Origin of the sequence: Campylobacter sp. BCW_6468 (assembly GCF_001762865.1) — a bacterium.
Taxonomy (GTDB): Bacteria; Campylobacterota; Campylobacteria; order Campylobacterales; family Campylobacteraceae; genus Campylobacter_D; species Campylobacter_D jejuni.
In genome coordinates this window covers 114,517-172,187 of sequence record NZ_MJXQ01000019.1, presented here as the reverse complement: position 1 = coordinate 172,187, position 57,671 = coordinate 114,517, and the positions used below count along the sequence as shown (strand labels likewise).

59 protein-coding genes, 4 tRNA genes and 1 pseudogene (2 of these 64 only partly in view) are annotated in these 57,671 nt (G+C 32.3%); 44 read left to right on the top strand and 20 right to left on the bottom strand.

The features are described from left to right. Both AJ889_RS02000 and purB read right to left on the bottom strand, forming a co-directional pair. Window positions 1–823: the 5' portion of a ribonucleoside-diphosphate reductase subunit alpha gene (locus AJ889_RS02000; RefSeq protein ID WP_002859734.1), read on the bottom strand. It extends 1,547 nt beyond the left edge of the window; the window shows 823 of its 2,370 coding nt (coding positions 1–823); its start codon is at window positions 821–823; its stop codon lies beyond the left edge, outside the window. Window positions 824–838: 15 nt separating this feature from the next. Next, complete coding sequence (gene purB / locus AJ889_RS01995; protein WP_002857713.1) at window positions 839–2,167, bottom strand: adenylosuccinate lyase; 1,329 nt, start codon at window positions 2,165–2,167, stop codon at window positions 839–841. A 77-nt stretch (window positions 2,168–2,244) separates the two neighbouring features. Between purB and AJ889_RS01990 the strand changes: the two genes are divergently transcribed. The 6 genes from AJ889_RS01990 (at window position 2,245) to dsbI (ending at window position 8,694) form a co-directional block, all read left to right on the top strand. Continuing rightward, on the top strand, window positions 2,245–3,147 hold the full coding sequence (locus AJ889_RS01990; RefSeq protein WP_002860156.1) for an RluA family pseudouridine synthase: 903 nt from the start codon (window positions 2,245–2,247) through the stop codon (window positions 3,145–3,147). Between the two features lie 111 nt (window positions 3,148–3,258). Continuing rightward, on the top strand, window positions 3,259–4,137 hold the full coding sequence (locus tag AJ889_RS01985; protein WP_002857697.1) for a fumarylacetoacetate hydrolase family protein: 879 nt from the start codon (window positions 3,259–3,261) through the stop codon (window positions 4,135–4,137). 63 nt (window positions 4,138–4,200) lie between these two features. After that, on the top strand, window positions 4,201–5,115 hold the full coding sequence (locus AJ889_RS01980) for a cytochrome-c peroxidase (RefSeq protein WP_002860155.1): 915 nt from the start codon (window positions 4,201–4,203) through the stop codon (window positions 5,113–5,115). Beyond that, window positions 5,105–6,883, top strand: coding sequence for a methyl-accepting chemotaxis protein (locus AJ889_RS01975; RefSeq protein ID WP_002853148.1), 1,779 nt, complete (start codon window positions 5,105–5,107; stop codon window positions 6,881–6,883). The genes AJ889_RS01980 and AJ889_RS01975 overlap by 11 nt, the downstream gene beginning before the upstream one ends. 105 nt (window positions 6,884–6,988) lie before the next feature. Further along, window positions 6,989–7,156: a disulfide bond formation protein Dba gene (dba, locus tag AJ889_RS01970; RefSeq protein WP_002779270.1), complete on the top strand. Its 168-nt coding sequence runs from the start codon at window positions 6,989–6,991 to the stop codon at window positions 7,154–7,156. Window positions 7,157–7,167: 11 nt separating this feature from the next. Next, window positions 7,168–8,694, top strand: coding sequence for a disulfide bond formation protein DsbI (dsbI, locus tag AJ889_RS01965; RefSeq protein ID WP_002859731.1), 1,527 nt, complete (start codon window positions 7,168–7,170; stop codon window positions 8,692–8,694). Between the two features lie 20 nt (window positions 8,695–8,714). Here the strand turns inward: dsbI and queC are convergent, their stop codons facing one another. Further along, the gene (gene queC / locus AJ889_RS01960) at window positions 8,715–9,389 is read right to left on the bottom strand and encodes a 7-cyano-7-deazaguanine synthase QueC (RefSeq protein ID WP_002779268.1); all 675 of its coding nucleotides are present in this window, start codon (window positions 9,387–9,389) and stop codon (window positions 8,715–8,717) included. A gap of 76 nt (window positions 9,390–9,465) precedes the next feature. On the opposite strand from queC, the gene AJ889_RS01955 reads away from it, so the two are divergent. Then, window positions 9,466–10,692 carry an HD domain-containing protein gene (locus AJ889_RS01955; protein WP_002855588.1) on the top strand — a complete coding sequence of 409 codons (1,227 nt, stop codon included), beginning with the start codon at window positions 9,466–9,468 and terminating at the stop codon, window positions 10,690–10,692. A 91-nt stretch (window positions 10,693–10,783) separates the two neighbouring features. After that, window positions 10,784–11,180, top strand: a pseudogene (locus AJ889_RS01950) (DUF1440 domain-containing protein). A gap of 11 nt (window positions 11,181–11,191) precedes the next feature. Here AJ889_RS01950 and ilvD read toward each other — a convergent pair. After that, a complete protein-coding gene (gene ilvD, locus AJ889_RS01945; RefSeq protein ID WP_070293218.1) occupies window positions 11,192–12,868 on the bottom strand; it encodes a dihydroxy-acid dehydratase in 1,677 nt (558 codons plus the stop codon). Between the two features lie 159 nt (window positions 12,869–13,027). Between ilvD and AJ889_RS01940 the strand changes: the two genes are divergently transcribed. The 3 genes from AJ889_RS01940 (at window position 13,028) to AJ889_RS01930 (ending at window position 14,587) form a co-directional block, all read left to right on the top strand. Then, window positions 13,028–13,675, top strand: a complete 648-nt coding sequence (locus AJ889_RS01940) for a ferritin family protein (protein ID WP_002853081.1) — start codon at window positions 13,028–13,030, stop codon at window positions 13,673–13,675. 64 nt (window positions 13,676–13,739) lie between these two features. Next, the gene (locus AJ889_RS01935) at window positions 13,740–13,979 is read left to right on the top strand and encodes a ComEA family DNA-binding protein (protein ID WP_002855574.1); all 240 of its coding nucleotides are present in this window, start codon (window positions 13,740–13,742) and stop codon (window positions 13,977–13,979) included. A 32-nt stretch (window positions 13,980–14,011) separates the two neighbouring features. Next, on the top strand, window positions 14,012–14,587 hold the full coding sequence (locus AJ889_RS01930; protein WP_002853153.1) for a ribonuclease HII: 576 nt from the start codon (window positions 14,012–14,014) through the stop codon (window positions 14,585–14,587). Here AJ889_RS01930 and AJ889_RS01925 read toward each other — a convergent pair whose 3' ends face one another. The 4 genes from AJ889_RS01925 to AJ889_RS01910 all read right to left on the bottom strand — a co-directional run bounded on the left by AJ889_RS01925 (window position 14,588) and on the right by AJ889_RS01910 (window position 23,712). Further along, window positions 14,588–16,033, bottom strand: a complete 1,446-nt coding sequence (locus AJ889_RS01925; protein WP_052775792.1) for a glutamate synthase subunit beta — start codon at window positions 16,031–16,033, stop codon at window positions 14,588–14,590. A gap of 9 nt (window positions 16,034–16,042) precedes the next feature. Further along, window positions 16,043–17,764, bottom strand: a complete 1,722-nt coding sequence (locus AJ889_RS01920) for a DUF262 domain-containing protein (protein WP_002868987.1) — start codon at window positions 17,762–17,764, stop codon at window positions 16,043–16,045. 19 nt (window positions 17,765–17,783) lie between these two features. Beyond that, window positions 17,784–22,271 carry a glutamate synthase large subunit gene (gltB, locus tag AJ889_RS01915; RefSeq protein ID WP_052775793.1) on the bottom strand — a complete coding sequence of 1,496 codons (4,488 nt, stop codon included), beginning with the start codon at window positions 22,269–22,271 and terminating at the stop codon, window positions 17,784–17,786. Window positions 22,272–22,404: 133 nt separating this feature from the next. After that, on the bottom strand, window positions 22,405–23,712 hold the full coding sequence (locus tag AJ889_RS01910; RefSeq protein ID WP_072227286.1) for a Na+/H+ antiporter family protein: 1,308 nt from the start codon (window positions 23,710–23,712) through the stop codon (window positions 22,405–22,407). Window positions 23,713–23,915: 203 nt separating this feature from the next. On the opposite strand from AJ889_RS01910, the gene AJ889_RS01905 reads away from it, so the two are divergent. Both AJ889_RS01905 and AJ889_RS01900 read left to right on the top strand, forming a co-directional pair. After that, window positions 23,916–25,154: a sulfite oxidase gene (locus AJ889_RS01905; RefSeq protein ID WP_002901756.1), complete on the top strand. Its 1,239-nt coding sequence runs from the start codon at window positions 23,916–23,918 to the stop codon at window positions 25,152–25,154. A gap of 2 nt (window positions 25,155–25,156) precedes the next feature. Further along, entirely contained in the window at window positions 25,157–25,498 is a 342-nt protein-coding gene (locus AJ889_RS01900; RefSeq protein WP_002853099.1) for a monoheme cytochrome C, read from the top strand. A gap of 25 nt (window positions 25,499–25,523) precedes the next feature. On the opposite strand, the gene gyrB is transcribed toward AJ889_RS01900, so the two are convergent. From gyrB to dnaA, 3 genes are all read right to left on the bottom strand, one after another. Further along, on the bottom strand, window positions 25,524–27,833 hold the full coding sequence (gyrB, locus tag AJ889_RS01895) for a DNA topoisomerase (ATP-hydrolyzing) subunit B (protein ID WP_002859723.1): 2,310 nt from the start codon (window positions 27,831–27,833) through the stop codon (window positions 25,524–25,526). Window positions 27,834–27,861: 28 nt separating this feature from the next. Beyond that, window positions 27,862–28,929, bottom strand: a complete 1,068-nt coding sequence (gene dnaN, locus AJ889_RS01890; RefSeq protein WP_002934809.1) for a DNA polymerase III subunit beta — start codon at window positions 28,927–28,929, stop codon at window positions 27,862–27,864. A gap of 159 nt (window positions 28,930–29,088) precedes the next feature. After that, the gene (gene dnaA, locus AJ889_RS01885) at window positions 29,089–30,411 is read right to left on the bottom strand and encodes a chromosomal replication initiator protein DnaA (RefSeq protein ID WP_002934808.1); all 1,323 of its coding nucleotides are present in this window, start codon (window positions 30,409–30,411) and stop codon (window positions 29,089–29,091) included. Window positions 30,412–30,506: 95 nt separating this feature from the next. On the opposite strand from dnaA, the gene ruvC reads away from it, so the two are divergent. The 4 genes from ruvC to metA all read left to right on the top strand — a co-directional run bounded on the left by ruvC (window position 30,507) and on the right by metA (window position 36,413). Further along, window positions 30,507–30,989 (top strand): crossover junction endodeoxyribonuclease RuvC, encoded by a 483-nt coding sequence (ruvC, locus tag AJ889_RS01880; protein WP_074484725.1) that lies wholly within the window; start codon window positions 30,507–30,509, stop codon window positions 30,987–30,989. A gap of 203 nt (window positions 30,990–31,192) precedes the next feature. After that, the gene (gene flgE, locus AJ889_RS01875) at window positions 31,193–33,751 is read left to right on the top strand and encodes a flagellar hook protein FlgE (RefSeq protein ID WP_070293216.1); all 2,559 of its coding nucleotides are present in this window, start codon (window positions 31,193–31,195) and stop codon (window positions 33,749–33,751) included. Between the two features lie 425 nt (window positions 33,752–34,176). Continuing rightward, the gene (locus tag AJ889_RS01865; RefSeq protein ID WP_002859718.1) at window positions 34,177–35,448 is read left to right on the top strand and encodes an O-acetylhomoserine aminocarboxypropyltransferase/cysteine synthase; all 1,272 of its coding nucleotides are present in this window, start codon (window positions 34,177–34,179) and stop codon (window positions 35,446–35,448) included. An 83-nt stretch (window positions 35,449–35,531) separates the two neighbouring features. Beyond that, on the top strand, window positions 35,532–36,413 hold the full coding sequence (gene metA, locus AJ889_RS01860; RefSeq protein WP_002783526.1) for a homoserine O-succinyltransferase: 882 nt from the start codon (window positions 35,532–35,534) through the stop codon (window positions 36,411–36,413). A gap of 4 nt (window positions 36,414–36,417) precedes the next feature. On the opposite strand, the gene AJ889_RS01855 is transcribed toward metA, so the two are convergent. Then, the gene (locus tag AJ889_RS01855) at window positions 36,418–37,017 is read right to left on the bottom strand and encodes an NAD(P)/FAD-dependent oxidoreductase (protein WP_070293215.1); all 600 of its coding nucleotides are present in this window, start codon (window positions 37,015–37,017) and stop codon (window positions 36,418–36,420) included. A 159-nt stretch (window positions 37,018–37,176) separates the two neighbouring features. On the opposite strand from AJ889_RS01855, the gene queF reads away from it, so the two are divergent. Both queF and AJ889_RS01845 read left to right on the top strand, forming a co-directional pair. Next, a complete protein-coding gene (queF, locus tag AJ889_RS01850) occupies window positions 37,177–37,560 on the top strand; it encodes a preQ(1) synthase (RefSeq protein WP_002783530.1) in 384 nt (127 codons plus the stop codon). 137 nt (window positions 37,561–37,697) lie between these two features. Continuing rightward, on the top strand, window positions 37,698–38,342 hold the full coding sequence (locus tag AJ889_RS01845; protein WP_002866807.1) for an outer membrane beta-barrel protein: 645 nt from the start codon (window positions 37,698–37,700) through the stop codon (window positions 38,340–38,342). Window positions 38,343–38,377: 35 nt separating this feature from the next. Here the strand turns inward: AJ889_RS01845 and AJ889_RS01840 are convergent, their stop codons facing one another. Beyond that, window positions 38,378–39,007 (bottom strand): hypothetical protein, encoded by a 630-nt coding sequence (locus tag AJ889_RS01840; RefSeq protein WP_002853105.1) that lies wholly within the window; start codon window positions 39,005–39,007, stop codon window positions 38,378–38,380. 319 nt (window positions 39,008–39,326) lie between these two features. On the opposite strand from AJ889_RS01840, the gene leuA reads away from it, so the two are divergent. Genes leuA through leuD form a run of 4 tightly spaced genes read left to right on the top strand, consistent with a single transcriptional unit; the run spans window position 39,327 to window position 43,938 of the window. After that, window positions 39,327–40,862, top strand: coding sequence for a 2-isopropylmalate synthase (gene leuA / locus AJ889_RS01835; protein WP_002873263.1), 1,536 nt, complete (start codon window positions 39,327–39,329; stop codon window positions 40,860–40,862). Beyond that, window positions 40,859–41,935, top strand: coding sequence for a 3-isopropylmalate dehydrogenase (gene leuB, locus AJ889_RS01830; protein WP_002860139.1), 1,077 nt, complete (start codon window positions 40,859–40,861; stop codon window positions 41,933–41,935). The genes leuA and leuB overlap by 4 nt, the downstream gene beginning before the upstream one ends. After that, window positions 41,922–43,334 (top strand): 3-isopropylmalate dehydratase large subunit, encoded by a 1,413-nt coding sequence (gene leuC, locus AJ889_RS01825; protein ID WP_072233177.1) that lies wholly within the window; start codon window positions 41,922–41,924, stop codon window positions 43,332–43,334. The genes leuB and leuC overlap by 14 nt, the downstream gene beginning before the upstream one ends. 1 nt (window position 43,335) lies before the next feature. Beyond that, the gene (gene leuD / locus AJ889_RS01820) at window positions 43,336–43,938 is read left to right on the top strand and encodes a 3-isopropylmalate dehydratase small subunit (RefSeq protein WP_002853150.1); all 603 of its coding nucleotides are present in this window, start codon (window positions 43,336–43,338) and stop codon (window positions 43,936–43,938) included. Here leuD and AJ889_RS01815 read toward each other — a convergent pair. The 4 genes from AJ889_RS01815 to AJ889_RS01800 all read right to left on the bottom strand — a co-directional run bounded on the left by AJ889_RS01815 (window position 43,918) and on the right by AJ889_RS01800 (window position 44,764). Then, entirely contained in the window at window positions 43,918–44,448 is a 531-nt protein-coding gene (locus AJ889_RS01815) for a GNAT family N-acetyltransferase (RefSeq protein ID WP_002860137.1), read from the bottom strand. The genes leuD and AJ889_RS01815 overlap by 21 nt on opposite strands. Before the next feature lie 27 nt (window positions 44,449–44,475). Continuing rightward, a tRNA-Val gene (locus tag AJ889_RS01810) sits at window positions 44,476–44,551 on the bottom strand. Between the two features lie 3 nt (window positions 44,552–44,554). Then, a tRNA-Ala gene (locus AJ889_RS01805) sits at window positions 44,555–44,630 on the bottom strand. Between the two features lie 46 nt (window positions 44,631–44,676). Further along, window positions 44,677–44,764 (bottom strand) — tRNA-Ser (locus tag AJ889_RS01800). Window positions 44,765–44,898: 134 nt separating this feature from the next. Here AJ889_RS01800 and AJ889_RS01795 point away from each other — a divergent pair. Further along, window positions 44,899–44,975: transfer RNA gene (locus tag AJ889_RS01795), tRNA-Met, on the top strand. 13 nt (window positions 44,976–44,988) lie between these two features. On the opposite strand, the gene AJ889_RS01790 is transcribed toward AJ889_RS01795, so the two are convergent. The 3 genes from AJ889_RS01790 to AJ889_RS01780 are packed head-to-tail and all read right to left on the bottom strand — an operon-like array spanning window position 44,989 to window position 46,714. Then, window positions 44,989–45,087 (bottom strand): hypothetical protein, encoded by a 99-nt coding sequence (locus tag AJ889_RS01790; protein ID WP_002860136.1) that lies wholly within the window; start codon window positions 45,085–45,087, stop codon window positions 44,989–44,991. Continuing rightward, window positions 45,084–46,154 carry a 23S rRNA (adenine(2503)-C(2))-methyltransferase RlmN gene (rlmN, locus tag AJ889_RS01785; RefSeq protein WP_002934801.1) on the bottom strand — a complete coding sequence of 357 codons (1,071 nt, stop codon included), beginning with the start codon at window positions 46,152–46,154 and terminating at the stop codon, window positions 45,084–45,086. Before rlmN ends, AJ889_RS01790 begins: the two co-directional genes overlap by 4 nt. A 23-nt stretch (window positions 46,155–46,177) precedes the next feature. After that, window positions 46,178–46,714: a hypothetical protein gene (locus AJ889_RS01780; RefSeq protein ID WP_002860134.1), complete on the bottom strand. Its 537-nt coding sequence runs from the start codon at window positions 46,712–46,714 to the stop codon at window positions 46,178–46,180. Window positions 46,715–46,793: 79 nt separating this feature from the next. On the opposite strand from AJ889_RS01780, the gene rsmA reads away from it, so the two are divergent. The 20 genes from rsmA to rplF all read left to right on the top strand — a co-directional run. Beyond that, entirely contained in the window at window positions 46,794–47,594 is an 801-nt protein-coding gene (rsmA, locus tag AJ889_RS01775) for a 16S rRNA (adenine(1518)-N(6)/adenine(1519)-N(6))-dimethyltransferase RsmA (protein WP_002860133.1), read from the top strand. Further along, on the top strand, window positions 47,563–49,557 hold the full coding sequence (locus AJ889_RS01770; RefSeq protein ID WP_002860132.1) for a ribonuclease J: 1,995 nt from the start codon (window positions 47,563–47,565) through the stop codon (window positions 49,555–49,557). The genes rsmA and AJ889_RS01770 overlap by 32 nt, the downstream gene beginning before the upstream one ends. Window positions 49,558–49,592: 35 nt before the next feature. Beyond that, complete coding sequence (locus AJ889_RS01765; RefSeq protein ID WP_002853086.1) at window positions 49,593–50,354, top strand: pseudouridine synthase; 762 nt, start codon at window positions 49,593–49,595, stop codon at window positions 50,352–50,354. 198 nt (window positions 50,355–50,552) lie between these two features. Beyond that, window positions 50,553–50,864: a 30S ribosomal protein S10 gene (rpsJ, locus tag AJ889_RS01760; protein ID WP_002779353.1), complete on the top strand. Its 312-nt coding sequence runs from the start codon at window positions 50,553–50,555 to the stop codon at window positions 50,862–50,864. 9 nt (window positions 50,865–50,873) lie between these two features. Beyond that, complete coding sequence (gene rplC, locus AJ889_RS01755; protein WP_002779987.1) at window positions 50,874–51,449, top strand: 50S ribosomal protein L3; 576 nt, start codon at window positions 50,874–50,876, stop codon at window positions 51,447–51,449. Continuing rightward, a complete protein-coding gene (rplD, locus tag AJ889_RS01750; protein ID WP_002783544.1) occupies window positions 51,446–52,060 on the top strand; it encodes a 50S ribosomal protein L4 in 615 nt (204 codons plus the stop codon). The genes rplC and rplD overlap by 4 nt, the downstream gene beginning before the upstream one ends. Before the next feature lie 2 nt (window positions 52,061–52,062). After that, the gene (locus AJ889_RS01745; RefSeq protein ID WP_002851441.1) at window positions 52,063–52,344 is read left to right on the top strand and encodes a 50S ribosomal protein L23; all 282 of its coding nucleotides are present in this window, start codon (window positions 52,063–52,065) and stop codon (window positions 52,342–52,344) included. Between the two features lies 1 nt (window position 52,345). Beyond that, window positions 52,346–53,176, top strand: coding sequence for a 50S ribosomal protein L2 (gene rplB / locus AJ889_RS01740; RefSeq protein WP_002860131.1), 831 nt, complete (start codon window positions 52,346–52,348; stop codon window positions 53,174–53,176). 1 nt (window position 53,177) lies between these two features. Beyond that, the gene (rpsS, locus tag AJ889_RS01735) at window positions 53,178–53,459 is read left to right on the top strand and encodes a 30S ribosomal protein S19 (protein WP_002851509.1); all 282 of its coding nucleotides are present in this window, start codon (window positions 53,178–53,180) and stop codon (window positions 53,457–53,459) included. Between the two features lie 10 nt (window positions 53,460–53,469). Next, window positions 53,470–53,895, top strand: a complete 426-nt coding sequence (gene rplV / locus AJ889_RS01730) for a 50S ribosomal protein L22 (protein ID WP_002884207.1) — start codon at window positions 53,470–53,472, stop codon at window positions 53,893–53,895. After that, the gene (gene rpsC / locus AJ889_RS01725; RefSeq protein ID WP_002851138.1) at window positions 53,895–54,596 is read left to right on the top strand and encodes a 30S ribosomal protein S3; all 702 of its coding nucleotides are present in this window, start codon (window positions 53,895–53,897) and stop codon (window positions 54,594–54,596) included. The genes rplV and rpsC overlap by 1 nt, the downstream gene beginning before the upstream one ends. Before the next feature lie 2 nt (window positions 54,597–54,598). Next, window positions 54,599–55,024 (top strand): 50S ribosomal protein L16, encoded by a 426-nt coding sequence (gene rplP, locus AJ889_RS01720; protein WP_002779441.1) that lies wholly within the window; start codon window positions 54,599–54,601, stop codon window positions 55,022–55,024. Beyond that, a complete protein-coding gene (gene rpmC, locus AJ889_RS01715; protein WP_002851566.1) occupies window positions 55,011–55,196 on the top strand; it encodes a 50S ribosomal protein L29 in 186 nt (61 codons plus the stop codon). The genes rplP and rpmC overlap by 14 nt, the downstream gene beginning before the upstream one ends. A 9-nt stretch (window positions 55,197–55,205) precedes the next feature. Next, window positions 55,206–55,457: a 30S ribosomal protein S17 gene (rpsQ, locus tag AJ889_RS01710; protein WP_002851549.1), complete on the top strand. Its 252-nt coding sequence runs from the start codon at window positions 55,206–55,208 to the stop codon at window positions 55,455–55,457. Beyond that, window positions 55,457–55,825 (top strand): 50S ribosomal protein L14, encoded by a 369-nt coding sequence (gene rplN, locus AJ889_RS01705; RefSeq protein ID WP_002779438.1) that lies wholly within the window; start codon window positions 55,457–55,459, stop codon window positions 55,823–55,825. Before rpsQ ends, rplN begins: the two co-directional genes overlap by 1 nt. Then, window positions 55,825–56,058, top strand: a complete 234-nt coding sequence (gene rplX / locus AJ889_RS01700; protein WP_002779437.1) for a 50S ribosomal protein L24 — start codon at window positions 55,825–55,827, stop codon at window positions 56,056–56,058. Before rplN ends, rplX begins: the two co-directional genes overlap by 1 nt. 3 nt (window positions 56,059–56,061) lie before the next feature. After that, the gene (gene rplE / locus AJ889_RS01695) at window positions 56,062–56,607 is read left to right on the top strand and encodes a 50S ribosomal protein L5 (RefSeq protein WP_002851453.1); all 546 of its coding nucleotides are present in this window, start codon (window positions 56,062–56,064) and stop codon (window positions 56,605–56,607) included. Window position 56,608: 1 nt separating this feature from the next. Continuing rightward, entirely contained in the window at window positions 56,609–56,794 is a 186-nt protein-coding gene (locus AJ889_RS01690; protein WP_002851478.1) for a type Z 30S ribosomal protein S14, read from the top strand. A 9-nt stretch (window positions 56,795–56,803) separates the two neighbouring features. Next, window positions 56,804–57,199 (top strand): 30S ribosomal protein S8, encoded by a 396-nt coding sequence (gene rpsH, locus AJ889_RS01685; protein ID WP_002851353.1) that lies wholly within the window; start codon window positions 56,804–56,806, stop codon window positions 57,197–57,199. A gap of 78 nt (window positions 57,200–57,277) precedes the next feature. Continuing rightward, window positions 57,278–57,671, top strand: the 5' portion of a protein-coding gene (gene rplF / locus AJ889_RS01680) for a 50S ribosomal protein L6 (RefSeq protein WP_002851302.1). The gene runs 143 nt beyond the window's last position; 394 of the gene's 537 nt are visible here — the first part of the coding sequence; it begins with the start codon at window positions 57,278–57,280; its stop codon lies off the right edge, out of view.

Here is a 57,671-nt window from a genome sequence, read left to right as displayed (position 1 = left end):
TAATTTTCAAGAAAGGTATAATCCCTCCTGCGGCATTTTTATGCCCATCTATGCTTCCACCCATAGCACGCACTTTAGACCAATCCCAACCTATACCGCCACCAAATTTAGAAAGCAAAGCCATTTCTTGGTAAGAATCAAAAATACCTTCAATATTATCAGGGGTTGATCCTATATAACAAGAACTAAGCTGATGGCGCGTTGTTCTTGCATTAGATAAAGTCGGAGTTGCAAGCATGAGTTCAAATTTAGAAATTAAATCATAAAATTTCTTCGCCCATTCTTGAGGATTAAATTCATTCTGCGCTAAAAACATCGCAATGGCCATAAACATTTGTTGAGGAAGTTCTATAGGCATACCTTTACTATCTTTAATCAAGTATCTATCATATAAAGTTTTAATACCAAGATAAGTAAATTGCATATCGCGTTCAGGTTTAATATAAGCATTTAAATCATCTAAATCGTATTTTTCTTTAAGACCAAGTAAGATTCTTCCTTCTTTTTCGCCCTTTTCAAAATACTCACGCAAATGATTATAGCGATTCATACCATTAACTTTTTTATATAAATCAAATAAAAAAAGTCTAGCTGCAACAAAGGTCCAATTTGGACAATCAATATCTATCTTATCTACTGCAGTTTTAATTAAAGTTTTTTGAATTTCTTCAGTTGAAATTCCATCACGAAATTGAATCTTTGCATCGAGTTCAAGTTCGCTTAAATTCACACCTTCTAAATCTTTTACAGCATCAGAGGTGCATTTTTTGATCTTAGAAACATCCAATTCTTCTGTACGACCATTTCTTTTAATAACTTTCATTGCCTTCCTTGCTTTTTATTTAAATGTTCTTTTAAAAATTACATCAACATTTTTTGTATAGTAGTTATAATCGAAACATTTTCTTACATCCTCTTCGCTCAAACTTTTTCTTAAATCTTCATCGCTTAAAAGCGCTAACAAAAACAAACTTTCATTTTTTTCATTGATAGCAGCCTTACCATTTTGCAAATCTGCCCAAACTTTCATAGCGTTTCTTTGAACTATTTTATAAGCTTCTTCACGACTAATGCCTTTAAATGGAAGCTCTAAAAGCACCCTCCCTGAAAATACAAGCCCGCCTGTAAGATTTAAATTTTTCATCATATTTTCAGGATAAACTAAAAGCTTATCAATCAAATTTGTAAGACGCATAAGCATAAAATCAGCCGTGATAAAAGCATCAGGCAAAATAAATCTTTCAACACTAGAATGAGATATATCTCTTTCATGCCAAAGTGCAACATTTTCTAAAGCTGGAGTTACAAAAGATCTAAGCACACGACAAAGCCCTGTGATATTTTCACTTAAAACAGGATTTCTTTTATGTGGCATAGCTGAACTTCCTTTTTGTCCTACACTAAAATACTCTTCAGCCTCATAAACTTCAGTTCTTTGAAAATGTCTTATCGCTACAGCGATTTGCTCACAACTTGAAGCTAAAATTGCAATAGCAGAAATAACTTGAGCATAACGATCTCTTTGGATCACTTGATTTGAAACAGGGGCAGCTTTAAGACCTAAATTTTTACAAACTTCTTCTTCAAATTCTAAAGGAGCATGAGCAAAATTTCCCATTGCACCACTGATTTTTCCATAGCTTATCACTTCTTTTGCATGTTCTAAAAGCTCTTTTGCATGCAAAATTTCATCATACCAAATAGCTAACACTAAACCAAAAGTGATAGGCTCTCCATGAATTCCATGACTTCTTCCTACCATTAAGGTATTTTTATGCTCCAAAGCACGCTTTTTGATCACTTCTAAAAGCAAAGAAACATCTTCTAAAATAAGCTCCAAACTCTCTTTTATCTGTAAAGCAACAGCCGTATCTATACAATCAGAACTTGTCATTGCATAATGCACAAAACGACTCTCTTCTCCCAAACTTTCACTTACACTTGTAAGAAAAGCGATAACATCGTGTTTTGTGGTTTTTTCTATTTCGTCTATTCTTGCAATATCAAATTTTGCATTTTTAAGAATTTTTTCGCAGTCTGTGTCATTAATGAGACCGAGTTTATTCCAAGCTTTTACAGCGGCTAATTCTACTTTTAACCACGCATCGTATTTTGCTTGCATGTCCCATTTTTTAGCCATGATTTCTCTGCTATATCTTTCAACCATCTTTGAAACCTTTTTAGCTATAATTTTATATTTTAAAAAACAGAAATTATATCAAATTATCCTAAGAAAGTTATTAAATGGCTTACATAAAAATAAAACTCTCAAATAATGGAAAAAAGGCATTTCAAGTCCTTATGGAAAATTTAAAAATTAGCATAAATGAAGCACAAAAACTCATAGACAAAAAAAGACTTTTTTGCGATGGAATTTTAGTAGAAGAAAAGAATGAAATTTTAAATGGTTTAGTAGAGCTTATAGTCTATGAAAACAATCCCAAAGGAGTAGAAATTGTCTTTGAAAATGAAGACTTGGCCATACTTGAAAAAGAAAGTGGGATCTTAAGTCATCCAAATGGTAGACATTGTAAATACAGTCTTAGTGATGAAATTTGGCATCTTTGGGGAAAAGAAGCTTGCGTAGCACACAGACTTGATAAAGAAACGAGCGGACTTATACTTGTAGCCAAAAATAAAAAAGCTCAAATTGATCTTAAAGCTTTGTTTGAAAAAAAACTGGTTCAAAAAGAATACCTTGCTCTAGCTAACGGAAAAATAGAAGAAAATTTTATAATTGATAAAGCCATAAATTTAGCCAAAAACTACGATGATGTAAAAACAAGGATGCAAATTTGTAAGGAAGGAAAACAAGCTATCACTGAGTTTGAAATTTTAGAGTACTTTCCTAAAATCAACGCTACTCTTTTACTCTGCAAACCCTTAACAGGCAGACAACACCAAATAAGAGTGCATTTACACTATAAAAATCATACCATTTTAGGCGATCCACTTTATGGGCTTAGCAAAGAACAAATCGAAAGTATTTTAGATGAAAAATTAACCCCCAAAGAACGCTTAAAACTTACAGGTGCCTTGCGTTTGTGTTTGCATTCTTATCGTTTGAAATTTCAATATAAAAATCAAAATTTTAATATCAACTCAAAAATAAACATAAAAGAAATTTTCAACAATTCTATAAAATAAAATGATGTTTCACTACGCTACAATCAATCACTTTTTTACCAAATTTTAAAACAAAAAATAATTCTTGCTAAAACTTTAAGTATAATTAAATAAAAAAGCGAGATTTTCCAAATGAAATTTGTTAATTTTATACAGGGTCAAAAACCCAATCTAGGAGTACTAAATTCTAGTGGAAAAATTGTAAGTTTTGATGATCTTGGCATTGAAACTAACGATATGAATGAATTTATTATCCATTTTGATAAATTTAAACACAAACTTACAGACTTGGATTCTAAAATAGCCTATGAAATTCCACAAGAAAATTATCTAGCCCCTATTATAGAACCTCGTCAAGATATTATATGTCTTGGGATTAATTTTTTAGATCATGCCAAAGAATCTGCCAAATTTAAGGGTGAAAAATTTGAAGAAAGAGAATATCCTGTATATTTTGGAAAACGTTGCAATCAAGCTACGCCACCTTTTGGCGATATACCTTTACATGCAGATGTAACTTCTCAGCTTGATTATGAATGTGAGCTTGCATTTATTTTAAGTAAAGATGCTTATAAAATCAAAGCTAAAGATGCAAAAGATTATATCTTTGGCTATACTATTATCAATGAAATTTCAGCTCGCGAACTTCAAAAACGCCACAAACAATTCTACCGAGCAAAAAGTCTTGAAGGTAGCACTATAATGGGACCTTATATCACAAGCGTAGATGAAATTTCTTATCCTCCTAAACTCCAACTTCAAAGCTATGTCAATGATGAACTACGCCAAAACTCTAACACTCAATTGTTTATTTTTGATATTGCTTATGTCTTAGAAGAACTTAGTGCAGGCATGCTTTTAAAAGCTGGAAGTATTATATCTATGGGAACTCCTAGTGGAGTAGGTATGGGGTTAAATCCACCTACTTTTTTAAAATCAGGAGATAAAGTACGTTGCGTTATAGAAAATTTAGGAGAACTTTGTAATAAAATAAAAAATATCAATTATTAAATAATTTACTAAAATTATACTATAATGGCATTTTAAAAACTTAAATTAAGGCAGAAATTTATCATGAAAAAAATAATAATGATTTTATGTTTATCTTATGCAAATATAGTCTTTGCAGTAGATATGATAACCCCTATTCCAAATTCCATCTCTTATGATAAAGAAAAAGCTGAACTTGGAAAAAGTCTTTATATGGATAAAAGTTTATCTAAAGATGGAAAAGTTTCATGCAATACTTGCCATAGGCTTGATCAACACGGTGTTGATGGGCTTGAATTTTCAATAGGAGTTGATAATCAACTCGATAAACCCTTTAACACTCCTACAACCTTTAATTCTGTGTTTAATTTTGTGCAATTTTGGAATGGCAGAGCTAAAGATTTAACAGAACAAGCTATGGGACCTTTTTTCAATCCAAAAGAAATGGGGCTAAGTCCTGAACTTCTTTTACAAAAAGTTAATTCAAATGAAAATTATGTAAAAACTTTTAAAAAACTTTATGGAGAAGTTACGGTAGAAAACATAGCTCTTGCAATCGCCGAATTTGAAAAAACCTTGATCACCCCAAATTCTCCTTTTGATCGCTATCTTAGCGGGGATCAAAATGCTATTTCAACTCAAGCTAAAAAAGGTTACGAAGATTTTAAAGCTAATGGCTGCATCTCTTGTCATCAAGGTCAAAATATAGGCGGGAATATGTTTCAAAAAATCGGTATTTTTGAAGAATACCCAAACCAAGAAGATTTAGGGCGTTATGAAATCACAAAAAGAGAAGCTGATAAAATGGTATTTAAGGTTCCTAGTCTTAGAAATATAGCCAAAACCGCGCCTTATTTTCATGATGGTTCTATACCTACTTTAGATGCTTGTGTTCAGTTTATGGCTTACTATCAACTAGGAAAATTTTTAGATCAAGAAACAGTTGACAATATAGTTGCATTCTTAGAAAGCTTAACAGGAGAATATCATGACAAATAAAAAAAGTTCATTTTTGATAAAATTTATTATCTTATCTATACTAGTTTTGACTTTCATTCTTGTTTTATTGGCTATTATTTTTAATAACTATTCTTCATCTAAAAATAACAAAGACTTGATAAACATAGTTCAGCAACTAGAAATTTCAGATGAAAAAATCAATTCTATTTTTCAAAATAGTTTTAATTTTATCAACTACGATCCAAGTGTGCAAGCAATAAAAAAAATGCAAGAAAACTTTACAAAACTTAAAACTTTTGGGATTGACATAAACAAAGCAGAAGAAATTTTTAATGCCAAACTAATCCAGCTTAATTATTTTAAATCCGCAAATTCCATAGCAGTAAATTCAAAACTTTATTTATTTGAACTAGCTAAAAATTATTTTGAAGAATTGGAACAAAACCATGAAACAAATAAAAACAACTATAAAACAATGAGTTCTATGTTAAGCGTTCTTTCAACTGAAAATATTTTACAAAAAACAACACTAAATCAACTCAACAATCTTATGAAAGAAATCAAAAATGATACAAAAAGTGAAAATTTACAACTTTTTTTAAAACACTATAAAATGATTGTAAAGCAAATTTCTATTATGCAAGATAATTCTTCTATTTATGAGAATAATTCTCTCATGAAAGAGTTAAAACAACTTAACACTTTTACCCAAAATACTATAGAACAATCTAATTTATTTAAATTTTATATCGCTTTAGCAGTATTTGGAATCACTCTTGTATTATTTGTATTTTTTATTTTATTAACACTAAAAAAAGTCATCATGCCAATTCATACTTTAGAAAAACTAAGCGCTAATTTAGCTAGCAAAGAAGCCAATCTACACTCTCGTTTAAATATAGATCCAAAAAGTGAGCTTGGACAAAGTGCTCAATATATTAATTCATTTATTTCCACCGTTCAAAACTCAATCATAGAAGCCATAGAAAATGCTAAATCAAGTCATCAAAATTCACAAAAACTCAAAAACAACTCTATGATGCTTGAAAACAGCTCTAATTCGCAACATGAACAAATTCAAGGAGTTAAAGAAATCACTCATGTTTTAGATGATCATATCAATCTTGCGGGAAATTTAGCACAAGAAAGTATAGAAAATATGCAAGATATGCACATACTAATGGATAAAGTAGAACTTACTCTATCTGAACTTGTAAATTTAATAAATGAAAACAATGAAAAAGAACAAAATATAGTAGCCAATATGGACAATCTAACCCAAAGTGCGGATAATATTATAGAAATCACAAACTCCATTAAAGACATAGCTGATCAAACTAATTTACTTGCCCTAAATGCAGCTATCGAAGCTGCAAGAGCAGGCGAACATGGGCGTGGATTTGCTGTTGTAGCCGATGAAGTTGGACAGCTTGCTGATAAAACAAGTAAATCTCTTTTAAACATCAATGCTACTGTTAATACTATAGTCCAACAAATCAATGACAACAAAGCCTTAATGGATCTTATCCATGATTCTATGAAAGAAACCTCTTCAAAAACCAATGATTTACAACAAGAACTTGTAAATTCTATGCATAAATTGGAAAGCTCTATAGAATCAACCCAAACCATGAAAGATAAAAGCATGGAAGTAAAAGATAAAATGCTTATCTTAGGAACAAATATAGATAAAGTTAACGAACTTGCAAATTCTGTTAAAGATTTATCATGTGAAATCAATAATATCTCTCAAAATGTTCTAAATGGTGCCTCTAAACTCTCCGAAAAATTAAGTAGCTTTCAGTAACTTTTTTCACGTTAATTTAACTTAACGTGAAATTTCAATAAAAATTTTATTTTTAATTTATGTTTTTCAAGTAAAATTAGCAGTTTTTATTTCAAAGGAGATACTATGGAGTTTCTTGAACTTTTATTAGTTTTAATCGCCTTGATACTGATTATCAAAAAACCAGAAAAAGAAAATTTGGCTTTTGGTTTGGTAATGGTAGCTTGGCTTTTAATGGTTTTTTTCTATGTTGGCCACAAAACAGGCGCACTATTAACAATAATGAATCTGTAAGGAAGGGCTAAATGAACGAAATCAATAAAACAAAAAATTTCTACACACTAATGTGTTTAGCAGGCTTTTTGATTATACTCTTGCCTGTAGGTATTGCAAATTTGATATTTGGTTATATGTTGGGCGATAGTCCTTGCACGCTTTGCTGGGGACAAAGAGAAGCAATGATCTTTATCGGTGTAATGGCGCTTTTCATTGTTCGTTATGGTATGAAAGGTAAATACCTTGCTGCTCTTTTAATCATGACAGCAGTAGGGCTTTATCAATCTTTTGCTCACTATGGTAATCACGCTCATAGAGATTTAGATCAAGGTTTTGGTTTAGCAGTTTTTGGTATCCATACTTATTTTTGGGCTGAAGTAGTATTTTGGGCTGTTGTATTGCTCTTAGGTGTGATTTTTGCTTTTGCTCCTAAATTTAATGCTTTTGAAGCTGAACTAAATGGAGAAAAGTTTAGAAAATATACTAAATTTAGCTTTGCAGCAGTTTTAATCAGTGCTATCATCGTAGCATCAAATGTTTTCCAAGCCTTTGTTAGCACAGGTATTCCTCCTTATGTAGGACAAGGCGATCCTGTAAGATTTAGTTTAAATCCAAAATACATCATTTGGAGTAAAGAAGGTTGGAATGGTTTATGGCAAAATATTTCTTTCTTAGGAAAACGCGATGTTAAAGCTCCTGATTATGCTTTTGCACCTGCAAGTGAAAAACTTGGCATAAAATTTGATAATGATATCAACAATGCTCCATTTGCAAAAATCAATGATGAGCTTAAAATCACAAATGAACAAACCATAAATTTTGACAAAGCCATCAATACTCTTGATTATATCAATAACGAATTTGTAGCAAGTTCTAAATGGGATGTAGCTTTCTTAGATAATAATTTTAGCGTTAAAGAAGGTTTTGAACTTGATCCTTATTTTTCAGCTACTATTGATCCAATCATCGGTATCATACCTTATATGAACGATAAATTCATTCTTATGGGCTCAAACAAATCTTTCTTAAGATTTGCAAAAAATCCTAATGCAAGTGAAGAAGATATCGCTAAACAATACGCTGACTTTGTAAAAGGCAATGATAAATTTAAAGGTCAAGGCGAAAGTTTAGGTCGCGGAAGACTTGATACCGTAAGAGCAAAATTTAACCATGTGGCAAGTATGACTACAGATGGAAATTATCTTTATCTTGCAACTGTTCCAAACAACAAAGACGCTAAAACTTTTGTAATCTCTAAAGTTTCTTTAAAAGATCGTGTTCTTTCAGGAGAATTTACTCCAAAAGCAAATCTTAAAGAAGGTAAAACTTTAGGCGATCTTTATGTAACTTCTATGACTTTTAAAGATGGGGAAATTTATGCACTTAGCAAAAATCACAATGTGATTGCCGTAATTGATCCAGTCAAAGAAGAAGTAGTGAAAACTATCGCTTTCCCAAGCTCTATCACTAATGCTAGAAGCATTTTCTTTAAAGATGGAAAAATCAATATTCTTTCTTATCAAGATGGAGCAAACAAGCTTTATACTTTAAACTAAGCTTTAAGTCCTAGTGAAAACTAGGACTTATATTTAATCTTATCTTTAAATCCTGCTTTTTCAAAACCTCTTAAACGAAGCAAACAACTATCGCACTCCCCACAAGCTTCATCTTCACTCTCATAACAAGACCAAGTAAGTTCTAAAGGTACATTTTCTTTTAAGGCTAGTTCTACAATTTTAGCTTTGTTTAGTCTAACAAGCGGAGTTTTTATACAAACTTTGAAATTCTTACTCGTACCTTCATTGATAAATTCTTGTGCCTTTTGTATAAACTCATCAGTACAGTCAGGATAACCACTGCCATCTTCTTCTACCACCCCTATAAAAATACTCTCACAATTTTCCTTTTCAGCCAAAGATCCTGCTATACTTAAGAAAATTCCATTGCGAAAAGGCACATAAGTGATAGGTGGAGTATCGCTTGTACAAAGCTCATTTTTAGGGATGTCTATACTTTTATCGGTTAAGGCATTGCCCCCTATATCTTTGATAAAACTCACATCTAAAATATAAGATTTTTCTACTTTTAAAGCCTTGCAAATTTGCTTAAAACATTCTTTTTCTTTTTCTTGAGTGCGTTGTTCATAGTCAAAATGCAAAGCGATGATTTCATAACCTTCTTTTTTGGCCAGATAAGCACACAAAGTACTATCCATACCGCCACTTATGATACAAAGTGCTTTTTTACTCATTTTTATCCTTAAATTTGCTATAATTTCACAATTTTAACGAAAATTTTTAAATTTAAATTGCAAAAAAGGCAAAAGCATGATAAACATAAAACTCATAGAACACATTTTTAAAGCCGCTTCTATCAGTCGTTGGAATGATTATCCAAGAATGGCAAATTTGGTTGAACTTGACAAACAAGCTCATAAATTCATCATCGCATATTTTATCGCTAAAATGGAAAAAGATGTGGATATGAGAGTGATTATAGAAGGGGGAATTTTTGAGTTTTTAAGTCGTGTTGTGGTAACTGATATACGCCCTGATGTGTATCATGAAATCGTGCGTCAAAAAAAAGCTGAAGTTAATGCTTGGGTTTTAAGCAAAATCGAACCTATGATAGAAGATATAGAAGATGGGGAATTTCTAAAGCGTTTTGAAGCGTATTTAAACGGTAATGCTTATGCTAAAGAAAGACTTATCTTAAAAGCAGCTTCATATTTTGCTACAAGATGGGAATTTAACATAGTTTATCAAACCTCAGCTTTTTTAAATGATATTGATGAGATTAAAAACAAAGTTGAAGAAGAATTAGAAGATTACTATGAGCTTATAGGAGCTAGAAAAATTGCTTTAAATCAAAAAATAGCCAAAATTATTGATCTTAGCGGAAGACTTCGCTTTCAAAAACGTTGGGCTCAAACTCCACGCATACCAGAAACCGCGGTTTTAGGACATATGCTTGTGGTGGCGATTTTAGGATATTTTTACTCACTAAAAATCAAGGCTTGCGATAAAAGACTTGAGAATAATTTTTATTGTGCTTTGTTTCATGATTTGCCAGAGTCTTTAACACGTGATATTATCAGCCCTGTAAAATACGGCATTGATGGACTTCATGATATCATAAATGATTATGAAATGAAACTTATTAATGAAAGAATTTTACCCTTTGTACCTGAGGGTTTAAGGGCTGAGTTTTCTTATATTTTAGGCATTAGAGAAGGTAGAAACGGTGAGTCAAATTTTGTAAAAAATGAGTTTGAAAATCGCACTTATAAAAATGCTAAAATCGAGCTTTGCAGCGGAAGTTTAAGCTCTTTTAATGAAAATGAATTTGGTGCTATAGATGGTAAGGCGCTTAAATACTGCGATAAAATTGCTGCTTATATAGAAGCAGGACTTAGTATAAGTTATGGTGTAAAGTCTAAAGAACTTGAAAGTGGTTTTTTAGGAATGTATGAGTTTTTTAAAGAAAATCCTACCATAGATGGGGTGAATTTTTTTGAAATTTGTGAAAGTTTAAGAGAGTATTTTAAAATTTAAATAAGATTTTTATACTACTATTTTCAATATGTTTTAAATAAAAATATTATAATTTCAAATTTTATTTTGTATAAAATATAAAGGAGTTATTATGAAAAAATACTTTCAAAAGCGCTATACTTTAGCCTTTTTTATAGGTATATTAGCGGGTATTTTCGGAGCTATTGTTAAATGGGGTTGGGAAGTACCTTTTCCTCCAAGAAATCCCAATGTTTTTTGACCAGCAGATGCTTTAGAACGTGTTACTCCACCTAAAATTTTTCTAGAACAACTAGGCTTACCTACTGAAAGGTGCAGTTTTTGGATTTTTTGTTTATCTTTTTGCCCATGTTATTGTAATGCCTTTAATTGCAGAAGTTCCACCACTTTCTGAAATTCCTTTTGATGAACACCTGTCTGAAATTTTTGGCCATATTGTTTGGCTGTGGGGCATGGAAATAGTTCGTAGAGATATAAGAAATCGTATAACCAAAGAAATAGAAGAATGAAAGGAAACCTTTCATTCCATATCTAAAACCGCACCTTTACTAGCATTGCTAACAAGTTTTTGATACATTCTAAGCCATCTTGAAGACACCTCTTTTTGAGGCAATGCAAATTCTTTTTTACGTTTAGCAATTTCTTCTTCACTTACATTTGCATGGATAGTATAAGCATCTACATCAATTTCTATTTCATCTCCATCTTTTAAAAGTCCTATAAGACCACCTTCAGCTGCTTCAGGGGAAATATGACCAACGCTTAAACCCCTTGTAGCCCCGCTAAAACGACCATCGGTGATTAAAGCTACATCAGCACCTAAACCCATACCCATTAAAAGTGAAGTAGGACTTAACATTTCTTGCATACCAGGACCCCCTTTTGGACCTTCATAGCGTATTACACAAACATTTCCTTTTTGCACCTTGCCTTTGATAATGCCTTTTATAGCTTCATCTTGAGAGTTAAAACAAACAGCTTTGCCTTTAAATTTTCTTTCTCCGATTATTCCTGCGGTTTTTATAACGCAACCTTGCTCGGCTAAATTTCCAAACAAAATGGCAAGCCCACCTACTTTTGAGTAAGCATTATCTACTTTACGAATGATATTTTCATCTTTGATTTTGGCATTTTTTAAGCGTTCTTTGAGACTTTCTCCTGTAATGGTCAGTGCATCAAGTTCTAAAATATGTCCTTGTCTGCTTGAAATTTCAGCCATAACTGCACTCACACCGCCTGCTTTGTGGATATCATCCATATAAACACTATTTAGCGACGGGGCTATTTTTGCTATGTGTGCAACTTTGCTTGAGATGAAATTTAAATCTTTAATATCTAGTGCCACCCCTGCTTCACGCGAAATGGCAAGCATGTGTAAAACAGTATTGCTACTTCCACCCATTGCCATATCTACTACCATAGCATTACGCACGGCTTTTTGAGTGATGATATTGCGAATTTTAAAACGCTCATCTAAGGCGATTTCACAAATACGACGCACTGCTTTTCTTAAAAGCTCTTCTCTTTCTTTGCTTAAAGCTAAGATGGTTCCATTACCTTCTAGTGCTATACCCATAGCTTCGCATAAGGTATTCATAGAATTTGCTGTAAACATTCCCGAGCAAGATCCACCACTTGGACAGGCTGAACATTCTATATCTTTAAATTCTTCTTCGCTAATTTTTTTGGCTTCATAAGCCCCTACAGCTTCAAAAACAGAGCTAAGACTAATCTTTTCTCCTTTTTTAGTTACCCCTGAAGCCATAGGCCCACCACTTACAAAAATGGTTGGAACATTTACTCTTAAAGCTCCCATTAACATACCAGGAGTGATTTTATCGCAGTTTGGGATGCAGATTAAAGCATCAAGTTGATGAGCATTCATCACTGTTTCAATGGAATTTGCGATGATTTCACGACTTGGTAAAGAATAAAGCATACCTTCATGTCCCATAGCTATACCATCATCTACACCTATGGTATTAAACTCAAAAGGCACACAACCATTTTTGCGTATCTCATCTTTAATGATTTTAGCATAATCATTTAAAAAATAATGCCCTGGGATTATATCTATATAGCTATTTGCTACACCTATAAAAGGTTTGTCAAAATCTTCATCTTTCAAACCACAAGCACGAAGTAAAGAACGATTAGGTGCTTTTAAATGTCCTTTTTTTATCGCATCGCTTCTCATTGTAACTCCTGATAATAATTTTTTAAAATTATATTTAGCAAAGCTTAATTTTTGTGAAATTTATTTTGATATACATTTTCATAAATGATAAAAATTATTAATTGACAAAAATATTTTTTTATAATACAATGCTTTTTGATAATCAAAAAAGGAGTCAAAATGAGACAATATGAAACCTATAAATGCCAAAAATGTGGTAATGAAGTAGAAGTTCAAAATGTAGGTGGAGGTAAGCTTAGTTGTTGTGGTGAAGAAATGAAATGTATCACTACAGATTTAACTGCAGTAAATTTGATGAAAGCTTTTGCGGGCGAATCTATGGCGAGAAACAAATACGATTTATTTGCTGATGTAGCTGAAGAAGAAGGTTGGCATGCGGTTGCTAGACATTTTAGAGAAGCAGCTGAAAATGAAAAATGGCATGCAAGAGCAGAATTTAAAGCTTATCATGAAATCGTTGATGGAAAACCTTTAGAAGTAACTACAAAAAACCTAGTAACTGCTGCAGAAGGTGAAAACTATGAGCACACAACTATGTATCCAAATTTTGCAAAAATTGCTGAAGATGAAGGTAAAAAGGCTATAGCAAGATTATTTACAGCTATTGGTAAAGTAGAAATCGAACACGAAAGAGAATATCTAGCGCTTAAAAAAATGCTTGAAGAAGAAGAATTTTTTAATAGCGAAGTAGAAGAATTATGGGTTTGTGAAGTATGCGGACATATACATCGTGGCAAAAAAGCTCCAGCAGCCTGTCCTTTATGTAAAGCACCAAAAGAGTATTTTAAACGCGAATTTTTGGGTTAAGTTAAGAAATTCTTATCCTTTTTAAGATAATATTATAATTATTTTTTAATAAAAGGATAAGAAAATGAAAAAATTACTATTTTTATTTTTTGCTTTAACGGCTTTTCTCTTTGGTGCTGTAAATATCAACACTGCAACGCTAAAAGAATTAAAAAGTTTAAATGGTATTGGCGAAGCTAAGGCTAAAGCGATTTTAGAATACCGTAAAGAAGCAAATTTTACAAGTATTGATGATCTTAAAAAAGTTAAAGGCATAGGTGATAAGCTTTTTGAAAAAATCAAAAATGATATCACAGTAGAATAAAAGGGCATTTTTGCCCTTCTTTTTAGAAAAATTTGAAAACTTTATTTGACACAAAAGAACTTTTAAACGAATTTGATATAAATTTAATCGGTATTGATGAAGCAGGACGCGGTGCTTTAGCAGGTCCTATGATGATGGCAGCTTGCAAACTGAACAAACAACTTGATGGGTTGTGTGATTCTAAAAAACTAAGCGAAAAAAAACGCGAAGAACTTTATGAAATCATCATCAAAAATTCAAACTATCTCATACTTGCTTTTTCTTCAGAACAAATCGACGCACTAGGCTTAAGCACTTGTTTAAAAAAAGGCTTAAAACTTATAAAAAAGCATTTTAAAACAGAAAATAACTTCTTATATGATGGAAACACCAACCTAGGTATAAACGGGATAAAAACACAAATCAAAGCCGACACTAGCATTTTGCAAGTAAGTGCAGCTAGCATACTCGCAAAAGTTAGTAAAGATAGGGTGATGAATTTCTTAGCTAAAGACTTTCCTTGTTATGAATTTGAAAAAAACAAAGCCTATGGCACAAAAGCTCATAAAGAATTTATAGCTAAATTTGGAATTTGCAAACTCCACCGAAAAAGTTTTAAACTTTTATGATTATTTTGCTAAATTTTGATGCAAACTCAAAGCACATTCTATACCATCTTTTATAGCCCAAACAACTAAAGATTGTCCTTTTCTAGCATCTCCACAAGCAAAGATTTTTTTATGAGTGGTTTGGAAATTTTCTGTGCTTATGTTGTTTTTCTCATCTAATTTCACTCCAAAATTTTTAGAGATAGCTTCTTCGCACCCGCTAAAACCCATAGCTAAAAGCACTAAATCTGCTTTATAAGTTTTTTTAGAATTTGAAATTTCGACATTTATAGCTTTGCCTTCTTTAAACTCGCGTTTTAAATCATTTGCTTCAACACCTTCTACACGAGTTTTTCCTAAAAATTTCTTTGTCATTTTTTGATATTCCCTAGGATCTTTGCCATATACAGCAATGGCTTCTTCTAAACCATAATCAGTAGTAAAAATGTCAGCTTTTAAAGGCCAAGGATTGTTTTGGCTTCTTTGCAAAGGTCTTTTTGGACTTCTTTCAAAACGCACTATAGATTTAGCCCCTTGTCTTGTCGCCACAGCAATACAATCCACACTTGTATCCCCGCTTCCTATAACCAAGACATTTTTACCTTTGGCCGTATCTGCACCCTTGCCTGTTTTTAACAAGGTTTTGGTATTTTGCGTTAAAAAATCAAGAGCAAATTCAACCCCTTTTAGCTTTCTACCTTCTATATCAAGATCTATAGGCTTACTTGCTCCTGTACAAAGCACCAAAGCATCAAATTCTTTTAGAAGTTTTGAAACCTTATCTTTGCTGTCTATATTTTCATTCACTTTAAATTCAATCCCACTTTTTTTAAGCAAATCCACCCGTCTTTGAACTATACTTTTATCAAGCTTCATATCAGGGATGCCATACATCAAAAGTCCGCCTATTTTATCGCTTCTTTCAAAAACACTTACTTTATAACTTAGTGAATTTAAAGTATTGGCACAAGCAAGCCCAGCAGGCCCACTTCCTATGACAGCGATTTTTTTGCCATTGTATTGCTTAGGTTTATTTACTCTTACTAAATTTTCCTTAAAAGCATTTTCTATAATGGATAATTCATTATTTTTTATGCTCACACTAACACCATTTATCGCACACACACAAGAATCCTCACAAGGAGCAGGGCAAACACGACCGGTAAATTCAGGAAAAGGATTGGTAAGATCAAGTCTTTCATAAGCTTCTTTCCATAAAGAACGATAAACAAGATCGTTCCATTCAGGAATGAGATTGTTTAAAGGACAGCCCACATCTTTTCCTTCGCTCATCACACCCGTATGACAAAAAGCTACCCCACAATCCATACATCGTCCACCTTGAATTTCTTGTTCTTTTTTATCCAAAGGTATAGTAAATTCTTTGAAATTTAAAACCCTTTCCTTAGGAACAATTTTTTTAAAATCCATTCTTTTAAAGTCTAAAAAACCTCTTGCATTTCCCATTTTTACTCCTTATTTTTGTGTGATTTTCAAAAAATCTACAAAAAATTTTCTAGCCCATTTAGTAAAATCTTCATTTCTTTTAATAATTTGTTTTTTTTCAAAATTTAAAAAATTTTCATCATTGGCAAAAGATAAATTACAAGATAATTTTGATTTTTTATAGTATTCTTTCTTATCTAAAAGACTACGATCGCTACAAATGCTATTTAAAATTTTTTCTAAAGGAATTAAATTTCCAAAAGTATTTTTTAGTTTATTAAAATCATCTTCATTTTCAAATTTATAATTTTTTAATAGACCATTATTTATTATATTTTGAGGTATAATATGTTCAATAGTAAAAGCATAAATTTTTTCATCTATTAATTTCATACACTCTTCAATTCCAACATTATTATATGTTAAAAATAAATAGTGAAAATATTTACCCCATTCATAATTATCTTCACTAATTTCGCTTATAAATTCATTTATATCATAATAACCTGCTCTTTTTATACATTTATTACAATCATCAATAATTCTATTTTTAAATTCATCTTTTGATTCTGTTACCTCGCCAAGTTTAAAAGCAGTAGAATCATTAGTTTGTCCAAAGGAATAAAATATAATTTCTGCTTGTGAAAAAAGTCTTAAACATTCATCATCTAATATATTATTCATTTCCAATCTAATAAGAGAAGAATAAAAATAAGGATTAATTTTTAGTATCATAAAAATTTTAAACATCTCAATATTATCTTGTGTCTTTTCAAGAATTTTTAAAAAAGTTTCAAAAAATTGCAATAAGTCTTTGGAATAATCGTCTAACCATTTTTTAAATTCTTCTTTAGTTTTATCTTTATTTTTCAACACTCTCTTTAATTCATTATAATGTATATTGGCACTATTTCTATAATGTGCAATTTCTTTCACTCCTAAGGAATGATAATTAAAAATTCTTGCCTCTAATTCTTGATAAAATTGAACATCACCTAAAGAGTGAATAGTCTTATGCTTTTTAATATTCATGCTAATCTTAAAAATTTTTCCAAATCTTTCATTAATAACCTCATCTAATTCCCCTTTACAATACTTATTTGAATATAAAATCAATAAAGATTTTAATTTGTCTAAAATTAAAAGTGGGATACCTCTATCATTAACTGTTTGAAACATTCTAATAGCTTTTCCAGAGTCTTGCTCTTCTAGCCACATTATAGACATATTTCCAATGATATTAAATAATTTTAAAGCTTTATCAGATTCCAAACTTGCAACATAACTCCAAATTGCTTTAAAGACTTTATAAAGTTTTTGCTGTCCTTGTGTTTGTGCCTTATTTTCTAACTCTATATTAATTTTATTATTTTCTGCTTGTTTTAGAACTTCATTAAAAAACAATTTATTTTCATCTTGAACTTGAAGTCTAAAATTATCATTATCATCACAAAAATATACAATATTTCTTTGAGAATTTTGCGTTCTAAAATTTAAAGCATACCGTAACATAAAAATTGTTGTAATTCTTTGTTGCCCATCTATAATATCATAGATTTCTGGATTTTTAGAATTCTTAGATACAACTATAGTTCCTAAAAAATGACCCATTTGATCACTTACTGCTTGTTCAGCCTCTAATAAATCTTCCCACAAATCATCTAAATTTTTTTCTTCCCAAGCATAATCTCTTTGATAATTTGGTATAAAAAAAATTGAATTATTTAACACTTCTTTTACTTTTTTTATCATTATTTCTCCTTTTAAAATTTTATTGTGTGATTTTCAAAAATGCTGCTAAATTTGGATCTTTTTCATTTTTACAAAGATCAAGCATTTTTAACATCTTTTCATAATCTCTTGGCATGACTTTAAAAAAGTCTTTTTTATCGAATTTTTCTAAGATATCTTTAGCCTTTTTAGAATCTGTATAAGCGATATGTTTTTCTATCACAGCTTTTAATTCTTTTTCATCCTTAGCATTAAGATCTTTAATATCCACAAGCTCGGTATTTACATGAGCTTCATTGTGTCTTCCAAAGATATAAACAACGCCACCACTCATACCAGCAGCGAAATTCGCACCCACATCTCCAAGAACTACAACTTGCCCACCTGTCATATATTCACAGCCATGCACACCTGTTCCTAAAACCACAGCCAAAGCTCCTGAATTTCTTACACAAAATCTTTCCCCTGCTATACCATCTAAATACACTTCACCTTTTGTAGCTCCGTATAAACAAGCATTTCCTGCGATTATATTTTCTTCAGGTGAAAAAGTGGCTTCATTTGAAATTTTTGCTATGATTTTGCCACCACTTAAACCCTTTCCTAAATAATCATTGCTATCGCCTATAATCTCAAGTCTAATGCCCTTTAACAAAAACGCTCCAAAGCTATTGCCTGCATTGCCTATAGCTTTGATATGGATGCTATCTTCATCTAAAGCATCTTTTCCATAAGTTTTTAAAATTTCACTTGAAAGCATAGTTGCAAAAGTACGACTTTGATTTCCTACTTCTAAAGAAAGTTTGATAGGCTCTTTTTTCTCCACAGCATTTTTACAAAGTGGTAGTAAAATTCTATAATCAATCGTTTTTTCAAGTTTATTGTCTTTATAATCTTTAAAATGCACAGCGGTTCTATTATAAGTAGGCAAGGATTTTAAAATTTTATCTAAATTTAGCTTTCCTGCTTTACCTTGCACACTTTTTTGGCGGAGTTTATCCACGCGACCTATCATATCATCTAGGCGTTCAAAACCAAGCCTTGCCATGTATTCTCTAAGCTCCTCAGCTATAAAATACATGAAATTAATCACATCATCTACTTTGCCTTTGAAACGATCTCTAAGTTCTGTATCTTGAGTGGCTATACCAAAAGGACAGGTATTTAGATGACAAACTCTCATCATTGTACAACCTAAAACAATCAAAGGCGCGGTTGCAAAACCAAATTCTTCAGCTCCTAAAAGTGCTGCTATGGCTAAATCACGCCCGTTCATAAGCTTTCCATCAGTTTCTAATCTTACCCTATCTCTAAGCTTATTTAAGATCAAAGTTTGATGCGTTTCAGCTAAGCCTAACTCCCAAGGAATTCCAGCATGCGGTATAGAAGTTCTAGGACTTGCACCCGTACCTCCATCATAACCTGAAACAAGGATTAAATTCGCGCCTGCCTTAGCCACACCTGCAGCAACCGTTCCTATGCCATTTTCGCTTACAAGTTTTACTGAAATTTTAGCGTCTTTGTTCGCATGTTTTAAATCATAAATGAGTTGAGCCAAATCCTCAATAGAATAAATATCATGATGAGGAGGTGGGGAAATAAGCGTCACACCTGCAGTAGAATGTCTAGCCTTAGCTATCCAAGGATAGACTTTAAAGCCCATTAATTGTCCGCCCTCACCTGGTTTTGCACCTTGAGCGACTTTGATTTGAATTTCTTTTGCATGACTTAAGTAGTTTAAATCCACGCCAAAACGCCCACTTGCTACTTGCTTAATGGCTGAGTTTTTATCCACACCCTCTTTGATTTCATAGCGTTCTTCATCCTCGCCACCTTCACCTGAATTTGATTTAGCACCTATTTTATTCATAGCCTGTGCTAAACACTCGTGTGCTTCTTTAGAAATAGAACCATAACTCATCGCTCCTGTTCTAAAGCGTTTAACTATACTTTCTACACTTTCAACCTTATCTATACTGATAGCTTCACTAAAATCAAATTCCATCAAAGAACGCAAATTAACTTGTTTTTCATCTACTAAAGCCGAGTATTTTTTAAAGCTTTTATAGTCTTTGTTGCGACAGGCTTGCTGAAGATTAAAAATCACAAGTGGATCGATTAAATGTTCTTCTTTAGCACTTCTAAAACCATGAATTCCTTTAGAATCTAAAGCCTTATGCGTATCGTTAAAAGCATGTTTATGTAAAGCAATGAGCTCTTTTTCAAAATCTTCTAAATCCATACCTTCAATGCGTGAAGTTGTAGAAGTGAAGTATTTATCAATCACTTTAGAGCTTAAGCCCAGACATTCAAAAAGTGCAGAGCCATTATAACTTTGCAAGGTAGAAACTCCCATTTTAGAAGCAATTTTGACTATGCCACTTGAACTTGCCTTGATGAAATTTTCTACCGCCTTTTCATAACTTAAATTTAAATCTTTATTGGCAATGAGTTTTTGTATGCTCTCATAAACCAAATAAGGATTAATAACAGTCGCACCATAACCTAAAAGACATGCAAAATGATGAATTTCTCTAGGTTCACCACTTTCGATAATAAGACTTGTGTGTGTTCTTAAATTTTTTCTTACTAGATGATTATGCACTCCAGAAACAGCAAGCAAAGCGGGGATATAAGCGTTTTTTTCATCCACTCCTTTATCGCTTAAAATGATAATAGAAACACCTTTTTTAACCTCATCTTCTATCTTAACGCAAAGCTCATCTAAAGCCTTTTCTAAAGTTTTTTTAGAATAATCATAAAGTATAGAAAATTCTTTAACTTGAAATTTATTTAAAGCCTTAACTTCAAAAAGTTCTTCATTGCTTATCACAGGCAAGGCTATTTTTACGCGTTTTGCATTGTTTTCATCAGGTTTTAATAAATTGCCTTCGCTTCCTAGATAAATCCTTGTAGAAGTAACAATCTCTTCTCTTATGGCATCAAGAGGAGGATTAGTTACTTGTGCAAAAAGTTGTTTAAAATAATTATACAAAGGTTGATAAGTTTTAGAAAGTATAGCCAAAGGAGTATCTACACCCATAGCTGCTATAGCTTCTTTACCATTTTGAGCCATAGCAGCCACACTCATTTTAAGCTCATCATAACTCCAACCAAAAGCTTTTTGGAGTTTTAAAACCTCATCTTCTTTTAAAAACTGATGTTTATAAACTCCGCTTTTTTGTTTTTCAAGTTCAACTAAATTTTTAAGCCATTTTTTATAAGGCTTGGCATTAGCATAATGCTCTTTGATTTCATTATCAGCTATAACCCTACCTCTTGCTGTATCAACGAGTAAAAGTTTTCCAGGTTCTAAGCGTTTTTTGGCTTTGATATTTTTTTCATCAAGTTTTAAAGCCCCTGTTTCACTTGAAAGTATGAGCATATCATCTTTTGTAAGATAATACCTTGAAGGACGAAAACCATTTCTATCCAAACTCGCCCCCATAATCACTCCATCAGTAAAAACTATAGCAGCAGGCCCGTCCCAAGGCTCCATCAATAAAGAATGATATTCATAAAAAGCACGCTTTTTGCTTTCCATATTTTCATTTTTATGCCAAGGTTCTGGCACCATCATCATAAAAGCTTCTTCTAAAGTACGACCATTTAGAGCTAAAAATTCTAAAGTATTATCAAACATTGCAGAATCACTGCTAGGCTTAGCTATGATAGGAAAAATTTCATCTAAATTTTCAAAATACTCACTTTGCATCAAGCCTTCTCTAGCTCTTATGCTATCAACATTTCCGCGTATGGTATTAATCTCTCCATTATGCACCATATAACGGTTTGGATGGGCTCTTTCCCAACTTGGGAAGGTATTAGTCGAAAAGCGAGAATGCACCAAAGCGATGGCTGATTTCATATTGACATCTTTAAAATCAAGATAAAAATCGCTCAATTGAGTTGAAAGAAGCATTCCTTTATAAACTATGGTGCGTGAAGAAAAACTTGAAAAATAAAATTTTGGCACATTAATAGCTCTTTTTTCTATAAGGCGACGCGTACTATAAAGCACTCTTTCAAACTCAAGTCCTGCACTTATTTTACTTGGTTTTTTCACAAAGGCTTGTAAAAAATAAGGCATAGCTTTTAAAGCACTTGCACCTATATCGCTAGGATTAAAAGGCACTTCTCTAAAACCTAAAAATTCAAGTTTTTTATCCTTTAAACCTTGTAAAAATATTTCTTTTGCTTCTTCTTTTGCATCAGTATTGGGTGATAAAAACATCTGTGCTACGGCATAATCACCCTTTTTAGGAAGTTCAAAACCCAATTCTTGAGTTTTAAAAAAATCATGTGGAATTTGGATCAAAATCCCCGCCCCATCACCTGAATTTTCTTCAGCTCCTGCACCACCTCGGTGCTCAAGATTCATCAAAATTTCTAAAGCATCACAAATAACCTTATAAGAGGCAATACCGCGTATATTAGCAACTGCAGCGATACCACAGGCATCGTGTTCGTTCTTTGGGTGATATAAACCTATGCTTTGATTATTTTCTAGGATATTTTCTAAATCCATTTTGCTCTCCTTATAAGACTGATTTAAATTTTGTTAGCTTTATAAGGATTATAGCATACATTTTTTTAAAATCGATATAATTTTTATCTTAAAAATAAATAAATTAAAAAATATTTTGATAGATTTGTAAAAATTATAAAAACATGGCGATAATACTACCTAAAATCAATAATGGGCCATTATAAAAAATAAAAGTTGGTATGCAAGTATCTTTAATGTGATCGTGTTGTTTATCAGCATTTAATCCTACAGTAGTTCCCATGGTTGTTTCACTGGCTGGACTTCCTGCATCTCCTAAAGCTCCTGCTACTCCTAAGATAAATATAATAAGTGCTGTACTAAAACCAAGTTCCAAACAAATAGGACAAAAAAGCGTAGCTATGATAGGTATAGTTCCAAAAGAAGTACCTATACCCATAGTGATGATAAGTCCTATTAAAAGCATGAAAAATACTGCTAAAAATTTACTTTGCTCCATCCAAGGAACGACTGAATTTACAAGATCTACTACTGATCCACTTTCTTTTAAAACTTCTCCATATCCTGCAGCAACAAGGATAACAAAAGCTATAAAACCCATCATTTTAAGCCCATCATCAAAAACTTCATTGACTTTTGAAAATTCAACTCCACCCAAAATAACCATTAAAACAAAACCCAAAAGCCCTGATAAAGGTAAATTCATAGTCAAAATTTGCAAAATTAAAGTTAAAACAAGCCCAGCTAAAACACCCCATTCTTTACGCGTCATTTCAAGATTTTCTAAATCCACTTTAGCAATTTCTACTTCTTGATACTCTCTTGACTTACGATAAAACACAAAAAGCGCTAGAAAAAGTCCTGCTATCATACAAATAGCAGCGAAATACATAGTATTTGTAACATCATTTAAAGATACACTTACATTATTTGCATTTAAATTATCTTTTAAAAGATCTTGAAAAGTAAGTCCAAAGCCTACTGGCAAAACCATATAAGGCGTAGTAAGTCCAAAAGTTAAAGCACAAGCAACCGCTCTACGATCGATTTTAAGTTTATTAAAAAGACTTAAAAGAGGTGGAATCAACAAAGGTATAAAAGCCACATGAATAGGAATTAAATTTTGAGAAAAACAAGAAATCAAAGCTATAGACAAAAGCAATAAATATTTTTTATGAGATATAAAATGACTTACTATCTTAATCAAATATGCAGTTAAATTTGTCTTTGAAATCGCTGCGGCAATGGCCCCTAAAAGTATATAGCTAAGAGCTGTTTTTAAATTTTCTTTCATTCCACTTATAAGTATATTCATAGTATCTACGAGTTCAAGATGAGAAAATACACCTGCAACAAGAGCTGAGATCAAAAGACTCAAAAGTACATTAAAACGAAACAAACAAAGTAAAGTCATCAAAACAACACTGATAATGATAGGATTAGTAAGTAAAGTCAAAATTATTCCTTAAATAATTTTAAAAATTTAATTGTAGAAAAAACTTAGTTAAAATGTAATAAAACTCGAACATATAATGATTTTATTTTAATATGCAAAATTATAAAAATAATTATTTTTTTTAATCAAAAAGATTAATATAATCAATTATTTAAATTCCTAAAATTTATAATAAAATAAAAAAATCATAAAAATATAAGGATATTTCAATGAAACAAAACAATCAAAAAGAAGATCGCAGAAATTTCTTAAAAAATATAGGATTTGGTTTGCTTGGCATCAGTGTATTGTCAAATTTTTCTTTTGAGAATTTTTTAGGAAGTAAGGCTTTGGCAAAAGAATTGCCTGATTTTAAAATAGAAGGTAAAAAAGATCTTATCTACCATGGCGAAAAACCATTAACAGCAGAAACTGAAATTTATGCTCTTGATTCTGATTTTACCAAACCTGAAAATTTCTTTGTTAGAAATAATGGCTTACCACCAAGCCTAGAAACGATAAAAGAAAGACTTCACAAAGGTTGGACTTTAGAAATCGATGGAGAAAGCATTATCAATAAAAAATCTTACACCATAGAAGATTTAAAAAAGAAATTTAAAACCTATACTTATGCCTTAACAGTTGAATGCGGTGGAAATGGTAGATCCGAAGTTATACCTAGCACAAAAGGAACTCAATGGGGTTATGGTGCAGTAGCTTGCGGTAGATGGACAGGAGTACGTTTAAAAGATATTTTAAAAGATTGTGGCATCAAAAATGATGCGGTTTATATCGGATATTATGGCATAGATACAAAATTAAATGGTGAAGAAACTTCACCTATTAGTAGAGGAGTTCCTATTTCTAAAGCTTTACAAGATGAAACTCTAATAGCTTGGGCTTATGAAGGCAAAGATATTCCTTTAGTCAATGGCTATCCACTTAGACTTGTTTGTGGTGGTTACCCTGCAAGTACAAGTGGTAAATGGCTTTATAAAATTTCAGTAAGAAATAAAATTCATGATGGTGAAAAAATGGAAGGTTCTTATAAAGTTCCTGTAAATCCGGTAAAACCAGGAGATTTTAACTATAAAGGCGAGATGAAAATCATAGAATCAATGCCTATAAGATCTGTAATTACTAATATCAAAAGTGGTTCTGAAATAAAAGCAAATAAAAAATTTGAAGTTAGAGGTAAAGCTTGGGCTGGAGAACTTGAAGTTAGTGAAGTTTATATAAGCAATGATTATGGCGTAACATGGACTAAAGCAAAGGTAGAAAAACCATTAAATAGATTAGCATGGCAAAAATGGAGTGCTCAAATATCAATACCAACAAAAGGATATTATGAAATTTGGGCAAGAGCTATCGATAGTCAAGGTAACAGTCAACCTATGGTTTTAGCACAGTGGAATCCAGGAGGATATATCAATAATGCATGCCATAGAGTTAATATTTATGGAGTTTAAGTATGAAAAAAATTATATTGATCTTAGCATTGTTTTTAAGTGCAAGTTGGGCTCAAAATCTTGAAATTAACCCTGATACAGGATTGATTATCGATCCTGATTCACCTTTAGTGGAAGCAAATTGTTTAGCTTGTCATGGATCCAATCTCATTACTAATATGCATGCAAGTAGAAAAGCTTGGTTAGCAGCTATAAGATGGATGCAAGATAGTGAAGGACTTTGGGAAATAGAACCTGAAGATGAAGAAAAAATTTTAAATTATCTTGAAAAATATTATGGAGAAAAATACGATACAAGAAGAAGAATTCCTCTAGCTATACTCTTACAAAACAAAACTCATTGAAGAAATCATTTCTTCAATGATAAATTTACACATCCAAATGCTTTACATCTTTAGCGTGTGCTTGGATATAATCGCGTCTTGGTTCAACCTCATCACCCATAAAGAGATTAAAGGTATCATTTGCACTTTGTGCATCTTCAATAGTGATTTTTAAAAGTCTTCTTACACTTGGATCCATTGTGGTTTCCCAAAGTTGCTCAGGATTCATTTCCCCTAAACCTTTATAGCGTTGTATAGTAGCACCTTTTTTAGCATTGGTTTCAACATCTTCAAGAACTTCTAAAATATCTTTATCAAATTCCAAGCCTCTATCTTTAATCTTATCAAAAATATAATTTGCTTCTTCATATAGTGGATGAGTGAAAAGTTCTTCATTGATCACAAGTTCTTCTAAGCCATTTTGAGTTTGAACGAAAGCTCGAATTTCATTTTCGTTGATATAATGATTTAAGATATTGTGTCCTTGTGTTTCTAAAAATTGTTTGATTACACTAAATAATTCTTCATTATTTCCTTTAACTAAATTTGAATTTTCTATCATATAGCGTATCACAGAAATCACGTTAAAACGCTTTTCAAGATCTTTTAAAATCGCACGATAAGCTGCAACGATTTTTAAATAATCTTTTAAATCATTCATTCCTATACCTTCATAGTTTAAACCTTCTATTCCTGTTTCTATCAGGTATTCGCTCAAAGCTTTTTCATCTTTTAAATAAATTTGCTTTTTAGCTTTTTTATAAAGATATAAAGGTGGTTGTGCTAGATAAATATGTCCATTTGCTACAAGTTCATTCATAAAACGGAAGAAGAAAGTTAAAAGCAAGGTTTGTATATGTGATCCATCAACATCCGCATCTGTCATGATGATGATTTTATGATATCTAAGTTTTGAAAGATCAAAATCTTCACCTATACCACAGCCAAAAGCGGTAATCATATTTTGAATTTGCTCAGATTTTAAAATTTTATCTAGTCTTGCTTTTTCAACATTTAAAATTTTACCACGCAAAGGCAGTATAGCTTGGAAAGATCTTTCTCTACCTTGTTTTGCAGAACCTCCTGCAGAATCCCCTTCCACAAGATAAATTTCACTTTCACTTGGATCTTTACTTTGACAATCAGCTAATTTCCCTGGTAAAGTTCCTACGCTTAAACTTTCTTTTTTACGCGTTAATTCTCTAGCTTTTTTCGCTGCTTCTCTTCCTCTAGCTGCCATTAAGGCTTTGTTCATTATAGCTTTAGCTTCGATAGGATTTTCTTCAAAATATTTAGTCAAATATTCAAAACTTGCTTTTGAAACTATAGGACGCACATAAGTTGAACCAAGTTTTCCTTTGGTTTGTCCTTCAAATTGTGGTTCAGGCACCTTTACACTCACAATAGCGATCAAACCTTCACGCACATCATCACCCGTGATTTTATTATCCTTTTCTCTAGCACTTGCATTTGCTTCTATATAGTTACTTATCACACGAGTTAAACCCATTCTAAAACCAGCTTCGTGTGTTCCACCATCTGGAGTTTTGATATTATTTACAAAAGAGAGTAAATTTTCACTATAAGTATCATTGTAAAGCAAAGCTACTTCAACATTCACATCTTCTTCATCTACGCTAAAGAAAATTGCTTTAGTTAAAGCTTCTTTTTTATTTAAGTCTGTAACAAACTGAGAAATTCCACCTTCAAAGTGAAAACTTTCATGTTTGCCTACGCGGTTATCTTTAAAATTTATAGTGATTTTTGGATTTAAGTATGCAAGTTCACGAAATCTTTTAGCCAAAATTTCATAATCAAATTCAGTCACTTCAAAAATTTGATCATCAGGCCAAAATTCTATAGTTGTTCCTGTTTTTTTACTTTTTCCTATCACACCAAATTCACTGATAACTTTACCTTCTGAAAATTCTTGACGATAAATTTCTCCATTTCTTTCAACTGTAGCTACAAGTTTTTTAGAGAGTGCATTTACAACTGAAACCCCAACACCGTGCAAACCACCTGAAACTTTATAAGTATCTTTATCGAATTTTCCTCCTGCATGTAGGACAGTTAAAACAACAGTTAAAGTTGGCATATTTTCAGTTGGGTGCATATCAACAGGAATACCACGACCATTATCACTAACTATACAGCTTCCTTCAGTAGTGATTTCTACATCTATAGTATCACAATGTCCTGCCATAGCTTCATCGATAGAATTATCCACAACTTCATAAATCATATGATGAAGTCCGCCTATGTTTGTGTCTCCTATATACATACCTGGGCGTTTTCTAACAGCTTCTAGGCCTTTTAGGACTTTAATATTACTCGCACCGTAATTTTCTTGCATATTTTTCCTTTATCTTTTACTTGTTTTATTACAAAATCATAGGCATGATAATCATTGATAGTCCTTGGGATTTGACTATAAATGCTGAATTAGGTTCATTTACACTTAAAGTGAATTTTTCTTCTTCTATAGAAGTTAAGAAATCAAGTAAATATTTGATTTTTATAGTAAGATTAAATTCTTCACTTACTTCTGTTTGAATTTCAAGTTCTGTTTTTGCTTCCATATTGTCTAAACTTATACCTTCAAAGATGATTTTATCTTTGTTAAAATGAAGTTTCATTTTTTCAGTTACAACGCTGATTTTTTTAAGACTATCTATAAAATCTTCAGTTGAAAAACTGAGTTCTTGTTTGAAAGTTTTTGGTATAACTTTTTCATAATCTGGAAATTTATCATTGATAAGTTTTGTAAAGAATTCAAAATTTTCATTTTTAGCGATAAGCATATTTTGATCATAAAAAATTTCTATTTTTTCATAGAAAAGTTTTTGCATTTCCATAATAGCTTTTTTAGGGATACTAAAACTAAATTCTTGATTATTTGTTTTTTCTAAAGTATAGATTGCAAGGCGTTTTGTATCAGTTCCTACGAAGTTAATTTTATCTGTTTTTATATCTAAAAATGCACCATTTAAGGAGTATTTTGGGTTGTTTGTATCAATACTTGGTAATATCTTTTTAAGAGAACGACTTAAGTCACTTGAATCAATGTCAAATTGGTTTTTTCCTTCTGTATTTGGAAAATTTGGAAAATCTTCATGATTAAACATAGGAAGTTTGTATTTTGTGCTTTTTTGTCTTATAAATAAAAAATTATCAATGGTTTCTAAAACAACTTCTTCATTGTTTAAGCTTTTAATAACATCTGCAATACTTTTTGCATTTGCAGTAGCAAAACCACTTGATTCTACGCGGATTTTTTTTATCTTATAGTTGATACCTATTTCATAATCACTAGCTCTAATAAGAAGTTTATCTTCATCAGCATGAAAAAAAAGATGAGAAGTAATGGTGCTTGAGTCTTTTTTTTCTACATAAGCATTACATAAAATCACTGCAGATTCTAAAGTATTTTTATTGATACTTAACTTCATTTTTTCTCCTTGGTTTATTTTAATTTTAAATTCGTTGTAATAATAAGCTTGTTGAAATTGTGAAATTTTTCAAAGCAAAATAATCAAATTTGTATTTTATCATACTTTGCTTAATTTCTTTTTTTCACACTCTAGAATTTATTTTTCACATCCTTTCACTTAACTTTGACTTTTAACAAGAATTTTGTTTTTAAGTTCTTCGATTTTTGCTTTTAAAGAAGCATCATTTTCTATCATTTCTGTGATTTTTTTAACATTATGTGAAATAGCTGTATGATCTTTCATTTCAAAATAATTCGCAAGTTGTGGCATAGTCAAAGCCGTAAGTGCCCTAGCTAGGTAAATCACAATGCGTCTTGCTGTGACTATATTTTGAGTTTTTTTATTGGATTTCACATCGTTTGGTTTGATGTTAAATTCTTTACATACCAAAGATAAAATGTCATCTATAGTGATATTTTCTTTCTTTTCTTTGATATGATCTTTCATCACACTTTTGGCAAGTTCGAGTGTGATTTCTTGTCCTAGTATGGTTGCATAAGCATTTAAACTTATGATGATACCTTCGATTTCTCTTATATTATCCCCTAAAGAAGTAGCGATATAGTTTATGATATCATTAGAAAGATTGATATCGTTAAATTCACATTTTTTTCTTATGATGGCTATTTTTGTATCTAGTTGAGGTGGAGTTATATCAGCTATGATCCCATGTGCAAAACGACTTTTTAAGCGTTCGGTTATACCTTTTAGCATGTTGGGTGGATTGTCTGAAGTCATGATGATTTGCCCGTCATTGTTTTTAATCTCATTAAATATAAAGAAAAATTCTTCTTGAATTTTATCGGTTTTTCCTAAAAACTGCACATCATCTATAAGTAAAACATCGCAGTTTCTATACTTTTCATGAAATTTATCTAAAGAGCCATTTTTTAAATTTGAAGTAAAATCGTTGATAAAATTTTCACTCGTAGCATAAATTACTTTTTTTCCCATTTCTAAGCTTGCATTTCCAACTGCTTGAAGTAAATGTGTTTTTCCAAGTCCTGTAGGCCCATAAACAAAGATAGGATTATAAAGTTTTCCAAGCTTGTCTTTATGTGCTATAGCTTTACATGCTCCATAAGCGTATTTGTTAGAATCCCCCACAACAAAACTTTCAAAAGTAAAAGAAGGATTTAAAATCGTGCTTTGTGCCTTTATATGAGCTATGTCGATTTTTGTGCTTTTGTTATTTTGTTTAGCACTTTGTGCTTGTATATTTATGATGGCTTTATTTCCACTTTGCACTTCATAAAAATGTGCGATTTTTTTACCGTATTTTGTTTGTATGAATTTAGCCATGAGTTCATTTGGAGCGTTAAAAACTAAAAGATCTGCTTTGCTTTGTTTTTCGTTGAATTTTAAATTTGATAAATAGTTTTCGTATTCGTTTTCGCTTAATTCTTTTTTTAAATTTTCAAGTATTTGGCTTGGATTCATAATCTCTCTTTAAATTTTGCATAATGTATAAATTTTATCTTAAATTTTATAAAAAAAGGTTAAAATCCGCTTTTGTATTTTATTTTTCAAAAGGTATGAATTTGAAAATTTTAGGTATAGATCCAGGTTCAAGAAATTGCGGTTATGCTATCATAGAAGCCAACAAAGGAAAAAACATTCTCATAGAAGCAGGACTTATAAAGATAAAGCCAAGTACCTTACAGTATCAAATCACAGAGCTTTGTGAGGGTTTGGACTTGATTTTTAAAAATTATTCTTTTGATGAGGTGGCTATAGAAGATATCTTTTTTGCTTACAATCCAAAAACCGTTTTAAAACTCGCACAATTTCGCGGAGCCCTATCTTTAAAAATTCTTCAAATTCATGGAGATTTTGCAGAATACACTCCCTTACAAGTAAAAAAAGCCGTTACAGGAAAAGCCAAAGCAACTAAAGAACAAGTTGCTTTTATGGTAAAAAGGCTTTTAGGACTGAGTAAAGATATTAAGCCTTTGGATATCACAGATGCTATCGCAGTAGCTTTAACCCATGCAGCAAATTTAAGAGTTAGGGTGTGATTTTAGTAATTTTTATTACACAAAAGCCCAAAGCTTCATAAACTCCCAAAATACCTTTAAATTTTTTCTATAAATTTTTAAAAAATTCATAAAAAATTTCAAAAGTTGGAACAGAACTTGCTTGTAAACTTCACATAAACGCAAAAGTTTTTTAAAGCCAAAGCGTTAAATTTTTTAAAGCAATATTTTATAAAGGATTTAAGATGATGAGATCACTTTGGTCTGGCGTAAGCGGACTACAAGCACATCAAGTTGCGATGGATGTTGAAGGTAATAACATTTCAAATGTTAATACCACTGGTTTTAAATATTCTCGTGCAGATTTTGGGACTATGTTTAGCCAAACTGTGAAAATCGCTACAGCTCCAACTGATGGAAGAGGCGGATCTAATCCACTTCAAATCGGTCTTGGCGTTTCAGTAAGTTCTACAACTAGAATTCATTCTCAAGGTTCAGTTCAAACCACAGATAAAAACACTGATGTGGCTATAAATGGCGATGGTTTTTTTATGGTGAGTGATGATGGGGGGCTTACTCGCTATCTTACAAGGAGCGGGGATTTTAAACTCGATGCTTATGGAAATTTTGTTAATAATGCAGGTTTTGTTGTCCAAGGGTGGAATATCAACTGGGATACTCAAAGTATAGATAGCTCAAGAACTCCGCAAAATATTTTTATCGATCCAGGTATGCATATCCCTGCAGCAAAATCAACCGAAGTAGCTATCAAAGCGAATTTAAATAGTGGTTTAAATATAGGAACAGCAAGTCGTCCTATATATGGACTTGATTCTATACATGGTTTTAATAAAAAAACAGGTGAAACTAAAGATGAAAATGATACAGGAACCACTCAGTTTTATACGACTTCTAAGAATTCTGTAGAAGTAACTGAAAAAGGCGTTGATGCTGGAGCTTTATTTAATGCTAATGGTACAGGTTTAAATTTAAGAGAAGGTCAAGGAATTTGGGTATCTTATGCAGATGCTAAGTTTAGTACAGCTGGAGCTGGAGCTGGAGCAAATCAAGGTAATAATGGTGTTTTTGATCCTAATCAAAAAGTAAATCAAAATCCTGTTATATTTTGGGGACATGAGCAAAAACCTACAACTTTGGATATTACTCTAAATGGAGTTCATATACAGAATACTTCTATAAAAAGCTTAGATGAAGCTATAGCTTATATCAATACCTTTACTGCACCAACGGATACAAGAGATGGAACAGGGGTAAGAGCAGTAAAAAAAGCAGATGGTAGTGGGATTGATTTTATCAATGATAATGCCGATGGCACTACAGATAACATGAAAAATATAGATTTACAAGTTAATCCCAATAATTCAGCTGGAGAACTTATTAATATAAGGGTTACTGGTAATCCCGCAGATTTTGATTGGAATCGTATCAATTTAAGACCCGCTGGTAATCCTATAATACCTGGTAATGGTAGTGCTTGGATAACAGGAACTGCTGCTCAAAATCAAGATAGAATACAAATAGTAACAGCTCATAAATATATTTATAGCTCTACTCCTCAAACTTTACCACCTTTGTATAATCCTGATGGTGGACACACTTGGAATCAGGCAAATATGAATACTCCTGGTACTCCTGAAAATAATTATCAATTAGCTATGAGTGGTTCATTTTTAACTACAACACCAAGGGTTTTTAGAACCACAGAGGACTTAAGAGAGCTTTTACAAAGAGATGCTAGATATGGGGTGGATTATGATGGAAGCGGTGGATTTGAAGTTACAGGTGAAGATGTAAATGAAGGTGTAAGTGTTGTTATTACAGAAAATGGAAATTTTTCTATAGCAAATCCTAATGTTGCAAGTAATCCACCAGCTGGTATTAATAATCTAAATAGAACAACACATAATATAAATTTTAATGTAACAGCCTATAGTAATAAACAAGGAACTGTAAGTACCAATGATGCCTTTACTAAAATTTTTAAAGCTTTTGATGGAGTTTTAACAGTCGGAGGTCAGATCAAAGAAAGTGAGCAACTTAAGCTTTCTGCTTTTTCAGCTGGACTTGAAATTTATGATTCTTTAGGTTCAAAACATACTTTAGAAGTGCAGTTTGTCAAGCAAAGTACCACTCAAGATGGGGGTAATGAATGGCAAATGATCATCCGTGTACCCGAACCTGCTGAGATTAACACTACAGGTGAAGGACCAAACAATATTGTTGTAGGAACAGCAAGATTTAACAATGATGGCTCTTTGGCTAGTTATAATCCTAAAACTTTAAATTTTTCACCAAATAACGGTGCTGCACCAAATCAACAAATCAAACTTTCCTTTGGAACAAGTGGAAGCAATGACGGCCTTGTAAGCTCAAATTCTGCTTCAACTCTAACAGGACAGGCAACCGATGGTTATACTTCAGGCAACTTAAAACCTGATGCTATCCGTGTGGATGACAAAGGTAATATCTTAGGCGAATTTACTAATGGTAAAACCTTTGCTGTAGCAAAAATAGCGATGGCTTCAGTAGCAAATAACTCAGGTCTTGAAGAAATCGGTGGAAATCTTTTCAAAGTCACTGCAAATAGTGGGGCTATAGTAGTAGGTGAAGCAGGAACAGGAGGTCGTGGTGAGATGAAAACCTCAGCTCTTGAAATGTCAAATGTGGATTTAAGTCGTTCTTTAACAGAACTTATCATCATCCAAAGAGGTTATCAAGCAAACTCTAAAACCATTTCAACGAGTGATCAAATGCTTCAAACTCTAATCCAGCTTAAACAATAATTTAAGCTTAGTATTCTATAAAATATTGTTTTTTGTTCCCTTTAAGGGAGCAAGCCTTGCTTTGCAAGCCTATCTTGGTAGTCTTGTAATACTAGGCTTAGGCTTGAACTGCCTTCAATTTATTGCTAACTCACTCTTGCTAGGGGTGAGTTGCAATAAAATTTTAAGCAATGTGATATAAATTTTTTAAATTTTAATTTTAATTTTATTTTTTAAAGATAGAATAATCAATAATTTTTTAGAAAGGAGAAAAAATGTCTTATATTAGTTTTAACTTAATGCTTTCTTCTTTCTGTATGCGTGCTTGGCACGCTTAATCTACTCGTATATACTCATATTCTATAAATTTACATTTTCAAATAGCCTAGTTTAAAGCCGATAAAAAGCTTTTTAACATTTTTTCATTGATACAATAAGGATAAAAAATGAATTTCAATAAAGAAACTTTAGCATTACACGGAGCTTATAATTTTGATACTCAAAGAAGTATTAGTGTGCCTATATATCAAAACACTGCGTATAATTTTGAAAATTTGGATCAAGCTGCAGCAAGGTTTAATCTTCAAGAACTTGGCAATATTTACTCAAGACTTAGCAATCCTACAAGCGATGTTTTAGGACAAAGACTTGCTAATGTCGAAGGAGGGGCTTTTGGAATTCCTGTTGCTAGCGGTATGGCAGCTTGTTTTTATGCTCTTATCAATTTAGCAAGTTCGGGAGATAATGTCGCGTATTCGAACAAAATTTATGGTGGGACTCAAACTTTAATTTCTCACACACTTAAAAATTTTGGCATAGAAGCTAGGGAATTTGATATCGATGATTTAGATAGCTTGGAAAAAGTTATAGATCAAAACACAAAAGCGATTTTTTTCGAAAGTCTTTCAAATCCTCAAATTGCCATAGCTGATATAGAAAAAATAAGCCAAATAGCAAAAAAACATAAAATCGTTAGCATTTGTGATAATACCGTTGCTACTCCTTTCTTACTCCAACCTTTTAAACATGGCGTGGATGTAATCGTGCATAGTTTAAGTAAATATGTAAGCGGTCAAGGCAGTGCTTTGGGTGGAGCACTTATAGAAAGAAAAGATTTAAACGACTTGCTTAAAAATAACGATAGATATAAAGCTTTTAACACTCCTGATCCAAGTTATCATGGACTGAATTTAAATACACTTGATTTGCCGATTTTTAGTATTAGAGTCATCATCACTTGGCTTAGAGATCTAGGAGCTAGCTTAGCACCTCAAAATGCTTGGTTACTTTTACAAGGACTTGAAACCTTGGCAGTGCGTATAGAAAAACACAGTCAAAATGCTGAAAAAGTTGCGAATTTTTTAAATTCTCATCCTGATATCAAGGGCGTAAATTATCCTACTTTAGCAAGTAATGCTTATCATAATTTATTTAAAAAATATTTTGATAAAAATTTTGCTAGCGGGCTTTTAAGCTTTGAAGCTAAAGATTATGAGCATGCTAGAAGAATTTGTGATAAAACTCAACTTTTCTTACTTGCTGCAAATTTGGGTGATAGCAAGTCTTTGATCATCCATCCTGCTTCTACTACTCATTCGCAACTAAGCGAAGAAGAACTCCAAAAAGCAGGCATTACGAAAGCTACTATACGCTTAAGCATAGGACTTGAAAATAGCGATGATTTGATAGCGGATTTAAAACAAGCTATAGAAAGTTAAAAGTGTGTTTGCATTGAGTGGAATGAGATAAAAATTCCACCATGCTTTATCATAAATAAGGTTTATTAAATAAAGGAGAAAAAATGCCACTGATTATTCCAGAAAATATACCCGCTTATGAGCTTTTAAAAGAGCATGCTTTTATCATGGGATTAAGGAGAGCAAAGCATCAAGATATCAGGCCGCAAGAAATTTTGATTGTCAATCTTATGCCAAAAAAAATTGAAACAGAAAATCAAATTCTAAGCTTACTTGCAAATTCTCCTTTGCAAGTAAATATCACACTTTTAGCCACGACTAGCTATGTGGGTAAAAATACTCCTTTTACTCATTTGGAAAAATTTTACAAGGGTCTTGAAGAGGTTAAAAAACATAAATTTGACGGTGCTATCGTTACGGGAGCTCCTGTGGAACAAATGGATTTTGAAAAGGTTGCTTACTGGGAAGAATTGCTAGAAATTTTTGATTTTTTAAAGCAAAATGTAACGAGTTCTATGTATATTTGTTGGGGTGCCATGGCTGCTTTAAAATACTTTTATGGTGTGGATAAAATCTCTTTAGATAAGAAAATTTTTGGAGTCTATAAGCATGATAAAGTTTCGCCTGATCTGCTTTTAACAAATTTAGATGAAAAGGTTTTAATGCCTCATTCAAGACATTCTAGCATGGATGAAGAGCAAATTTTAGCACTACAAAAACAAGGGAAATTAAAAATTTTGCTTAGAAATAAAAAAATCGGTTCGGCTTTATTAAGAGATGAAAAGAATATTTTTATTTTAGGGCATTTGGAATATTTTAAAGAGACTTTACATCAAGAATATGTAAGAGATAATTTCATACAAAAAGCTAAAAATTATTATGATAAAAAGGGCAATATAAAATACAATTGGCGTTCAAATGCAAATACCATTTTTGCAAATTGGCTCAATTATGATGTGTATCAAAGCACACCTTTTGTGCTTTGATGATTTAAACTCTTGTAGTAGGTGTATCGTGATATACGCTTACTGCACCTTTGATATCGCTTAAAATCGCGCAAGCTGCTTCATTGGCACTTCCCATCGCGCAAGCTACCATAGTCGTAACACCTGAAGCAAGTCCTGCTGCGTAAATTCCTTCTTTGATAATCTGTCTCCCGTGATGTTTGAAGCAAAATTTGTTTGGTTTTGGTATAAGCTCATGCGGTATTACAAAATCTTCAAGTTCTTTGATATCGCTTTTGTTTGCCCCTGTTGCTACGATGATATAATCTGCTTTTATACCCAAGCCTTGCTCATCATTAACAGTAAAATCTCCTTTTTCTCCGCTTATGCTTACTACTTTTGAATCGATGTATTTTACTTCGAGCATAGAAGCAATTTGTGCTTTTATGTGAGTGTAAATTTCATCTGCTTTTGCACCTTTTGGGAAAAAAGGAACATTGTAAATTGCTGCTGCTTTTAAATCTGCTTTACCCTCATCAAAAACAGTGATATCAAAGTCAAGTTCTTCATTTTTAGCTGAAGTGAAAAATAAAGCCGCGCTAAGTCCTGCGATGCTACCGCCTATAATTGCAATTGATTTTCTCATTTTTCTCCTTTTGAAAGATTTGCCTTATTCTAGTATAAAAAGCTTTATTTAATATAATATTTGTCTTTTTTATGCAATTTGCTAAAAATGTTTATTTTTCAATTGCTCTAAAAGTAATTTTTTATATAATTTTCTAAAAATTTTCAATAAGGAAAGCTCATGCGTTATGGTGAAAAAGAAATCAAAGAATTTGATGTAGAAAATATGGAAATTTGGCCAAATGATGCCAAAAATGACTATATCATTAAAATCACTTTGCCTGAATTTATGTGTTGTTGTCCGCGTTCGGGTTATCCTGACTTTGCGACGATTTATCTTGAGTATATGCCTAATAAATTTGTGGTTGAGCTTAAGGCGATAAAACTTTATATCAATACTTTTATGTATAGAAATGTTTCACATGAAGCAAGTATCAATGAAATTTATAATACTTTAAAAGATAAATTAAAACCAAAATGGATTAAAGTTGTGGGGGATTTTAACCCGCGTGGAAATGTGCATACGGTGATAGAATGTCGTAGCGATATGGTAGTGCCAAAATAATATTTAAGTAAAATATTAACATATTTTTATGTAAAGATTAAGTATTTTATAAAAAATTCTTATTTAATCTTTGAAGAATATATAATATAAAAAGATCTAAATTTTTTAGATCGAATTTTATTATAAGGAGTTAGGTTATGAATAAAAAATTATTAAGCATTATCGCAAGTGCTACTTTGTTTTCAAATTTGGCTTTAGCAGATGAGAATTCTGGTTTTTTTATAGGTGCTGATGCAGCTTGGATGCATGCTCAAGTAAAAAGTGAGTTAAAACATAAGAATACAAAGCAAAATTTTAATGGAGATATTTCAGGTAATATACCATCGTTTGGTCTAAAACTTGGATATCGTTTAAATGAAAATCATAGAATTTATGCTGGTTATAATTATTCTGATGAATTTAGTGATTTTATCAAAACTCCTAAAATTCAAATCGAAGGTGATTTTACTACACATAAATTTTTAACAGGTTATGATTTTACTCCTAAGCTTTTTGAAAAAACCAGAGCTGTTTTAGGTGTGTATGGAGGATATGCAAGAACAGATCTTACCTTAAAAACAAGCTTTTTATCTTTGTCGCAAAATTTTGACGGTTATTTTTATGGAGCGAAAATAGGTGCTTTATATGATTTGACACCACATAATGAAATAGAATTAGGCTTTAAAGCAGAGCAAATTCATTATAATTCTAGAAATTTTTATCAAAATAAAGTGGGTTCAAACTTTTACGATCCTAAACAAACAAATTATGGTGTATATTTAGGATATAATTATAAATTTTAATCTAATGCAAGTTTTTATAACTTGCATTAATGAAATCAACCTCCACCGATAAAGTATTTTTCAACATCATCAAGTAGTTTTTCACAAATTTGAGAATCTGTATTTTTTTCTACTACAAGATTGATATAAGTTTTAGTATCTCTGAAACTTCCTGCTGATTTTGAATTTTCACGAGTGAGTTTTTGATTCTCTTTAGTATATTCTATAGTGATGTTAAATTTTAGAGCAGCACTTGCTTCACCTAAATTCGTTTTTACTACCACATTCATTTTAGAAGCTTTAGCAAGTGTAGCTTGGGTTTTGTTTATGATCTCTTTAAAGCGTTGGCAAGATCGTATAAGTGTAGCGATAAATTTGTTATCAAGTCCTTCATAAGCTACTTTGAGTTTATTTTTGATATCTTTTGTACTTTCTTTTTCAGGGGCAACAAAAACCATATAAAAACCATTTTTTATAGTCACATTGTCTGTTTTTACATCGCGTCCACTTGACATAACTTTAACATAAATGGCATTATCAAGATAAACACGATCTACCATAGGCCCATAAATTTCGTATTCTTTTTTTCGGACTATGACTTCACGAGCTAGGACATTTAATTTCACATTGGCTTCGTGGATAACAGGTTCCATTTCTTTTTTAATCTCTAAGAGTTCTTTTAACATCAACTTCCTTTTTGTTACTTAAAATTACAATTATATCAATAATTTTCTTAATTTAAGAATTTTACAAACACATTTACTAAAAATATGATACATTAAGTATTAATTTTAACAAAGGAGGAAAAGATGAAACAAATTTTTGAAATTTCAAATTCAGTCCAACAAAAAAGTAAAGACAATACTTTTAATCTGCTACTGCAACTCTCACTCTAAAACTCAATTTTATTTTTAATCATTTTTTACATTTTTAATTTTTTATCATTGTTGTTAAGTTTTTGAATTTTTAATTCATTCAGTCTGTTTGGTTTTAAAGGATTAAATCATGAAAGATAATAAAATCATAATCTTTGATACCACTTTACGTGATGGAGAACAAGCTTTAGGTAGTTCTTTAGGTATCAATCAAAAATTACAAATTGCATTAGCGCTTGAAAATTTAGGCGTAGATGTTATAGAAGCAGGTTTTCCGGTATCTTCACAAGGGGATTTTAAAGCGGTGCAAAAGATCGCTTCTAAGGTGAAAAACTCAACTATTTGTGCACTTTCTAGAGCATTGGATAAAGATATAGATATGGCTTATGAAGCTTTAAAAGTGGCAAAGCATTTTAGAATTCATACTTTTATAGCCACTTCGACTTTGCATATGCAAGATAAATTAAAAAAAGATTTTGATGAAATTTTGTCTATGGCAAAAAGAGCGATTATAAGAGCAAGATCTTATACTGATGATGTAGAATTCTCATGCGAAGATGCAGGAAGAACTCCGATAGATAATCTTTGTTTTATGGTGGAAAATGCGATAAAAGCAGGCGCTAAAACTATAAATATCCCAGATACCGTAGGCTATACCTTGCCAAGTGAATTTGCTAATATCATCAAAATTTTATTTAACAAAGTGCCAAATATAGACAAAGCTATCATTTCTGTGCATTGTCACAATGACTTAGGTATGGCAACGGGCAATAGTTTAAGTGCTATTTTACAAGGTGCAAGACAGATAGAGTGCACTATAAATGGACTTGGCGAAAGGGCGGGTAATTGTGCTTTAGAAGAAGTGGTTATGGCGATAAAAACTAGGAAAGATTATTTAAAAGGTTTTTATACTGATATTAAATGTGAAAATATCTTTAAAACTTCAAAATTAGTTTCAGCTATCACTAATGAAAGTATACCTTCGCATAAAGCTATAGTGGGTAGCAATGCGTTTTCTCATAGTTCAGGCATTCATCAAGATGGAGTGCTTAAAAATAGGCAAACTTACGAGATCATAAGCCCTAGTGCCATAGGAATTCATGAAAATCGTATGTTAATGACGGCAAGAAGTGGAAGGGCTATGATAAAAACTTGCCTTGAAAATTTAGGCTATGATGAAAATACTTATAATTTAGATGATGTTTATGAGCGTTTTTTACGCCTTGCGGATAAAAAGGGTCAAGTGTATGATTATGATTTGGAAGCTTTGATGTTTTTAAGCTATGAAAATGAAGAAGAAAATAAATTTATACTTGAAAAATTAAGCGTGATTAGTGGCAATATCCCAACTGCTTGTGTTTGTATGCGTATCAAAGAAGAGTTAAAAACTGAAGCTTGCACAGGAAATGGTCCTGTTGAAGCAGTTTTTAACTGCATTGCTAGGATAACGAATTTAAAGCCTGCGCTAAAAGCTTATAGTATCAATGCAAAAAGTTCAGGGGTAGATGCTCAAGGACAAGTGGATGTGGATTTGGAATTTAAAGGGAGAAAATTCCATGGAAAAGGAATTTCAACAGATGTTATAGAAGCTTCAGCACAAGCTTTTGTGAGTGCTTACAATGCGATTTATCGCTCTTTAAAAGTAGAAGAAAGGAAAATGGCATGAAAACTTATAAAGTAGCTGTCTTAGCAGGAGATGGTATAGGGCCTTTGGTAATGAAAGAGGCTTTAAAAATTTTAACTTTTATCGCGCAAAAATACAATTTTAGTTTTGAATTTAATGAAGCTAAAATAGGCGGTGCAAGTATAGATGCTTATGGAGTGGCTTTAAGTGATGAAACTTTAAAGCTTTGTGAGCAAAGTGATGCGATTTTATTTGGCTCTGTGGGTGGGCCTAAGTGGGATAATTTGCCCATAGATCAAAGACCTGAAAGAGCCTCGCTTTTGCCTTTAAGAAAGCATTTTAATTTGTTTGCAAATTTGCGTCCTTGTAAAATTTATGAAAGTTTAACTCATGCTTCACCTTTAAAAAATGAGATTATCCAAAAAGGAGTGGATATTTTATGTGTTAGAGAGCTTACAGGTGGGATTTATTTTGGCAAGCAAGATTTAGGCAAGGAAAGTGCGTATGATACTGAAATTTACACTAAAAAAGAGATAGAAAGGATAGCCCATATCGCTTTTGAAAGTGCAAGAATAAGAAAGAAAAAAGTGCATTTAATCGACAAGGCGAATGTTTTAGCAAGTTCTATTTTGTGGCGAGAAGTGGTGGCAAATGTTGCAAAAGATTATCAAGATATAAACTTAGAGTACATGTATGTGGATAATGCTGCGATGCAGATTGTAAAAAATCCTAGCATTTTTGATGTTATGCTTTGTTCAAATCTTTTTGGTGATATTTTGAGCGATGAGTTAGCTGCCATTAATGGATCTTTGGGTTTGTTAAGTTCAGCAAGTTTAAACGATAAAGGTTTTGGACTTTATGAGCCAGCAGGTGGAAGTGCACCTGATATAGCTCATTTAAATATAGCTAATCCCATAGCTCAAATTTTAAGTGCGGCTTTGATGTTAAAGTATAGTTTCAAAGAAGAACAAGCCGCACAGGATATAGAAAATGCTATATCTTTGGCATTGGCACAAGGAAAAATGACTAAGGATTTAAATGCTAAGTCGTATTTAAATACCGATGAAATGGGGGATTGTATTTTAGAAATTTTAAAGGAGAATAATAATGGCTAAAACTTTATATGAGAAAGTCTTTGATGCTCATGTGGTTTATGAAGGCAAAAACGAACTTCCTATACTTTATATCGATAGACATTTAATCCATGAAGTAACAAGCCCTCAAGCATTTTCAGGGCTTAAAATGGCTAAGCGTAGAATGGCAAGAGCGGATTTAACTTTGGCTACCATAGATCATGATGTTTCAACTAAAAGTGTGGATTTAAATGCTTGTTCTGATATGGCAAAAGAGCAAATTACAACTTTGATGCAAAATACTAAGGAATTTGGAGTAAGGCTTTTAGGACTTGGAGATAAAAATCAAGGCATAGTTCATATAGTAGGTCCTGAGCTTGGCTTTACTTTACCTGGGGTTACTTTAGTTTGTGGGGATTCTCATACGGCAACACATGGGGCTTTTGGAGCTTTAGCCTTTGGTATAGGCACGAGTGAAGTAGAGCATGTCATGGCAACGCAAACTTTAAAACAAGCCAAACTTAAAACTATGAAAATCGAATGTAAAGGGCAGTTTCAAAAAGGCGTTTATGCTAAGGATTTGATTTTGTATTTGATCGCACAATACGGCACAGCAAAAGGCACAGGTTATGCTATAGAATTTTGTGGAGAACTTATAAAAAATTTAAGCATGGAAGCTAGAATGACTCTTTGTAATATGGCTATAGAATTTGGAGCTAAAGTAGGTATGATAGCTCCTGATGAGATCACTTTTGAGTATATTAAGGGAAAGGAATTTGCACCTAAAGGAGAAGAATTTCAAAAGTATTGCGAGTATTGGAAGAGTTTAAGAAGCGATGAAGGAGCAAAATATGATGAGAGTATTACTCTAGATGTAAGCAAGATAAAACCACAAATTAGCTATGGAACAAATCCTTCGCAAGTGATTGGTATAGATGAAAAAATTCCAAAAATAAGTGATTTTAAAAATCAAAGTGAGCAAAAATCTTTGCTTGATGCTTTATCTTATGTAAATTTAGAGCAAGATCAAGTTATAGAAGGGGTAAAAATCGACATTGTATTTATAGGATCTTGCACAAATGGGCGTTTAGAAGATCTTAAAATAGCCGCTGATATCTTAAAAGGGCGCAAAATTCATAAAAATGTTAAAGCTTTAATCGTGCCTGGTTCAATGCAAGTAAGAAAAGAAGCTGAAAATTTAGGACTCGATAAGATTTTTATCGAGGCAGGGTGTGAGTGGAGATATGCAGGGTGTTCTATGTGTCTTGGTATGAATGATGACAAAGCAAATTCAGGTCAAAGAGTTGCTTCAACTTCAAATCGTAACTTTGTAGGCAGACAAGGTAAAGGTTCTATCACTCATTTGATGAGTCCTGCAAGTGCGGCAGCTTGTGCCATAGAAGGTGTTATTTGTGATAATAGAAAGTATTTAGGAGTTTAATATGCAAAAATTTATTATACATAAAGGTATAGCTTGTCCTTTAGAATATGCCAATATAGACACAGATCAAATTATACCTAAGCAATTTTTACTTGCAGTGTCTAAGCAAGGTTTTGGCAAGCATTTGTTCCATGATTTGCGTTATTTAGATGATAAAGAAAGTGTTTTAAATATGGATTTTAATCTCAATAAAAAAGAATATCAAAATAGCTCTATTTTGGTGAGTTTTGAAAATTTTGGTAGTGGCTCTTCAAGAGAGCATGCGCCTTGGGCTTTGGTTGATTATGGTATTAGAGCTATTATCGCACCTTCTTTTGCGGATATTTTTAAAAACAATGCCTTAGGAAACGGTTTGCTCACTATAGAACTTGCTAAAGATGAGGTTTTGGAAATAGTTGATGAGTTAAAAAAATCCCAAGATAAAAATATAGAAATTTCTTTGTTGGAAAAAAGAGTATTTTTTAAAGATAAGATTTTTTCTTTTGATTTAGATGATTTTCACAGAATTTGTCTTTTGGAAGGGCTTGATAATATAGCTTTAACTTTAAAACATGAAGCACAAATCAAAGCCTATGAAAAAAACTCAAAAAGCTTTTTGGTTTAGAATTTTTTCATAAGCTAAAAAAGGATCTTGGTAATTAGGTATGTCAAAGTTTCCACAAAAATTAAAATCAAGCTTTTTAAAAAGCGAATTCATAGGAAAATTTTTACTATGAGTATCTGCTCTTAAACTTACCTTGTGATTTTCCAAGGCAAAATTTTCGCAAAAATTTAAAAGTTTTTGTGCTACGCCTTTGCCTTTTGCATTTTGTTTGACAGCTAAACGGTGTAGATAAAAGGCTTTATCATCATAATTTTTGTTAAAAATAACTTGTTTGTAAAATTCAGGTTCAAATTTTTCATTGATACAGATAAAGCCTAAAATTTCATCATTTTCTTTAAACACATAAAGTTCTTGTGCTTGTATATCTTCTTGAAAAACTATTTCATTGGGATAATTCTCATCCCATTGGTGAAAATTCATAGTTTTCATAGCATTTAAAGCATCTTTTGTGATTTCAAGTATAGAATTTAAATCTTTATGGATGGCTTTTTGTATGATAGTGTTTTGCATGATAATCCTTTGTATAAGGAAGGGTGATGGTGGCTCCGATTGGACTTGAACCAACGGCCACTACCATGTCAAGGTAGTGCTCTACCAGCTGAGCTACGGAACCATATGGTGGAGCATAGCGGGTTCGAACCGCTGACCCCAACGCTGCCAGCGTTGTGCTCTCCCAGCTGAGCTAATGCCCCAAATGAAGTTTGTATTATAACTTAGTTTGCCTTAAAGTTTATTTGATGGCAGACAGGAAGGGATTCGAACCCTCGAAAGCTTGCACTTTACACGCGTTCCAGGCGTGCTCCTTCAACCGCTCGGACACCTGTCTATGAAATAAAGCGTTCATTATATCTATAAAAGCTTTAAAAATAAAGAAATTTTTTAAATATTGAAAATAAAATTATTTTTTTAAAAATCAGAAAATTTTTAGTAAAAAGTAGTATAATTATATTTTTATTTTTAGTCAGGGTAGCTCAGCTGGTTAGAGCGCTGGTCTCATAAGCCGGAGGTCGGGAGTTCAAGTCTCCCCCTTGACACCATTAAGTGTAATAATTATTTTTTTTCTTTTGTTACTACAAAAACAATTCCACCAAAACCTATAATTACAACAGTTGTTATAAAAATGATTTCGAAAATATCTAGCATTGTCATTGTTCTTTTGCCCTTTCTTTAAGCTGTCCACAAGCAGCTGAGATATCAAGTCCTTTACTTTCTCTTATAGTACAAGTTACACCTTTATTACTTAGTAAATCTTGGAATTTAATCGCATTTTCTAAACTAGGGCGTTTATATAAACTTCCTTCATGTGGATTAAAGAGTATTAAATTCACTTTAGCTTTAATGCCATTTAAAAGCTTGACTAATTCTTTAGCGTGTTCAAGCTTATCATTGATACCATCAATTAAAAGATATTCAAACATTACCCTTTTTCTTTGATCTATAGGAAATTCACGCACCGCATCCATAATCGCAGCGATATTATAAGCTTTATTGATAGGCATAAGTTCGGTTCGAAGCTCATCATTAACCGCATGCAATGATATAGCAAGTAAAACACCTAAATTCATTTGACCTAATTCTTTGATTTGTTTTGCCAAACCGCTAGTACTGATGGTTTGACGGCGAGGACTTATAGCAAGTCCCTCATTTTGCGCTAAAATTTTTACCGCTTTAGAAACATTTTTAAGATTATCCAAAGGCTCGCCCATACCCATATATACTATATTTACACGGCGTTCATAAGGGATATTGTTTTGTTTTTTGATCCATAAAATTTGTCCGACTATCTCACCTGCACTTAAATTTCTTTTCAAACCACCCTTGGCAGTAAGACAAAAACTACATCCACTTTTACAACCTACTTGAGAAGAAACACAGATAGTATATCTCGCATGAGAAATTCTTTTGCCTTCTGCGTCTATTTTTTCTTCTTTCATAGGCAAAAGCACACTTTCTATCCTTAAACCATCAACGAGTTCAAAAAGATATTTTATACTTCCATCTTTACTTTGCTCATTTTTAACACATTTTACAGGAGAGAGATGAAAATTTTGCGCAAGTTCTAAACGTAGATCTTTTGGTAAATTTGACATATCGGAAAAATTATTGGCGTATTTTTGATAAATCCATTGATAAATTTGTTTCACGCGAAACATCGGTTTGATTTTTTCTCCTAATTCTTCAGGTAAAAAATCTAAAATATTAACAAGCTCTTTCAAAAGTATTTTCCTTTTTTGAATTTTTAAATATAATGATATTTTTTTAAGTATTCTTCTAATTTTTCTTTTGCCTTTTGATGATTTTTTATAAAATCTTCGTGAGCGTTTTCATTGCAAAAATTTGTTGCACACAAAATACACTCTGCATCAATATTTAAATTTTTAGCTACGCTCAAAACAGAAAAGGCTTCCATATTTTCTGCAAAAAAACCTAATTTTGAAAATTCTTTTGCTGCTTTTGAATTTTGACAAATATAATTTGAAGAATTGATTTTTATTGTTTCACGAGAAACATTTTCTTTTTCTAAGCAAATTTCATATTTTGCAGGAGTATAAAATGCATGTGAAATTTTAGAAAATTCTACATTAAAAGCGTGCGAACTTCTATAAATTTCTAAAATCTCTCCCTTATCATAAAGCCCACAAGTTCCTATAAATATAAGTTTTGATGGTTTTTCTTTGAAGTAAAGTTGACTCAAATGAAAAGCTGACTCAACCAAACCTATGCCTATGGCTTTTGCAAAAGAAAAATTTTCATTTCCACCCGCACAAACAATCATTTTGATCCTTATGAAATTTTACAAAAATAATTCTACCTAAAAAGACTTAATTAAGAATTTTTAGATAAAATTATTTCTTATGGTTAAAGCAAAAAAACAATACGGACAAAATTTTTTAATCGATAAAAGCGTATTAGCAAAAATCATCCAAGCCATACCCAAAGAGATGAACAATATCATTGAGATTGGGCCTGGCTTAGGTGATTTAACGCAAGAACTTTTAAAAATTTCTCAAGTAAAAGCTTATGAAATCGATAATGATCTCATACCTATTTTAAAAAAGAAATTTCAAAAAGAACTTGAATGTGGAAAATTTAACTTGATCCATCAAGACGCAAGCGAAGCTTTTAATCCTAGTCTTGATGAAAAACCATATTTTTTGGTTGCAAATTTGCCTTATTATGTTGCAAGTCACATTATATTAAAAGCTTTAGAAGATAAAAATTGTCTAGGGCTTATTGTAATGGTACAAAGGGAAATGGCTGAAAAATTCTGCGCTAAAGAAGGAAATAGTGAGTTTTCTTCCTTAGGTGTTTTAAGTGCAATGATTTGCGAAAGAAAAATACTTTTTGATGTTGATCCACAATGTTTTAATCCTCCACCAAAAGTTATGTCAGCGGTGATGAGTTTGATTAAAACTAAGGATTTTGATGAACTTTGCGAAATAGAAAATTTCAAAAATTTTCTAAAAGATTGTTTTAAAGCTCCTAGAAAACAACTCTTAGGAAATTTAAAAACATATAAAGCAAAAGTTTTAGAAGTTTTAAGCACTCTTGGCTTAAAAGAAAACATCAGACCACATGAAATTTGCGTTGATTTATACCTTAAAATTTATGACAAATTAAAGGATGAATATGGACGAAAACAAAGAGATAAATAAAAACGAACAAAATCCGAACTCAAATTCAAAAAACAATAAACGCTATAAATATAAAAATCGTAGAAAAAAATTAGCTGATTCTTTGCAAAATGAAAATGATACTCCAAAAATTGATCAAAATTCCAACAAGGAAAATTCTGAAAACTCAGAAAATAAAACTGAGAAAAAAAAGAAGAAAAATCGCAATCTTCCTTCAAAACTCACAGGTAATGAAGATTGGCAAATCGCTCTTGCAGAATGCATAGAAGCTAACCGTGTTTCACATGAAAACCGCTTACACCCTTTAAAATATAATAATTCTAGCGAGCATAAAATCCGCATCACTCCTTTAGGAGGTTTAGGAGAAATTGGTGGAAATATCAGTGTTTTTGAAACCAATAAAGATGCAATTATAGTAGATATAGGTATGAGTTTTCCTGATGGAACTATGCATGGGGTAGATATTATCATCCCTGATTTTGACTATGTAAGAAAAATTAAAGATAAAATTCGTGGTATAGTGATCACTCATGCACACGAAGATCATATCGGTGCAGTGCCTTATTTCTTTAAAGAATTCCAATTTCCTATCTACGCTACACCTTTGGCTTTAGGAATGATTTCAAACAAATTTGAAGAACATGGCTTAAAAGCAGAACGCAAATGGTTTCGCCCTGTAGAAAAACGCCGTGTTTATGAGATAGGCGAATTTGATATAGAGTGGATCCACATCACGCATTCTATCATTGATGCTTCAGCACTTGCGATCAAAACAAAAGCAGGAACGATTATCCACACAGGTGATTTTAAAATTGATCAAACTCCAATCGATGGCTATCCAACAGACTTAGGACGTTTGGCACATTATGGAGAAGAAGGGGTTTTATGTCTTTTAAGCGATAGTACAAATTCGTACAAAGAAGGTTATACAAAAAGTGAAAGCTCCGTAGGGCCAACTTTTGATCAAATCTTTGCACGTACCAAAGGCAGGGTGATCATGAGTACTTTTAGTTCTAATATCCACCGCGTTTATCAAGCTATCACTTATGGTTTAAAATACGGTAGAAAAGTTTGTGTGATCGGTCGTTCTATGGAAAGAAATCTTTATACCACTATGGAATTGGGCTACATCAAACTTGATAGAAAAATTTTCATCGATGCTGATGAAGTAAGCAAATATAAAGACAATGAAGTGCTTATCGTAACTACAGGAAGTCAAGGCGAAACCATGAGTGCGCTTTATAGAATGGCAACTGATGAGCATAAATTTATAAAAATCAAACCTACAGATCAAGTGATTATTTCAGCTAAAGCCATACCAGGAAATGAAGCAAGTGTTTCTGCGGTGCTTGACTATCTTTTAAAAGCAGGAGCTAAAGTAGCGTATCAAGAATTTAGTGAAATTCATGTAAGCGGACACGCTAGTATAGAAGAGCAAAAGCTTATGCTAACCCTTACTAAGCCTAAATTTTTCCTACCAGTTCATGGAGAATACAATCACATCACCAAACACAAAGAAACAGCGATGAAGTGCGGTATCCCTGAAAGAAATATTTATCTTATGAGTGATGGCGATCAAGTAGAACTTTGCCAAAAATATGTCAAACGCATAAAAACCGTAAAAACAGGTAAAGTTTTTGTAGATAATCAAATCAATAAACAAATCGCCGATGATGTAGTTATAGATCGTCAAAAACTTGCAGATAGTGGTATAGTAGTTATTATCGCACAAATTGACAAAGCTACAAAAACACTGATCAACAAACCAAGAGTATTTAGCTATGGGCTAGTAGCTGACAAACACGATCATGCTTTTAGCAAAGATATGGCTGAAGTTTTAGGACAATTTTTCATCAATGTTAAAGATGAAGTACTCAATGATCCAAGATTTTTAGAAAATCAAATCCGCCAAGTTTTAAGAAAACACATCTTTAGAAAGATTAAAAAATACCCAACCATAGTTCCAACTATTTTTGTAATGTAAAAAAGGGCAAAAACGCCCTTTTTAAGGAAGATCAAATGAGAATTAATAAATTTATATCCCATAACACCCGCTATTCACGCCGTGAAGCCGATGAACTTATCAAACAAGGCTTAGTAAAAATAAACAACAAAATTGCCCTTTTAAGCGATGAAGTTAAATTTGATGATAAAGTTTTTGTTAAAGGTAAAAGAGTACAAAAAAGAACGCAATTTAGCGTGATAATCTACCATAAACAAAAAGGTGAAATTGTCAGTAAAAAAGACGATCGTGGAAGAAAAACTATATATGATACCTTGCCAAGACAATTTAGTACTTGGCTTAGCGTAGGTAGGCTGGATTATGCAAGTGAAGGCTTACTTTTGCTTACAGATTCTCCTGTGATTGCCGATGCTTTAATGCATAGCGATTTAGAAAGAGAATACTACCTTAAAGTTAAAGGCACGGTGAGCAAACAAGTCATCGAAGCCATGCAAAATGGACTTGAGATTAAAAATGAAAAAAAAGGCGCACATGCAAAAACTAAAATTACCTCTATGAGTTTTGCTCCTTTTATAGACTTTGAAATTTTTGGATCAAGTGGAGGCTATACTAAGCTTAGAGTGGTTATAAATGAAGGTAAAAATAGAGAGCTTAGACGCTTTTTTGGACATTTTGATCTTGAAGTCATGGATCTTAAGCGTGTTGCTTTTGGGGCTTTAGATCTTGGTATGTTGAAGGCGGGAAAACATCGTTATTTAGAAAATGGCGAATATGAAAAATTAAGAGATTTTTTAAAATTTAATGAAATAAGATATTGACCATTATATACAAAAATTTAAAAAATAATGATAATTTTTAAATTCTAAAAATTCTATTTTTATCCTTTTTAAAAGGAAAATAATAGAAAAATTTCATCAAATTCCTTGACTTTGAAAACAAGATTTTATATACTCTCATTTCAATTTTTATAAAATTGGTTAGTTTTTAACTAACGAGTTCTTTTTAAAGGAAATATTATGGAAAGAATTAGGCTTAAGCTAAAAGCTTATGACCATCGAGTACTAGACAGAACAGTTGCAGCAATCGTAGAAGCTGTTAAAAGAACAGGTGCGGATATTAGAGGTCCGATACCAATGCCTACTAAAATCAAACGCTATACAGTTTTAAAATCTCCACACATTAACAAAGATTCTCGTGAGCAGTTTGAAATAAGAATTCACGCGCGTATGCTAGATATAGTAGCAGCGACTCCAGATACAGTTGATTCTTTAACGAAGCTTGATTTAGCGCCAGAAGTAAGCGTTGAAGTAAGAGCTATGGGTAAGTAAGGATAAGATATGGAATATATTGTAGAAAAAATTGGAATGAGCAGAACAATTACTAATCCAAGTATCGCTGTAACTTTACTAAGAGTTGTAAATGCAAAAGTATGTGAAGTTGAAGGCGGAAAGGCTTTAGTAGCATATCCAAAAGGTAAAGCAAGTAATAAATGTGTCGCAGGACAACAAAAAAAATACAATCTTTCTGCAGAATACAATAGATTTGCGACTTTAGAAGTAGCAAATACTGAAGCAGGAGATTTAGATGAAACTCCATTAAATGAAGCAAAAATTTTAAAAGTAAGCTTTAACACTAAAGGTAGAGGTTATAGCGGTGTTATGAAGAGACATAACTTCGCAGGGGGTCCAGCAAGTCACGGTTCTAGATTTCACAGACGCCATGGATCTATTGGTAATAGAGAATGGCCAGGTCGTGTTCAACCAGGTATGAAAATGGCAGGACACTATGGAAATACTAAAGTGACCGTTAAAAACGAAGTTGTATCTTATGATGCTGAAAATAAAATTTTAGTAGTTAAAGGTGCAGTACCAGGTTATAATGGTGCTATGGGTAAAATAAGGATTGCAAAATGAGTAAAGTAGTTGTTTTAAATGATAAATTAGAAAAAGCAGGTGAACTTGATTTACCTTCAAAATATGCGGAAGTAAATCCACACAATCTTTACTTGTATGTAAAATCTTACCTTGCAAGTTTAAGAGCAAATACAGCTCATACTAAAGGTAGAAGTGATGTAAGTGGTGGTGGTAAAAAACCTTGGAGACAAAAAGGTCGTGGCGGTGCTAGAGCGGGTTCAACAAGAACTAACGTTTGGGTAGGCGGTGCGGTTGCTTTTGGTCCAACAAATGAAAGAAACTACTTCCAAAAAGTAAATAAAAAACAAAAAAGATTGGCGCTTGAAAGAGCTTTAGCAGATAAAGCAGCTAAAGGTGTGTTATTTACTGCTGATTCTTTGGCTATTGAAAGTGGTAAAACAAAAGATGCAAACGCTGTGATTAAAAAACTTGGCGTCAAAGATGCTTTAATCGTTAAAGATTTACTAGATGAAAAAACACTTTTAGCTTACAGAAATTTAGCAAATTGCTATGTAGTTGATGTAACTGAAGTAAATGCTTATTTAGTATCTGTATTTAATGCTGTTATTATGGAAAAATCAGCGTTAGAATCTATTACAAAAGAGGGATAATTATGGCAGATATTACTGATATAAAGACTATACTTTACACAGAAAAAAGTTTGAATTTGCAAGAGCAAGGTGTCGTAGTTATTCAAACTTCGCCAAAAATGACTAAAACAGGCTTAAAAGCGGTTTTAAAAGAGTATTTTGGTGTAACTCCAAAAAGCATCAATTCCTTAAGAATGGATGGAAAAATTAAGCGTTTTAGAGGTCGTTTAGGTCAAAGAAACAATTACAAAAAATTCTATGTTAAGCTACCTGAAGGTGTTAGCTTAGAAAATACGGAGGCTTAAGATGGCAATTAAAACTTATAAACCATATACTCCAAGTAGAAGATATATCACAGGTTTAAGTTCTGAAGATATTACAGCTAAACCAAGTGTACGCTCACTACTTGTTAAACTTCCAGCACACGCGGGTCGTAACAGCTATGGAAGAATTACAAGTCGTCATAAAGAAGCGGGTGCTAAAAAACTTTACAGAATTATTGATTTTAAACGTCGTAAATTCGGTATAGAAGGCAAAGTAGAAGCAATCGAGTATGATCCATATAGAAATTGTAGAATTGCTTTGATTGCTTATAAAGATGGGGAAAAAAGATATATTCTTCAACCACGTGGATTAAGCGTTGGTGATATAGTTTCAGCTGCTGAAAGCGGACTTGATATTAAACCAGGCAATGCAATGAAACTTAAAAACATTCCTGTGGGTACTATTGTTCATAATGTTGAGTTAAAACCAGGTAAAGGCGGTCAAATGATTCGTTCTGCGGGTGCTTATGCACAACTTATGGGTAAAGAAGAAAAATATGTTATTTTAAGACTTGCAAGTGGCGAAATGAGACAAGTTTTAGCTGAATGTATGGCAAGTATCGGCGAAGTTGGAAATGAAGAATGGGCTAATGTAACTATCGGTAAAGCAGGTAGAAATCGCCATAGAGGTATCCGCCCGCAAACTCGTGGTTCTGCAATGAACCCAGTAGATCACCCGCACGGTGGGGGTGAAGGTAAGAAAAATTCAGGCCGTCATCCAGTAACTCCGTGGGGTAAACCAACCAAAGGTGCGAAAACTCGTCGTAAAAAGGCTAGCGATAAGCTAATAATTTCAAGAAGAAAAGGAAAGTAAGATGGCTAGATCACTAAAAAAAGGTCCTTTTGTTGATGATCATGTAATGAAAAAAGTCATCGCTGCTAAAAAGGCTAATGATAATAAACCAATTAAAACTTGGTCAAGAAGAAGCACAATTACTCCTGATATGATAGGACTTACATTTAATGTTCATAATGGTAAAAGCTTTATTCCAGTTTATATTACTGAAAATCACATCGGTTATAAACTTGGTGAATTTGCTCCAACACGCACATTTAAAGGGCATAAAGGCTCTGTGCAAAAGAAAATTGGTAAGTAAGGGATAAGATATGAGTAAAGCATTAATTAAATTCATAAGATTATCTCCAACTAAAGCAAGATTGATTGCTAGAGAAGTTCAGGGGATGAATGCAGAATTAGCTATGGCTAGTTTAAAATTTATGCCAAATAAAGGTGCAAAATATATCGCAAATGCAATTTCAAGTGCAGTAGCAAATGGTGGCTTTGAAGCAAACGAAGTGATTGTAAAAAGTTGTCGTGTTGACGCAGCTGCGGTATTAAAAAGATTTAGACCAAGAGCTAGAGGAAGTGCAAGTCGTATTAGAAAACCAACTTCACATATTTTAGTAGAAGTGGTAAAAGCGGAAGTGAAAGCTGAAGAGAAAAAAACAGTAGCTAAAAAAACTACTACAACAAAAGCTCCAGCTAAAAAAACAACAAGCACTAAAAAAGCAACAGCGAAAAAGGAAAGCTAATGGGACAAAAAGTTAATCCAATTGGTCTAAGACTAGGAATCAATAGAAACTGGGAATCAAGATGGTTTCCAACTAAAGCAAATTTAGTAGAAAATATCGGTGAAGATTACAAAATCAGAGCTTTCTTAAAAAGAAAACTTTATTACGCAGGAATTAGCCAAATTTTAGTAGAAAGAACTGCTAAAAAACTTCGCGTTACTGTAGTTGCTGCAAGACCAGGTATCATCATCGGTAAAAAAGGTAGTGATGTTGATAATTTAAGAAAAGAATTGCAAGATTTAATCGGTAAAGATGTAAATATCAATATCAAAGAAGAAAGAAAAGCAGGAGCTTCAGCTCAACTTGCTGCTGAAAGTGTTGCAACTCAACTTGAAAAAAGAATTGCTTTTAGAAGAGCAATGAAAAAAGTAATCCAAGGTGCGCAAAAAGCAGGTGCTAAAGGAATTAAAGTTTCAGTTTCCGGTCGTTTAGGTGGTGCTGAAATGGCAAGAACAGAATGGTATCTTGAAGGACGCGTTCCACTTCATACTTTAAGAGCAAAAATCGATTATGGTTTTGCAGAAGCTAGAACTACTTATGGAAACATAGGAGTTAAAGTATGGATCTTTAAAGGTGAAGTATTGCACAAAGGTATGCAACCTGAAAAAACTGAAGAAAGTGCTCCAGCTAAAAAGCCAAGACGCACAAGAAGGGGTAAATAATCATGTTAATGCCAAAAAGAACTAAATATCGCAAAATGATGAAAGGGCGTAACAGAGGTTATGCTAATCGTGGAACAGAATTTACTTTTGGTGAATTTGCATTAAAAGCAACTGAAGCAGGACGCATTAACTCACGCCAAATCGAAGCAGCGCGTATCGCTTTAACTCGTTTTGTTAAAAGACAAGGAAAAACTTGGATTAGAGTTTTTCCAGATAAGCCTTTGACAAAAAAACCTTTAGAAACTCGTATGGGTAAAGGTAAAGGTGCTGTTGAGGAATGGGTAATGAATATCAAGCCAGGTCGTATCATTTATGAAATGGCAGGAGTAAGCGAAGAAATGGCAAGAGAAGCATTGACTTTAGCTATGCATAAACTTCCATTTAAAACTAAGTTTGTTACAAGAGAGAGCCAAAATGAAATATACTGAGATTAAAGATAAAACAGCAGCTGAGCTTGCAACAATGCTAAAAGAAAAAAAGGTGCTTTTATTCACTTTAAAACAAAAGCTAAAAACAATGCAACTTACTAATCCAAAAGAGATTAGCCAAGTAAAAAAAGACATTGCTAGAATAAATACAGCAATTAACGCTTTAAGATAAGGATAGAAAATGGCATTTAAAAGAGAAATTCAAGGCGTTGTTGTTAAAATCGCTGGTGAAAAAACCGCAAGTGTTTTGGTTGAAAGAAAAGTGGTTCATCCAAGATATAGAAAAATTGTTAAACGCTTTAAAAAATATCTAATTCATGATGAGAGAAATGAAGTTAAAGTGGGTGATACTGTTGTTGCAGTAGAATGCAGACCACTTTCAAAAAGAAAATCATTTCGCTTAAAATCTGTATTAGCTACAGGAGTTGAGTAATGATTCAAAGTTTTACAAGACTTGCAGTTGCTGATAATAGCGGTGCAAAAGAATTAATGTGTATCAAGGTTTTAGGGGGTAGCAAAAGAAGATACGCTACCGTAGGTGATGTAATCGTTGCATCTGTTAAAAAAGCTTTACCAAATGGAAAAGTTAAAAAAGGTCAAGTGGTAAAAGCGGTTATCGTTAGAACTAAAAAAGAAATTCATAGAGATAATGGTTCTTTGATTCGTTTTGATGAAAATGCTGCGGTTATTCTTGACAACAAAAGAGAGCCTATCGGAACTCGTATCTTTGGGCCAGTGGGCAGAGAAGTTAGATATGGTGGCTTTATGAAAATCGTTTCACTAGCACCGGAGGTATTATAATGGCGGTTAAATTAAAAATCAAAAAAGGTGATAGCGTTAAGGTTATCACAGGCGATGATAAAGGTAAAACAGGTAAAGTTTTAGCGGTATATCCAAAAACACTTAAAGTGGTAGTTGAAGGATGTAAAATCGCTAAAAAAGCTATTAAGCCGAGTGAGAAAAACCCAAATGGTGGTTTTATCAATAAAGAAATGCCAATGGATATTTCCAATGTGGCAAAAGTTCAGGAGTAAGCGATGATGAGATTAAAAGAAAAATATAATCAAAGCATTAAACCTGCATTGGTTAAAGAATTTGATATTAAAAATCCTATGCTTATCCCTGTGATCGAAAAAGTAGTTATCAGCGTAGGTGCTGGTGAGTTGGCTAAAGATCAAAAAGTATTGCAAAATGTTGCAGATACTATTTCTTTAATTGCAGGACAAAAGGCTGTGATTACTAAAGCTAAAAAATCAGTTGCAGGATTTAAAGTTCGCGAAGGTTTTCCTGTGGGTGTAATGGTAACTTTAAGAAAAGAAAATATGTATGCTTTTCTTGATAAATTAATTTCTATTGCTTTGCCAAGGGTGAAAGACTTTAGAGGTTTAAGTAGAGATGGTTTTGATGGACGCGGAAACTATAACTTCGGTCTTGATGAGCAGTTGATGTTCCCAGAAGTGGAGTATGATAAAATTTTAAGAACTCATGGTATGAACATTTCTATAGTTACAACAGCACAAAATGACAAACAGGCACAAAAGTTATTAGAACTTATCGGTGTGCCATTTACAAAAGGAAAGTAAGATGGCTAAAAAATCAATGATTGCAAAAGCGGCACGCAAGCCTAAATTTAAAGTTAGAGCTTATACAAGATGCCAAATTTGTGGGCGTCCGCATTCGGTTTATAGAGATTTTGGAATTTGCAGAGTTTGCTTAAGAAAAATGGGCAACGAAGGTTTGATTCCAGGTCTTAAGAAAGCAAGTTGGTAAGGATAAAATATGATAAATGATATTATTTCAGATTCACTCACTCGTATCAGAAATGCAGGAATGAGAAAGCTTGAAACAACCAAGCTTTTACATTCTAAAGTTGTAGAAGCTTTAGTTGGAATTTTTCAAGCTAAGGGCTATATTGAGAGTTTTAATGTTATTGAAGAAGATAAAAAGAAATTTATCAATGTAGTTTTAAAATACGATGAAAAAGGTAAGAGTGTTATCAATGAGCTTAAAAGAATTTCTAAGCCTGGTCGTCGTGTTTATAAAGGTAAAGATGAAATCAAGCGTTTTAAAAATGGTTATGGTACTATCGTAGTTAGCACAAGTCATGGCGTTTTAGCTAATGATGAAGCTTATAAAGCAGGTGTTGGCGGCGAAATTTTATGTACCATTTGGTAAAAAATCTGCTTTTTATGGCATTGGGTATCCATTCTTTTAAAAAAGTAGAAATATCCTAGACAAATAAAAAGGAAAAATATGTCTCGTATAGGTAAACAACCGATTGCTATTCCAGCAGGAGTAGAAGTAAAATTAGAAGGAAATTTGCTTAAATTTAAAAAAGGAAATTTAGCAAAAGAACTTGATACTAAAGCAAATGTAAATGTTGAGATTAAAGATAATAATATTCTTTTTTCTCCAAAAGGTGAAGACAGACAAAGTAGAGCTTATTGGGGAACTTACAGAGCTTTAGCTTACAATATCGTTGTAGGTTTAACTCAAGGTTTTTCAAAAACTCTTGAAATCAATGGAGTTGGTTATAAAGCAGCTTTAAAAGGTAAAGTTTTAGAACTAAGCCTTGGTTTTTCCCATCCTATTAATTATGATATTCCAGAAGGAATTGAAATTGTAGTGGATAAAAATACTATTGCAG

Coding starts and splice junctions, on each gene's coding strand:
- purB (WP_002857713.1), bottom strand. CDS start 2,167: ATGGTTGAAAGATATAGCAGAGAAATCATGGCTAAAAAATGGGACATG.
- AJ889_RS01990 (WP_002860156.1), top strand. CDS start 2,245: ATGGCTTACATAAAAATAAAACTCTCAAATAATGGAAAAAAGGCATTT.
- AJ889_RS01985 (WP_002857697.1), top strand. CDS start 3,259: ATGAAATTTGTTAATTTTATACAGGGTCAAAAACCCAATCTAGGAGTA.
- AJ889_RS01980 (WP_002860155.1), top strand. CDS start 4,201: ATGAAAAAAATAATAATGATTTTATGTTTATCTTATGCAAATATAGTC.
- AJ889_RS01975 (WP_002853148.1), top strand. CDS start 5,105: ATGACAAATAAAAAAAGTTCATTTTTGATAAAATTTATTATCTTATCT.
- dba (WP_002779270.1), top strand. CDS start 6,989: ATGGAGTTTCTTGAACTTTTATTAGTTTTAATCGCCTTGATACTGATT.
- dsbI (WP_002859731.1), top strand. CDS start 7,168: ATGAACGAAATCAATAAAACAAAAAATTTCTACACACTAATGTGTTTA.
- queC (WP_002779268.1), bottom strand. CDS start 9,389: ATGAGTAAAAAAGCACTTTGTATCATAAGTGGCGGTATGGATAGTACT.
- AJ889_RS01955 (WP_002855588.1), top strand. CDS start 9,466: ATGATAAACATAAAACTCATAGAACACATTTTTAAAGCCGCTTCTATC.
- ilvD (WP_070293218.1), bottom strand. CDS start 12,868: ATGAGAAGCGATGCGATAAAAAAAGGACATTTAAAAGCACCTAATCGT.
- AJ889_RS01940 (WP_002853081.1), top strand. CDS start 13,028: ATGAGACAATATGAAACCTATAAATGCCAAAAATGTGGTAATGAAGTA.
- AJ889_RS01935 (WP_002855574.1), top strand. CDS start 13,740: ATGAAAAAATTACTATTTTTATTTTTTGCTTTAACGGCTTTTCTCTTT.
- AJ889_RS01925 (WP_052775792.1), bottom strand. CDS start 16,033: ATGGGAAATGCAAGAGGTTTTTTAGACTTTAAAAGAATGGATTTTAAA.
- AJ889_RS01920 (WP_002868987.1), bottom strand. CDS start 17,764: ATGATAAAAAAAGTAAAAGAAGTGTTAAATAATTCAATTTTTTTTATA.
- gltB (WP_052775793.1), bottom strand. CDS start 22,271: ATGGATTTAGAAAATATCCTAGAAAATAATCAAAGCATAGGTTTATAT.
- AJ889_RS01905 (WP_002901756.1), top strand. CDS start 23,916: ATGAAACAAAACAATCAAAAAGAAGATCGCAGAAATTTCTTAAAAAAT.
- AJ889_RS01900 (WP_002853099.1), top strand. CDS start 25,157: ATGAAAAAAATTATATTGATCTTAGCATTGTTTTTAAGTGCAAGTTGG.
- gyrB (WP_002859723.1), bottom strand. CDS start 27,833: ATGCAAGAAAATTACGGTGCGAGTAATATTAAAGTCCTAAAAGGCCTA.
- dnaN (WP_002934809.1), bottom strand. CDS start 28,929: ATGAAGTTAAGTATCAATAAAAATACTTTAGAATCTGCAGTGATTTTA.
- dnaA (WP_002934808.1), bottom strand. CDS start 30,411: ATGAATCCAAGCCAAATACTTGAAAATTTAAAAAAAGAATTAAGCGAA.
- ruvC (WP_074484725.1), top strand. CDS start 30,507: ATGAATTTGAAAATTTTAGGTATAGATCCAGGTTCAAGAAATTGCGGT.
- flgE (WP_070293216.1), top strand. CDS start 31,193: ATGATGAGATCACTTTGGTCTGGCGTAAGCGGACTACAAGCACATCAA.
- AJ889_RS01865 (WP_002859718.1), top strand. CDS start 34,177: ATGAATTTCAATAAAGAAACTTTAGCATTACACGGAGCTTATAATTTT.
- metA (WP_002783526.1), top strand. CDS start 35,532: ATGCCACTGATTATTCCAGAAAATATACCCGCTTATGAGCTTTTAAAA.
- AJ889_RS01855 (WP_070293215.1), bottom strand. CDS start 37,017: ATGAGAAAATCAATTGCAATTATAGGCGGTAGCATCGCAGGACTTAGC.
- queF (WP_002783530.1), top strand. CDS start 37,177: ATGCGTTATGGTGAAAAAGAAATCAAAGAATTTGATGTAGAAAATATG.
- AJ889_RS01845 (WP_002866807.1), top strand. CDS start 37,698: ATGAATAAAAAATTATTAAGCATTATCGCAAGTGCTACTTTGTTTTCA.
- AJ889_RS01840 (WP_002853105.1), bottom strand. CDS start 39,007: ATGTTAAAAGAACTCTTAGAGATTAAAAAAGAAATGGAACCTGTTATC.
- leuA (WP_002873263.1), top strand. CDS start 39,327: ATGAAAGATAATAAAATCATAATCTTTGATACCACTTTACGTGATGGA.
- leuB (WP_002860139.1), top strand. CDS start 40,859: ATGAAAACTTATAAAGTAGCTGTCTTAGCAGGAGATGGTATAGGGCCT.
- leuD (WP_002853150.1), top strand. CDS start 43,336: ATGCAAAAATTTATTATACATAAAGGTATAGCTTGTCCTTTAGAATAT.
- AJ889_RS01815 (WP_002860137.1), bottom strand. CDS start 44,448: ATGCAAAACACTATCATACAAAAAGCCATCCATAAAGATTTAAATTCT.
- AJ889_RS01790 (WP_002860136.1), bottom strand. CDS start 45,087: ATGACAATGCTAGATATTTTCGAAATCATTTTTATAACAACTGTTGTA.
- AJ889_RS01780 (WP_002860134.1), bottom strand. CDS start 46,714: ATGATTGTTTGTGCGGGTGGAAATGAAAATTTTTCTTTTGCAAAAGCC.
- rsmA (WP_002860133.1), top strand. CDS start 46,794: ATGGTTAAAGCAAAAAAACAATACGGACAAAATTTTTTAATCGATAAA.
- AJ889_RS01770 (WP_002860132.1), top strand. CDS start 47,563: ATGAATATGGACGAAAACAAAGAGATAAATAAAAACGAACAAAATCCG.
- AJ889_RS01765 (WP_002853086.1), top strand. CDS start 49,593: ATGAGAATTAATAAATTTATATCCCATAACACCCGCTATTCACGCCGT.
- rpsJ (WP_002779353.1), top strand. CDS start 50,553: ATGGAAAGAATTAGGCTTAAGCTAAAAGCTTATGACCATCGAGTACTA.
- rplC (WP_002779987.1), top strand. CDS start 50,874: ATGGAATATATTGTAGAAAAAATTGGAATGAGCAGAACAATTACTAAT.
- rplD (WP_002783544.1), top strand. CDS start 51,446: ATGAGTAAAGTAGTTGTTTTAAATGATAAATTAGAAAAAGCAGGTGAA.
- AJ889_RS01745 (WP_002851441.1), top strand. CDS start 52,063: ATGGCAGATATTACTGATATAAAGACTATACTTTACACAGAAAAAAGT.
- rplB (WP_002860131.1), top strand. CDS start 52,346: ATGGCAATTAAAACTTATAAACCATATACTCCAAGTAGAAGATATATC.
- rpsS (WP_002851509.1), top strand. CDS start 53,178: ATGGCTAGATCACTAAAAAAAGGTCCTTTTGTTGATGATCATGTAATG.
- rplV (WP_002884207.1), top strand. CDS start 53,470: ATGAGTAAAGCATTAATTAAATTCATAAGATTATCTCCAACTAAAGCA.
- rpsC (WP_002851138.1), top strand. CDS start 53,895: ATGGGACAAAAAGTTAATCCAATTGGTCTAAGACTAGGAATCAATAGA.
- rplP (WP_002779441.1), top strand. CDS start 54,599: ATGTTAATGCCAAAAAGAACTAAATATCGCAAAATGATGAAAGGGCGT.
- rpmC (WP_002851566.1), top strand. CDS start 55,011: ATGAAATATACTGAGATTAAAGATAAAACAGCAGCTGAGCTTGCAACA.
- rpsQ (WP_002851549.1), top strand. CDS start 55,206: ATGGCATTTAAAAGAGAAATTCAAGGCGTTGTTGTTAAAATCGCTGGT.
- rplN (WP_002779438.1), top strand. CDS start 55,457: ATGATTCAAAGTTTTACAAGACTTGCAGTTGCTGATAATAGCGGTGCA.
- rplX (WP_002779437.1), top strand. CDS start 55,825: ATGGCGGTTAAATTAAAAATCAAAAAAGGTGATAGCGTTAAGGTTATC.
- rplE (WP_002851453.1), top strand. CDS start 56,062: ATGATGAGATTAAAAGAAAAATATAATCAAAGCATTAAACCTGCATTG.
- AJ889_RS01690 (WP_002851478.1), top strand. CDS start 56,609: ATGGCTAAAAAATCAATGATTGCAAAAGCGGCACGCAAGCCTAAATTT.
- rpsH (WP_002851353.1), top strand. CDS start 56,804: ATGATAAATGATATTATTTCAGATTCACTCACTCGTATCAGAAATGCA.